The organism is Mycobacterium sp. URHB0021 (assembly GCF_054057895.1).
Genome location: NZ_JBSRZT010000002.1, coordinates 4,854,056 through 4,910,981, shown reverse-complemented (window position 1 = coordinate 4,910,981; position 56,926 = coordinate 4,854,056). Strand labels below are relative to the sequence as shown.

Annotated in this window: 56 protein-coding genes and 1 pseudogene (1 of these 57 only partly in view); 36 read left to right on the top strand and 21 right to left on the bottom strand. The window is 67.7% G+C overall.

The window, feature by feature from the left end; all coding sequences use genetic code 11:
• The 4 genes from coaBC to ACVWWN_RS26485 form a co-directional block, all read left to right on the top strand.
• Positions 1-1,136, top strand: partial view of a bifunctional phosphopantothenoylcysteine decarboxylase/phosphopantothenate--cysteine ligase CoaBC gene (gene coaBC, locus ACVWWN_RS26500; protein WP_457146500.1) — the 3' portion only. 121 nt of this gene lie to the left of the window's left edge; the window shows 1,136 of its 1,257 coding nt (coding positions 122-1,257); its start codon lies off the left edge, out of view; it ends in the stop codon at positions 1,134-1,136.
• A gap of 130 nt (positions 1,137-1,266) precedes the next feature.
• Positions 1,267-2,475, top strand: coding sequence for a methionine adenosyltransferase (metK, locus tag ACVWWN_RS26495; RefSeq protein WP_457146499.1), 1,209 nt, complete (start codon positions 1,267-1,269; stop codon positions 2,473-2,475).
• Positions 2,476-2,517: 42 nt separating this feature from the next.
• Positions 2,518-3,531 (top strand): acetamidase/formamidase family protein, encoded by a 1,014-nt coding sequence (locus tag ACVWWN_RS26490; RefSeq protein ID WP_457146498.1) that lies wholly within the window; start codon positions 2,518-2,520, stop codon positions 3,529-3,531.
• A 27-nt stretch (positions 3,532-3,558) separates the two neighbouring features.
• Positions 3,559-4,320 (top strand): SDR family NAD(P)-dependent oxidoreductase, encoded by a 762-nt coding sequence (locus tag ACVWWN_RS26485; RefSeq protein ID WP_457146497.1) that lies wholly within the window; start codon positions 3,559-3,561, stop codon positions 4,318-4,320.
• A gap of 4 nt (positions 4,321-4,324) precedes the next feature.
• Here ACVWWN_RS26485 and ACVWWN_RS26480 read toward each other — a convergent pair whose 3' ends face one another.
• From ACVWWN_RS26480 to ACVWWN_RS26455, 6 genes are all read right to left on the bottom strand, one after another.
• Entirely contained in the window at positions 4,325-5,806 is a 1,482-nt protein-coding gene (locus tag ACVWWN_RS26480; RefSeq protein WP_457146496.1) for a flavin-containing monooxygenase, read from the bottom strand.
• A 78-nt stretch (positions 5,807-5,884) separates the two neighbouring features.
• Positions 5,885-6,247 (bottom strand): YdeI/OmpD-associated family protein, encoded by a 363-nt coding sequence (locus ACVWWN_RS26475; RefSeq protein WP_457146495.1) that lies wholly within the window; start codon positions 6,245-6,247, stop codon positions 5,885-5,887.
• Positions 6,244-7,218, bottom strand: coding sequence for an alpha/beta hydrolase (locus ACVWWN_RS26470; protein WP_457146494.1), 975 nt, complete (start codon positions 7,216-7,218; stop codon positions 6,244-6,246). Before ACVWWN_RS26470 ends, ACVWWN_RS26475 begins: the two co-directional genes overlap by 4 nt.
• 17 nt (positions 7,219-7,235) lie before the next feature.
• Entirely contained in the window at positions 7,236-7,877 is a 642-nt protein-coding gene (locus ACVWWN_RS26465) for an HD domain-containing protein (protein ID WP_457146493.1), read from the bottom strand.
• A complete protein-coding gene (locus ACVWWN_RS26460; protein ID WP_457146492.1) occupies positions 7,874-8,368 on the bottom strand; it encodes an ester cyclase in 495 nt (164 codons plus the stop codon). Before ACVWWN_RS26460 ends, ACVWWN_RS26465 begins: the two co-directional genes overlap by 4 nt.
• Positions 8,365-9,315, bottom strand: a complete 951-nt coding sequence (locus tag ACVWWN_RS26455) for an alpha/beta hydrolase (protein ID WP_457146491.1) — start codon at positions 9,313-9,315, stop codon at positions 8,365-8,367. Before ACVWWN_RS26455 ends, ACVWWN_RS26460 begins: the two co-directional genes overlap by 4 nt.
• A gap of 99 nt (positions 9,316-9,414) precedes the next feature.
• Here ACVWWN_RS26455 and ACVWWN_RS26450 point away from each other — a divergent pair, with 99 nt between their 5' ends.
• Genes ACVWWN_RS26450 through ribD form a run of 7 tightly spaced genes read left to right on the top strand, consistent with a single transcriptional unit; the run spans position 9,415 to position 17,849 of the window.
• Positions 9,415-11,415, top strand: a complete 2,001-nt coding sequence (locus ACVWWN_RS26450) for a primosomal protein N' (RefSeq protein ID WP_457146490.1) — start codon at positions 9,415-9,417, stop codon at positions 11,413-11,415.
• Between the two features lie 59 nt (positions 11,416-11,474).
• Positions 11,475-13,301 carry a DUF2207 domain-containing protein gene (locus tag ACVWWN_RS26445; protein WP_457146489.1) on the top strand — a complete coding sequence of 609 codons (1,827 nt, stop codon included), beginning with the start codon at positions 11,475-11,477 and terminating at the stop codon, positions 13,299-13,301.
• Complete coding sequence (locus tag ACVWWN_RS26440; protein ID WP_457146488.1) at positions 13,295-13,831, top strand: LemA family protein; 537 nt, start codon at positions 13,295-13,297, stop codon at positions 13,829-13,831. The genes ACVWWN_RS26445 and ACVWWN_RS26440 overlap by 7 nt, the downstream gene beginning before the upstream one ends.
• A 19-nt stretch (positions 13,832-13,850) precedes the next feature.
• Positions 13,851-14,780 carry a methionyl-tRNA formyltransferase gene (gene fmt / locus ACVWWN_RS26435; RefSeq protein ID WP_457146487.1) on the top strand — a complete coding sequence of 310 codons (930 nt, stop codon included), beginning with the start codon at positions 13,851-13,853 and terminating at the stop codon, positions 14,778-14,780.
• Positions 14,777-16,180: an RsmB/NOP family class I SAM-dependent RNA methyltransferase gene (locus ACVWWN_RS26430; RefSeq protein ID WP_457146486.1), complete on the top strand. Its 1,404-nt coding sequence runs from the start codon at positions 14,777-14,779 to the stop codon at positions 16,178-16,180. The genes fmt and ACVWWN_RS26430 overlap by 4 nt, the downstream gene beginning before the upstream one ends.
• Entirely contained in the window at positions 16,165-16,842 is a 678-nt protein-coding gene (rpe, locus tag ACVWWN_RS26425) for a ribulose-phosphate 3-epimerase (protein ID WP_457146485.1), read from the top strand. The genes ACVWWN_RS26430 and rpe overlap by 16 nt, the downstream gene beginning before the upstream one ends.
• Before the next feature lie 5 nt (positions 16,843-16,847).
• The gene (gene ribD, locus ACVWWN_RS26420; protein ID WP_457149296.1) at positions 16,848-17,849 is read left to right on the top strand and encodes a bifunctional diaminohydroxyphosphoribosylaminopyrimidine deaminase/5-amino-6-(5-phosphoribosylamino)uracil reductase RibD; all 1,002 of its coding nucleotides are present in this window, start codon (positions 16,848-16,850) and stop codon (positions 17,847-17,849) included.
• A gap of 13 nt (positions 17,850-17,862) precedes the next feature.
• Here the strand turns inward: ribD and ACVWWN_RS26415 are convergent, their stop codons facing one another.
• Together ACVWWN_RS26415 and ACVWWN_RS26410 are read right to left on the bottom strand one after the other, a co-directional pair.
• Entirely contained in the window at positions 17,863-18,855 is a 993-nt protein-coding gene (locus ACVWWN_RS26415; protein WP_457146484.1) for an ABC transporter ATP-binding protein, read from the bottom strand.
• A gap of 3 nt (positions 18,856-18,858) precedes the next feature.
• Positions 18,859-19,908, bottom strand: coding sequence for an ABC transporter permease (locus ACVWWN_RS26410; RefSeq protein WP_457149295.1), 1,050 nt, complete (start codon positions 19,906-19,908; stop codon positions 18,859-18,861).
• A 260-nt stretch (positions 19,909-20,168) separates the two neighbouring features.
• Between ACVWWN_RS26410 and ACVWWN_RS26405 the strand changes: the two genes are divergently transcribed.
• On the top strand, positions 20,169-20,321 hold the full coding sequence (locus ACVWWN_RS26405) for a hypothetical protein (RefSeq protein WP_457146483.1): 153 nt from the start codon (positions 20,169-20,171) through the stop codon (positions 20,319-20,321).
• Positions 20,322-20,328: 7 nt separating this feature from the next.
• Here the strand turns inward: ACVWWN_RS26405 and ACVWWN_RS26400 are convergent, their stop codons facing one another.
• Together ACVWWN_RS26400 and ACVWWN_RS26395 are read right to left on the bottom strand one after the other, a co-directional pair.
• A complete protein-coding gene (locus tag ACVWWN_RS26400; protein WP_457146482.1) occupies positions 20,329-22,008 on the bottom strand; it encodes an MFS transporter in 1,680 nt (559 codons plus the stop codon).
• Positions 22,008-22,721 carry an LppX_LprAFG lipoprotein gene (locus ACVWWN_RS26395; protein WP_457146481.1) on the bottom strand — a complete coding sequence of 238 codons (714 nt, stop codon included), beginning with the start codon at positions 22,719-22,721 and terminating at the stop codon, positions 22,008-22,010. The genes ACVWWN_RS26400 and ACVWWN_RS26395 overlap by 1 nt, the downstream gene beginning before the upstream one ends.
• A gap of 64 nt (positions 22,722-22,785) precedes the next feature.
• Here ACVWWN_RS26395 and ACVWWN_RS26390 point away from each other — a divergent pair, with 64 nt between their 5' ends.
• From ACVWWN_RS26390 to ACVWWN_RS26370, 5 genes are read left to right on the top strand one after another with little or no spacing between them, the layout of a single operon-like run.
• A complete protein-coding gene (locus ACVWWN_RS26390; RefSeq protein WP_457146480.1) occupies positions 22,786-23,277 on the top strand; it encodes a GNAT family N-acetyltransferase in 492 nt (163 codons plus the stop codon).
• Positions 23,278-23,286: 9 nt separating this feature from the next.
• Complete coding sequence (locus ACVWWN_RS26385) at positions 23,287-23,886, top strand: riboflavin synthase (protein WP_457146479.1); 600 nt, start codon at positions 23,287-23,289, stop codon at positions 23,884-23,886.
• Between the two features lie 43 nt (positions 23,887-23,929).
• Positions 23,930-25,255 (top strand): bifunctional 3,4-dihydroxy-2-butanone-4-phosphate synthase/GTP cyclohydrolase II, encoded by a 1,326-nt coding sequence (locus ACVWWN_RS26380; protein ID WP_457146478.1) that lies wholly within the window; start codon positions 23,930-23,932, stop codon positions 25,253-25,255.
• On the top strand, positions 25,252-25,734 hold the full coding sequence (gene ribH, locus ACVWWN_RS26375) for a 6,7-dimethyl-8-ribityllumazine synthase (RefSeq protein WP_457146477.1): 483 nt from the start codon (positions 25,252-25,254) through the stop codon (positions 25,732-25,734). The genes ACVWWN_RS26380 and ribH overlap by 4 nt, the downstream gene beginning before the upstream one ends.
• Positions 25,731-26,189: a PH domain-containing protein gene (locus ACVWWN_RS26370; protein ID WP_457146476.1), complete on the top strand. Its 459-nt coding sequence runs from the start codon at positions 25,731-25,733 to the stop codon at positions 26,187-26,189. The genes ribH and ACVWWN_RS26370 overlap by 4 nt, the downstream gene beginning before the upstream one ends.
• Here ACVWWN_RS26370 and ACVWWN_RS26365 read toward each other — a convergent pair.
• Together ACVWWN_RS26365 and ACVWWN_RS26360 are read right to left on the bottom strand one after the other, a co-directional pair.
• Entirely contained in the window at positions 26,176-26,643 is a 468-nt protein-coding gene (locus ACVWWN_RS26365) for a GNAT family N-acetyltransferase (protein ID WP_457146475.1), read from the bottom strand. The genes ACVWWN_RS26370 and ACVWWN_RS26365 overlap by 14 nt on opposite strands.
• Complete coding sequence (locus ACVWWN_RS26360; RefSeq protein ID WP_457146474.1) at positions 26,640-28,571, bottom strand: gamma-glutamyltransferase family protein; 1,932 nt, start codon at positions 28,569-28,571, stop codon at positions 26,640-26,642. Before ACVWWN_RS26360 ends, ACVWWN_RS26365 begins: the two co-directional genes overlap by 4 nt.
• A gap of 53 nt (positions 28,572-28,624) precedes the next feature.
• On the opposite strand from ACVWWN_RS26360, the gene uvrC reads away from it, so the two are divergent.
• From uvrC to ACVWWN_RS26330, 6 genes are all read left to right on the top strand, one after another.
• Positions 28,625-30,607 (top strand): excinuclease ABC subunit UvrC, encoded by a 1,983-nt coding sequence (gene uvrC / locus ACVWWN_RS26355; protein WP_457146473.1) that lies wholly within the window; start codon positions 28,625-28,627, stop codon positions 30,605-30,607.
• Between the two features lie 11 nt (positions 30,608-30,618).
• Positions 30,619-31,530, top strand: coding sequence for an RNase adapter RapZ (gene rapZ / locus ACVWWN_RS26350; RefSeq protein ID WP_457149294.1), 912 nt, complete (start codon positions 30,619-30,621; stop codon positions 31,528-31,530).
• Positions 31,527-32,555 (top strand): uridine diphosphate-N-acetylglucosamine-binding protein YvcK, encoded by a 1,029-nt coding sequence (yvcK, locus tag ACVWWN_RS26345; RefSeq protein WP_457146472.1) that lies wholly within the window; start codon positions 31,527-31,529, stop codon positions 32,553-32,555. Before rapZ ends, yvcK begins: the two co-directional genes overlap by 4 nt.
• The gene (whiA, locus tag ACVWWN_RS26340) at positions 32,552-33,529 is read left to right on the top strand and encodes a DNA-binding protein WhiA (protein WP_457149293.1); all 978 of its coding nucleotides are present in this window, start codon (positions 32,552-32,554) and stop codon (positions 33,527-33,529) included. The genes yvcK and whiA overlap by 4 nt, the downstream gene beginning before the upstream one ends.
• 167 nt (positions 33,530-33,696) lie before the next feature.
• Positions 33,697-33,984 carry a hypothetical protein gene (locus ACVWWN_RS26335; RefSeq protein WP_457146471.1) on the top strand — a complete coding sequence of 96 codons (288 nt, stop codon included), beginning with the start codon at positions 33,697-33,699 and terminating at the stop codon, positions 33,982-33,984.
• 302 nt (positions 33,985-34,286) lie between these two features.
• Positions 34,287-34,778 carry a hypothetical protein gene (locus ACVWWN_RS26330; protein WP_457146470.1) on the top strand — a complete coding sequence of 164 codons (492 nt, stop codon included), beginning with the start codon at positions 34,287-34,289 and terminating at the stop codon, positions 34,776-34,778.
• A 102-nt stretch (positions 34,779-34,880) separates the two neighbouring features.
• Here ACVWWN_RS26330 and ACVWWN_RS26325 read toward each other — a convergent pair whose 3' ends face one another.
• Positions 34,881-35,153: a hypothetical protein gene (locus ACVWWN_RS26325; protein WP_457146469.1), complete on the bottom strand. Its 273-nt coding sequence runs from the start codon at positions 35,151-35,153 to the stop codon at positions 34,881-34,883.
• A gap of 184 nt (positions 35,154-35,337) precedes the next feature.
• On the opposite strand from ACVWWN_RS26325, the gene ACVWWN_RS26320 reads away from it, so the two are divergent.
• The 10 genes from ACVWWN_RS26320 to ACVWWN_RS26275 all read left to right on the top strand — a co-directional run bounded on the left by ACVWWN_RS26320 (position 35,338) and on the right by ACVWWN_RS26275 (position 45,674).
• Positions 35,338-35,619 (top strand): hypothetical protein, encoded by a 282-nt coding sequence (locus tag ACVWWN_RS26320; RefSeq protein ID WP_457146468.1) that lies wholly within the window; start codon positions 35,338-35,340, stop codon positions 35,617-35,619.
• 460 nt (positions 35,620-36,079) lie between these two features.
• Entirely contained in the window at positions 36,080-36,805 is a 726-nt protein-coding gene (locus ACVWWN_RS26315; protein WP_457146467.1) for an ABC transporter substrate-binding protein, read from the top strand.
• Between the two features lie 75 nt (positions 36,806-36,880).
• A complete protein-coding gene (gap, locus tag ACVWWN_RS26310) occupies positions 36,881-37,903 on the top strand; it encodes a type I glyceraldehyde-3-phosphate dehydrogenase (RefSeq protein WP_457146466.1) in 1,023 nt (340 codons plus the stop codon).
• 2 nt (positions 37,904-37,905) lie between these two features.
• Positions 37,906-39,117 (top strand): phosphoglycerate kinase, encoded by a 1,212-nt coding sequence (locus ACVWWN_RS26305; RefSeq protein WP_457146465.1) that lies wholly within the window; start codon positions 37,906-37,908, stop codon positions 39,115-39,117.
• A 37-nt stretch (positions 39,118-39,154) separates the two neighbouring features.
• The gene (gene tpiA / locus ACVWWN_RS26300; protein WP_457146464.1) at positions 39,155-39,940 is read left to right on the top strand and encodes a triose-phosphate isomerase; all 786 of its coding nucleotides are present in this window, start codon (positions 39,155-39,157) and stop codon (positions 39,938-39,940) included.
• A 30-nt stretch (positions 39,941-39,970) separates the two neighbouring features.
• Positions 39,971-40,204 (top strand): preprotein translocase subunit SecG, encoded by a 234-nt coding sequence (secG, locus tag ACVWWN_RS26295; RefSeq protein ID WP_457146463.1) that lies wholly within the window; start codon positions 39,971-39,973, stop codon positions 40,202-40,204.
• 271 nt (positions 40,205-40,475) lie between these two features.
• Positions 40,476-41,060, top strand: a complete 585-nt coding sequence (locus ACVWWN_RS26290) for an MspA family porin (RefSeq protein ID WP_457149292.1) — start codon at positions 40,476-40,478, stop codon at positions 41,058-41,060.
• Positions 41,057-41,494: a hypothetical protein gene (locus tag ACVWWN_RS26285; RefSeq protein WP_457146462.1), complete on the top strand. Its 438-nt coding sequence runs from the start codon at positions 41,057-41,059 to the stop codon at positions 41,492-41,494. The genes ACVWWN_RS26290 and ACVWWN_RS26285 overlap by 4 nt, the downstream gene beginning before the upstream one ends.
• 56 nt (positions 41,495-41,550) lie before the next feature.
• Entirely contained in the window at positions 41,551-44,346 is a 2,796-nt protein-coding gene (ppc, locus tag ACVWWN_RS26280) for a phosphoenolpyruvate carboxylase (protein WP_457146461.1), read from the top strand.
• A 29-nt stretch (positions 44,347-44,375) separates the two neighbouring features.
• On the top strand, positions 44,376-45,674 hold the full coding sequence (locus ACVWWN_RS26275) for an amidohydrolase family protein (protein WP_457146460.1): 1,299 nt from the start codon (positions 44,376-44,378) through the stop codon (positions 45,672-45,674).
• Positions 45,675-45,685: 11 nt separating this feature from the next.
• Here the strand turns inward: ACVWWN_RS26275 and ACVWWN_RS26270 are convergent.
• From ACVWWN_RS26270 to tkt, 6 genes and pseudogenes are all read right to left on the bottom strand, one after another.
• A pseudogene (locus ACVWWN_RS26270) lies at positions 45,686-45,940 on the bottom strand (ATPase); the annotation flags it as partial.
• Positions 45,941-46,110: 170 nt separating this feature from the next.
• On the bottom strand, positions 46,111-46,848 hold the full coding sequence (gene pgl, locus ACVWWN_RS26265) for a 6-phosphogluconolactonase (protein WP_457146459.1): 738 nt from the start codon (positions 46,846-46,848) through the stop codon (positions 46,111-46,113).
• A complete protein-coding gene (gene opcA, locus ACVWWN_RS26260) occupies positions 46,845-47,756 on the bottom strand; it encodes a glucose-6-phosphate dehydrogenase assembly protein OpcA (protein WP_457146458.1) in 912 nt (303 codons plus the stop codon). The genes pgl and opcA overlap by 4 nt, the downstream gene beginning before the upstream one ends.
• Positions 47,753-49,279 (bottom strand): glucose-6-phosphate dehydrogenase, encoded by a 1,527-nt coding sequence (zwf, locus tag ACVWWN_RS26255; RefSeq protein WP_457146457.1) that lies wholly within the window; start codon positions 49,277-49,279, stop codon positions 47,753-47,755. Before zwf ends, opcA begins: the two co-directional genes overlap by 4 nt.
• Positions 49,276-50,394: a transaldolase gene (gene tal / locus ACVWWN_RS26250; protein ID WP_457146456.1), complete on the bottom strand. Its 1,119-nt coding sequence runs from the start codon at positions 50,392-50,394 to the stop codon at positions 49,276-49,278. Before tal ends, zwf begins: the two co-directional genes overlap by 4 nt.
• Positions 50,395-50,418: 24 nt before the next feature.
• Positions 50,419-52,512, bottom strand: a complete 2,094-nt coding sequence (gene tkt, locus ACVWWN_RS26245) for a transketolase (protein ID WP_457146455.1) — start codon at positions 52,510-52,512, stop codon at positions 50,419-50,421.
• A gap of 243 nt (positions 52,513-52,755) precedes the next feature.
• On the opposite strand from tkt, the gene ACVWWN_RS26240 reads away from it, so the two are divergent.
• Positions 52,756-53,673: a heme o synthase gene (locus ACVWWN_RS26240; RefSeq protein ID WP_457149291.1), complete on the top strand. Its 918-nt coding sequence runs from the start codon at positions 52,756-52,758 to the stop codon at positions 53,671-53,673.
• Positions 53,674-53,683: 10 nt separating this feature from the next.
• On the opposite strand, the gene ACVWWN_RS26235 is transcribed toward ACVWWN_RS26240, so the two are convergent.
• Positions 53,684-54,655 (bottom strand): quinone oxidoreductase family protein, encoded by a 972-nt coding sequence (locus ACVWWN_RS26235; RefSeq protein WP_457146454.1) that lies wholly within the window; start codon positions 54,653-54,655, stop codon positions 53,684-53,686.
• Between the two features lie 18 nt (positions 54,656-54,673).
• On the opposite strand from ACVWWN_RS26235, the gene ACVWWN_RS26230 reads away from it, so the two are divergent.
• A complete protein-coding gene (locus tag ACVWWN_RS26230; RefSeq protein ID WP_457146453.1) occupies positions 54,674-55,612 on the top strand; it encodes an ATP-grasp domain-containing protein in 939 nt (312 codons plus the stop codon).
• Here ACVWWN_RS26230 and ACVWWN_RS26225 read toward each other — a convergent pair.
• On the bottom strand, positions 55,562-56,473 hold the full coding sequence (locus tag ACVWWN_RS26225) for a COX15/CtaA family protein (RefSeq protein WP_457149290.1): 912 nt from the start codon (positions 56,471-56,473) through the stop codon (positions 55,562-55,564). The genes ACVWWN_RS26230 and ACVWWN_RS26225 overlap by 51 nt on opposite strands.
• A gap of 62 nt (positions 56,474-56,535) precedes the next feature.
• Between ACVWWN_RS26225 and ACVWWN_RS26220 the strand changes: the two genes are divergently transcribed.
• Complete coding sequence (locus tag ACVWWN_RS26220; RefSeq protein ID WP_457146452.1) at positions 56,536-56,871, top strand: hypothetical protein; 336 nt, start codon at positions 56,536-56,538, stop codon at positions 56,869-56,871.
• The last annotated feature ends 55 nt before the right edge of the window (positions 56,872-56,926 follow it).

The following is a 56,926-nucleotide window of genomic DNA, read 5'->3' as shown; positions in this document are numbered from 1 at the left end:
AGTCCGCACTGCGATTCGTCGGTGCGGCAACCTTTGAAGCGCTCTCCAGCAACCCGGTGCACACCGGTGTCTGGGACGAGGTGCACCAGGTGCCGCATGTCCGGATCGGCCAGGAGGCCGACCTCGTCGTGGTCGCGCCCGCCACCGCCGACCTGCTGGCCCGTGCCGTCGCCGGCCGCGCCGACGATCTGCTGACCGCGACGCTGCTGACCGCCCGATGCCCGGTCCTGTTCGCGCCGGCCATGCACACGGAGATGTGGTACCACCCCGCGACCGTCGAAAATGTCGCGACGTTGCGGGCAAGGGGCGCAATAGTTCTCGAACCCGCGTCGGGCCGACTCACCGGCGCCGACACCGGGGCGGGCCGGCTACCCGAGGCCGAGGAGATCACCACGCTCGCGCAGCTTCTGCTGGCCCGCGGCGATGCGCTGCCCTACGACCTGGCCGGCGTCAAGGTGCTGGTGACTGCGGGCGGGACCCGGGAACCGATCGACCCGGTCCGGTTCATCGGTAACCGCAGTTCAGGTAAACAGGGCTACGCGATGGCGCGGGTGATGGCCCAGCGCGGTGCCGACGTCACGCTGATCGCGGGCAACACCGCCGGCCTGATCGATCCGGCCGGTGTGGCTGTCGAGCACATCGGCTCGGCCGGCCAGCTGCGCGACGCTGTCTCCAAGCATGCGCCGGACGCGCACGTGCTCGTGATGGCCGCCGCGGTCGCCGACTTCCGGCCGACCCAGGTGCAGACCAGCAAGATCAAGAAGTCCAGCGATCCCAGCGCCGCAGCGCCGGTGATCGAACTCGCCCGCACCGATGACGTCCTCGCCGGCACCGTACGTGCCAGGTCCGACGGTCAACTGCCGAACATGCGCGCCATTGTCGGCTTCGCTGCCGAGACCGGCGACGCGAACGGTGATGTCCTCTTCCATGCTCGCGCCAAATTGCAGCGCAAGGGCTGCGATTTGCTCGTCGTCAATGCCGTCGGCGAGAATCGGGCGTTCGAAGTCGACAACAATGACGGATGGCTGCTTGCATCGGATGGAACCGAATCGGCATTGGAGCACGGCTCGAAGACTCTGATGGCCAGCCGTATTGTGGACGCGATCGCGGCCTTCCTGCACCACAGCGACGGGTAACCGGCCAGGTAGGGCATCAGGCTGCGCTCAAGGGCTGCGCGAGGCACGCGCGCGCTCGGGTGCACCAGGGCAGAGATATAATTTGATTAGCTAACGACCTCAAGAGGACTTGAGCGGAAGGACCACCACCGTGAGTGATGCTCGGCTGTTTACCAGTGAGTCGGTAACCGAGGGCCACCCCGACAAGATCTGTGACGCCATCAGCGACTCGGTGCTCGACGCATTGCTCACACAGGATCCCAAGTCGCGCGTTGCGGTGGAGACCCTGGTGACCACCGGTCAGGTGCACGTCGTCGGTGAGGTCACGACCACGGCCAAGGAGGCCTTCGCGGACATCACCAACACGGTCCGCGCGCGCATCCTCGAGATCGGCTACGACTCGTCGGAGAAGGGCTTCGACGGTCTCACCGCGGGTGTCAACATCGGCATCGGCGCGCAGTCGCCCGACATCGCCCAGGGCGTCGACACCGCCCACGAGACCCGCGTCGAGGGCGCGGGCGATCCGCTGGATTCGCAGGGAGCGGGCGACCAGGGCCTGATGTTCGGCTACGCCATCAAGGACACCCCGGAACTGATGCCGTTGCCCATCGCCCTGGCGCACCGCCTCGCGCGCCGGCTCACCGAGGTCCGCAAGAGCGGGGTGCTGGAGTACCTGCGCCCCGACGGCAAGACGCAGGTGACCGTCCAGTACGACGGCACCACCCCGGTGCGGCTCGACACCGTCGTGCTGTCCACTCAGCATGCCGCGGGCGTGGACCTGGAGGGCACGCTGACTCCGGACATCCGTGAGAAGGTCGTCAACACCGTGCTGGCCGATCTGTCGCACGACACCATGGACACTTCCGACTTCCGGCTGCTGGTCAACCCGACCGGCAAGTTCGTCCTCGGCGGCCCGATGGGCGACGCCGGCCTGACCGGGCGCAAGATCATCGTCGACACCTACGGCGGCTGGGCCCGCCACGGCGGCGGCGCCTTCTCCGGCAAGGATCCGTCCAAGGTCGACCGGTCCGCTGCCTACGCCATGCGCTGGGTGGCCAAGAATGTGGTCGCGGCGGGCCTGGCCGAGCGGGTCGAGGTGCAGGTCGCCTACGCGATCGGCAAGGCGGCCCCGGTCGGCCTGTTCGTCGAGACGTTCGGCTCCGAGTCCGTCGACCCGGCCCGCATCGAAAAGGCGATCACGTCGGTGTTCGACCTGCGGCCCGGTGCGATCATCCGGGACCTCGACCTGCTGCGGCCGATCTACGCGCAGACCGCTGCCTACGGTCACTTCGGGCGGACCGACGTCGACTTGCCGTGGGAGCAGCTGAACAAGGTCGAGGAGCTCAAGGCTTCCGTGTAGGTTCGCTCGCGCCCGACGGCGGGGTCCAGCAGGATGATGCGCATGGACCACGTGACTTTTGTGCCGACCGTCGATCAGCTGAACTACACCTTCGGGGGCGCCGAACCGGTGATGCGGATCCGGCCGGGAACGGTGTTGACGCTGTGGACCGAGGATGCGTACGGCGGACGGATCACCAGCCGCGACGACGTGGCTACGACGGCCCTGAACACCGAGGATCTCAACCCGCAGACCGGGCCGTTCTTCATCGAGGGTGCCGAACCCGGGGACACGCTTGCGGTCCACCTGGTCGACCTGACACCGGCGCGAACCTGGGGTGCCTCGACGCTGATCCCGTTCTTCGGCGGGCTCACGAGCATCCCGGTCAGCCCGACGTTGCAGGATCCGCTGCCGGAGCGCACCTACATCTACGACTTCGACGCCGGCACGCACACGCTGGGCTTCTCGGCGCTCGGCTCCGATTTCCAGGTGCGGCTGCCCGCCAATCCGATGCTCGGCACCGTCGGCCTGGCCCCGGCGCGTCGCGAAGTCCGTACCTCGCTGGTACCGGACTATTTCGGCGGAAACATGGACACGCCCGAAATGACCGCCGGTGCAACGTGTTATCTGCGGGTGAACGTCGACGGGGCGCTGTTCTCGCTCGGTGACGGCCACTACCGGCAGGGCGAGGGCGAATCGTGCGGTACGGCGGTCGAAGGCGCCATGAACGTCACCGCGATCGTCGAGCTGATCAAGGGTGGCGGGCCGGCGTGGCCGAGGATCGAGACCGACACCCACCTGATGTGCATCGGTTCCGGTCGGCCGCTGGAGGAGGCGTGGCGGGCCAGCCAGGTCGAGATGATTGGCTGGCTGGGGGAGTTGTACGGCCTCGACCGCCTCGACGCCTACCAGTTGCTGACCCAGATCTCGCAGGTCCCGATCGCCAACGTCGTCGACACCAACTACAGTGCAGTCACCAAGATCGACAAGAGGCTGCTCCCGCCGGCTCGGGTCTACGGTGGGGTTCATGACGAAATACGCAGCGTCACACGTTCTTTGGGAACGATCTCCTACTGACTGGACACGAACGGGGCGGGCAGGGACATGGAGCTGGGACTGGACGGCAAGCGGTTTCTCGTCACCGGTGGCACCCGTGGCATCGGGCGCGCGGTGGTCGACGGGCTGCTGGCCGAGAAGGCGGCTGTCGCGTACTGCGCCCGCACGCCGGATGCCGTCGCCACCACCCAATCGGAGCTGAGCGCCGGCGGCGCCACCGTGATTGGTACCGCCGTTGATGTGGGAGACGGTGCGGCGCTGGCGGACTGGGTCGACGCCAGCGCACGAGCGCTCGGCGGCGTCGACGGAGTGGTGGCCAACGTCAGCGCGCTGGCCATTCCGGACAACCCGGACAACTGGCAGACGAGTTTCAACGTCGACCTGATGGGCACGGTCGGCCTCGTCGACGCGGCGCTGCCCCACCTGCTGGACAGCGGCGCGGGCTCGATCGTCACGATCTCCAGCGTGTCCGGCCGCGAGATCGACTTCGCCTCGGGGCCCTACGGCACGATGAAGGGCGCGATCATTCACTACACCCAGGGTCTGGCCTACAAGCTGGCGGGCAAGGGCGTGCGGGCGAACACGGTCAGCCCGGGCAACACCTATTTCCCCGGCGGGGTGTGGACGTCGATCGAGGAGAACGATCCCGAGCTGTTCCGGACGGCACTCGAACTCAACCCCACCGGCCGGATGGCGACGCCCAAAGAGATCGCCAACGCCGTGGTCTTCCTCAGCAGTTCGGCGGCCAGCTTCATCACCGGCACAAACCTCGTAGTCGACGGCGCGCTGACGCGCGGCGTGCAATTCTGATCGGCTATGCGCCGAACCGATAGTCGGCCAACGGGAAACGGCGGCTGCGCCAGTACGCCTCGATCGTGCTGGCGGGCCGCAGGGGCACATCGCCGTGCTTGTCGAAGTAGTAGCTGTTGGCCAGTTGGCAGCTGTCCTGCCAGAAGATCTGCCGGTGCCGTTTGCGCATCATCTCCGCGAAGTAGCGGTCATTGGCCTCCTGGCTCACCTCGACCCGCCGGGCGCCGCGTCGCCGGGCCTGGGTGAGACAGCGGACGATGTGGTGTGACTGCGCTTCGATGAGCGCGAAGTACGACGACCCGACGTACCCGTACGGTCCGAAGACGGTGAAGAAGTTCGGGAACCCGGGAACGCTGACGCCCTCGTAGGCCTGCAGGCGCCGCTCGTCCCAATAGCGGCTCAACGAGCGGCCGCCCGGTCCGCTCACCGGGTACGTCAGGACGTCGTCGGCATCCATCACCTTGAACCCGGTCGCCAGGATCAGCACGTCGGCGTCGTGGCTGCGGCCGTCGGTCGTCGCCACCCCCGAACCCGTGATCTTGTCGATCGGCTCGGTGACGAGATCGACGTCGTCGCGGTTGAACGTGGACAGGTAGGTGTTGTGGAAGCCCGGGCGCTTGCAGCCGACGGCGTAGCGGGGCGTCAGCTTGTTGCGCACCTCGGGATCGTCGACCTGCTTGCGCAGGTAGGCCCTGCCGGCGTCCGACATCCGCTTGGCCATCGGGTTCACGGTGAAGTACTGGGCGGCAAGCGGAAACGTCAGCTCCACGTAGGCCTGGCTGAGCCATCGCTGCACGGTCTTGCCGCCGGGCAGCCGCATGGCGCGGCGGGCGGCGGCGGGCAGGGGCACGTCGAACTTGGGAAAGCACCAGATCGGTGTGCGCTGAAAGACGGTGAGGTGCTCGACGACCGGCGCGATCTCGGGAATCACCTGCACCGCCGAGGCGCCGGTGCCGATCACGGCGACGCGCTTGCCGGTCAGATCCTGGTCGTGATCCCAGCGCGCGGTGTGCATGGTCAGGCCGGCGAACGAGTCGACACCGTCGATGTCCGGCAGCTTCGGCGTGATCAGCACGCCACCCGCGTTGACCAGGAATCGGGCCGTGACGACCTCGCCGGGGTCGATCCGGATCCGCCACAGGTCGGCCCGCTCGTCGAACTCGGCGCCCAGCACCTTGGTGTCGAACCGGATCTTGCGCCGCAGTCCGTATTTGTCGACACAGTGCTCCGCGTAGGCCTTCAGCTCGCCGCCCGGCGCATAGGTGCGCGACCAGTTGGCGCTCTGCTCGAACGAGAATTGATAGGAGAACGACGGGATGTCAACGGCGATACCGGGATACGTGTTCCAGTACCAGGTGCCTCCGGGGCCGCTGCCGGCTTCGATCACCACGTAGTTGTCGATTCCGGCCTTGTCCAGGTTGATGGCGGTGCCGATGCCGGAGAAGCCGGCGCCGACGATCACCGTCTCGTACCGTGGTGCCGTCATGGTGCTTCCTTCCCTGTACTACGCGATGATCGTGGCACAGGTGGCAGGTCCGCCGGGGCGCTTGGGCGGACGATGCGGCTAATGCGTCGGCCAGCGTCCGTCGGCCTTGGCGGCATCGATCTCCCGCTGGCCGGGTTCGCGCATCCGCCCGGCATCGATCAACCGCGTCACCCGCTCGACATTGGACTTCGACCATGCGCTGCGCGCGCGCCGGGGGCTGAACCGCTGGATTCGGGACACCTCGTCGTAGCCGCGCGCCAAACTGTCGATCCATCCGAAGCACAGCGCGATCTCGACCGCTTCCGTGTACGACATCCCGGACTCCGGCGCGTTCTTGTTGAAGAGCCGCAACCAGATTTCCGGCGTCGTCGAGTGATTACGCTCGAGCCAGTCCTCCCATTCCCGAGTCGTGCGGGCATCGAGCACCTCGCGTTCGGTCATTCGCTGTGCAGCGCGGCTCTCAGTGCCGCGAATCCCCGCCCGGCGGCCTCGGCCGCGGCGGGCACGGCACGAGTGAAGCGGACAAATCCATGCACCAACGTCGGCGAGTTGTGCAACTCAACGGGAACCCCCGCGGTGCTGAGCAGTTCGGCGTAGCGCGCCCCGTCGTCGCGGAGCGGATCGTGTTCGGCCGTGGCGATGTACGCGGGCGGAAGGTCGGACAGGTCCACCGCGTTGGCGGGCGCCAGCGTCGCGGGCAGCGTGGCCGGATCGCCGACTTCGGTGCCCTCGGGCAGATACCACTGGAGGAACGCGGCGATGGTGGCGGAGTCCAGGATCGGGGCGTCGGCGTTCTCGATCATCGACGGAAGCGTCGGATCAGATGTCGTGGGCGGGTACCACAGCAGCTGGAAGACCAGCGGCGGTCCGCCGTTGTCGCGCGCGAGCTGCGCCATCACCGCGGAGATGTTGCCGCCCGCGGAGTCGCCGGCGACGGCGATGCGGGCGGGGTCGCCGCCGAGTTCTGCGGCGTGCTCACCGACCCAGCGCAGTGCCGCCCAGGCGTCGTCGATGCCGGCGGGGAACGGATGTTCGGGTGCCAGCCGGTAATCCACCGACACCACGATCGCCTCCGTGCCGAGCGCGTGGTCCCTGGCCGCCGCATCGTGGGTGTCCAGGTCGCCGACCGCCCAGCCGCCGCCATGGTAGAAGACGACTACCGGCAGGTTCTCGTGCTGTTCGATGGGCGGCCAGTAGATCCGGACGGGAACGTCGGTCACGTCACCGTAACCGACGGTCCGTTCCTCGATTCGCATGGCGGGCAGGGTTTCCGGCGGCGGCCGCAGGGACCGGAGCTGCTCCCGGGCGTAGTCGACGCCGTCCTCGATCGTGAAATGCAACGGGAATGCGTCGACGGCCGCCTTCATCGCCGGATCGATACCGGGGCGTGTGGTCGATGGTTCCGCGGCCATGGCCACACGGTAGCGCTCTACTCCGACCAGTTGTTCTTCAGGATGATCTCGACGAAGTCTTCCCGGACGAATTCGGGGTCGTAGTGCGCCAGCACATCGGCATTGACGTTGCCGAACGTGCTGTGCGGACGGTGCACGTTGCCGTCGGTGAAGGCGCGAAGGATACGACGCTTGAAATCGGGCCGGGGATGGGCTGCGGTGACGGCCTCGAGCGCCTCCTCGGACAGGTCGTCGCGGCCGATGCCGAGGACGTCGGTCTCCACGCCCGCGGTGACGAGCGCGATCTCCGGGTCCAGGAACTCGGGCACCCCCGGTGTGGTGTGCAACGCAATGGACAGCCACACCTTGCGCACCGTGGCGTCGTCGTATCCGCGTTCGCGCAGGAACCTGTCGGCCGCGTTGGCGCCGTCGACCTCGAATCGCAGCATGGAATCGCGGTAGAGCGGCGTCAGGCCGATGTCGTGGAACATCGCCCCGACATAGAGCAGTTCGAGGTCGGGGTCGATGCCCCGGCGTTCGCCCTGCAGCGCGCCGAACAGGAAGACGCGCCGGGAGTGGTTGAAGAGCAGATCGTCCTCGACATCCCGGATGTAGTCGGTGACGTCGCGTACGAGTGCCGTGTCGGGAATTGTGATACCGCCGATGGTCTGTGTTGTCATGACCTCAGTGTGGGTCGGTCGGGCCCACGACCGGCCCTGTCGGTCCTGCCGTCTATCCCACAGAAAGCGACACCCCCGCCGTCGCCGCGCAGGCGTTGAAACTGTTCCCACGAGGCTCGCTCGACCCAGTTGGTCAGCAGTTTGCCGTCCTCGCGAACCGCCCACACGGCGGTGCCGGTCATCGCGATGTCCTGCCGGTCGGGTTCGGTGCCGAGGACGCCGTTGTTCTTGCCGGTCAGCAGCCATCGCGATGCCACCCGGCTGCCGTCCGCGTTCTGAAACGACTCGAGCACTTCGAGATGCAGGCCGTCCACGTGCGCGAGAAATCCGGCGATCCAGCGCTTGAAGTTGGCGCGGCCGGAAATGGTTTCGCCGCCGGACACGATGACGACGTCGTCGACCACGAATCTGTCGGCCGCCTCCGGGTCGTGGGCGTTCCACACCTCGTCCCAGAACGCGTGTACGACGCCCACCGAATCTGGGGTGTTCACCTGTTCTCCAATGCGTTACGCAGCGCCAGCAGCCCCCGGTCGGTTGCCTCGGTCGCTGCGGGCACCACACCGGCGTAACCGAGGAAGCCTTGCACGAGGCTGCCGGCGTTGTCGAGTTCCACCGGTACCCCCGCCGCCGCCAAGAGGTCGGCGTAGCGCGCGCCGTCATCGCGCAGCGGGTCGTGTCCCGCGACGGCGATATAGGCAGGCGCCAGACCCGACAGGTCCTTCGCTCGGGCCGGCGCGAGCGTCGACGGGATTTCGGCGAGGTCCAAACCGCCGACATACCACCGGGTGTGGGCCTTGGCGCCGGCGAGGTCGAGCACCGGGGCATGCGCGTTCTCCGTGAACGAGGGCAGCGAGGTGTCGAAGGTTGTCGACGGGTACCACAACAGCTGGAACCGGATCGGCGGTCCGTCGGCATCACGTGCCAGCTGAGCCACCACCGCGGCCAGATTTCCGCCCGCCGAATCGCCCGCGACGGCCAGCCGTGTCGGGTCTGCGCCGAACTCGCCCGCGTGGTCGGCCACCCATTGTGTTGCGGCCCAGGCATCGTGAACGGCGGCCGGGTAGGGATGCTCGGGTGCCAGTCGGTAGTCCACCGACACCACCACCGCGCCCGCTCCCACCGCGTGGATCCGCGCGGTGGCGTCGTACGTGTCCAGGTCGCCGATCGACCATCCGCCGCCGTGGATGAACACGACCACCGGCGGGGTGACGCCGCCGTCCGTCGGTGGCCAGTACACCCGGATCGGGATGGCGCCGGCCGGTCCGGCGACGGAGTGGTTCTCGACCCGCAGCCCGGGGTGGATCGGCTTGCGGGGAAGCTCCTTGAACCGCTGCCGCGCGGCTTCGACGCCTCCGTCGGTCGTCAATTGAAAGGGAACGGCCTCCAGTACCTTCAGCAGGATGGTGTCGACAGCCGGCTTCTCCTCCGCATCGGACATGGGGACACCGTACGCACACCGCCGCACCGGCGGCCTGCTGCTGTTCACGTCCGGGCTCTTCTTCGGTCGCTCGTCTGTGCCGTCTGCTACACCTGCTGCGTGACCACCACCCGGCAGCAGGCTGAGCACGAGCCGATCGCACGCGTGCTGCCGATGTTGTCGGTGCCGCATCTTGACCGCGAATTCGACTACCTGGTGTCGGCCGAGCAATCCGACGACGCGCAGCCCGGGGTGCGGGTGCGGGTCCGGTTCCACGGTCGGCTGGTGGACGCGTTCGTCCTCGAGAGACGTTCGGACACAGACCATGTCGGTAAACTCGGATGGCTGGACCGGGTGGTGTCCGCCGAGCCGGTGCTCACGCCCGACGTGCGGCGGCTGACCGATGCCGTCGCCGCGCGTTATGCGGGCACCCGCGCCGACGTGCTGCGGATGGCCATCCCGCCGCGACACGCCAACGTCGAGAAGCAACCCGTCGCCGAGACGGCGCCTCCGGTGGTGACACCCGTCGACCCCGCCGGCTGGGCCTCCTACGGACGGGGCGAGCAGTTCCTGACGGCACTGCAGGATGGCCGTGCCGCTCGCGCCGTCTGGCAGGCCCTGCCGGGTGAGCGGTGGGCCGACCGACTGGCCGAGGCCGCGGCCGTCACGGTCACCGCCGGGCGCGGAGTGCTGGCCATCGTGCCGGATCAGCGCGATGTGGACACGCTGCATGGTGCCGCGGTTCGGCATGTCGATGAGTCCCGAGTCGTCGCGCTGTCCGCCGGTCTCGGGCCCGCCCAGCGCTACCGCCGCTGGCTGTCCGTGCTGCGGGGCACCGCCCGCTTCGTCATCGGCACCCGCAGCGCGGTGTTCGCGCCCGTCGCCGACCTCGGCCTGGTGATGGTGTGGGACGACGGCGACGACACGCTCGCCGAACCGCGCGCGCCGTACCCGCACGCCCGGGAGGTGGCGATGCTGCGCGCCCACCAGCTGCGGTGTGCGGCGCTGATCGGCGGCTACGCCCGCACCGCCGAGGCCCAGGCGCTCGTGCGCAGCCGATGGGCCCACGACCTCGTCGCGCCGCGTCCTGTCGTTCGCGCCGCGTCGCCGCGAGTCATCGCCCTCGACGACAGTGGTTTCGAGCAGGAGCGGGATCCCGCCGCACGCACCGCCCGGCTGCCGTCGGTGGCGTTGCGGGCCGCACGCACCGCGTTGGAGGCCGGCCTGCCGGTGCTCGTGCAGGTGCCACGGCGGGGTTATGTGCCCGCGTTGGCGTGCGCACGATGCCGGACCATCGCTCGCTGCAGGCACTGCACGGGCCCGCTGTCCCTGCCGGACCGGGATGCGGCCGGGGCAGTGTGCCGGTGGTGTGGCCGTGAAGAGCCCGTATTGCGTTGTGCGCGTTGCGGATCCGATTCTGTGCGGGCCGTCGTCGTGGGCGCCCGCCGCACCGCCGAGGAACTCGGACGGGCGTTTCCCGGCACGACGGTGATCACCTCGGGCGGCGATGCGATGGTGTCTATCGTCCCGAGCGGGCCCGCTCTCGTCGTGGCGACTCCCGGTGCCGAGCCTGCCGCCGAGGGGGGCTACGGCGCGGCCCTGCTGCTCGACGGTTGGGCGCTGCTCGGCCGCCAGGACCTGAGGGCGGCCGAGGACGCGCTGCGACGCTGGATGGCGGCCACTGCGATGGTGCGCGGCCGCGCCGACGGCGGTGCGGTCGCCGTGGTCGCCGAGGCGTCGATACCCACCGTTCAGGCCCTGGTCCGCTGGGATCCAGTCGGACACGCCGACGCCGAATTCGATTCCCGCGCCGAGGTCGGACTCCCGCCTGCCGCCCACATCGCCGCCGTCGACGGGGAACCCCCGGCGGTGCGGGCCCTTCTCGACACCGCCGAGATGCCCGATACGGCGCAGCTGTTGGGGCCCGTGGATCTGCCTGCCGGTGCACGCCGACCTCCGGGGACACCGGCCGGACAGCCGGTCAGTCGGATGCTGGTCCGGGTCCCGCGCGACGGCGGTCTGGCTCTGGCGGCCGCGCTCAGGAGGGCCACGGCCGCGCTCAGCGCGCGCCACGATCATGTCCCGGTTCGTGTGCAAATCGACCCATTGCACATAGGGTGATCCCGGAAAGACACTTCACCAGGCCATTCGCCAAGGCATGAACCAGGCAGGAGGTGGGCATGCGACGGGTGTTGAAAGGGCTTATCCCGTTGGCGCTCATCATGTTTGGCTTGCTGTGGCCGCTGGTGTTCACGGGTGGATCGGATGCCTCCGACGTCGATGATCCGGTGGTGTTCAGCAACTACACGGCGGAGTTCGCCGTCAACAGCGCCGGGGAGATGAGTGCGGTGGAGACCATCACCGCCGAATTCCCGAGCGGACGGCACGGCCTGTTCCGCTACTGGGATGTCGCCAACCAGAACAGTCCGCGGGTCCGGCAGAAGCCCGAGATCACGTCGATCCTGCTCGACGGGCGGTGGATCCCGTATCAAATGCAGTGGGAGGACGGCGAACGGTTCCGCGTCGCCAAGATCGGCGATCCCGACCAGTACCTGGACTACGGCACACACGTTTTCGAGATCCGCTACACGGTCCCGGGGGTGCTCGACCCCGGAACCACCGGCGCGAACAGGGTGTTCGCCGGAACGACCGGCGTCGACTCGGCATCACCGTCGGTGTTCTTCTGGAATGTCATCGCCCCGTCGTGGAACAACCGGATCACCCGCGCGGAGATCTCCATAGCGCTGCCCGCCGACGTCGGGCGGGTCCAGTGCTCGGTCGGTTACGGGGTCGGCCGGTCCTGCACCACGGTGACCGTGACCGGCAACGGCATCCAGATCTCGGCGGCCAACCTGGCGCCGCGCACACCCGTGACGGTGCGCGCCGGTGTCGACGTGCCCACCCCGCAGCGCATCAGCCTGCCCTGGCCCTACACGTGGGACCGCATCCTCGGGCAGTCGTTGACGGGGGCGTTGTGGGTCGCCGCCCTGGCGGTGGCGCTGGGGTTGGGTGCGTATCTGTGGTACCGCACCACCGTCGAACCAGCGCCGGGCTTCCCGCTGCAGTACGGACCGCCGGAGGGTCTCGGGCCGGTGCAGATGGAGTACATCCGCACCGAGGCGGTGCCCAAGGACGGTCTGTCGGCGACCCTGTTCTATCTGGCCGAGCGCGGGTTGATCGAGTTGCGGCAGGTCAACGACAAGCAGTGGAACATCGGCGGCATCGCCCCGCGCAGCGCGTGGGCTGACGTCGATCCGGTCGGTGTCGCCGTCGGGTCGGCGCTCAAGGTGATGACGTCCGGTGCGGAGTTCGAGGCCAAGCACACCGTGAACGCGGGCCAGAAGCTCAGCAAGGCCAAGACCGATATGGCCAAGTCGGTCCAGAAGTGGGCCTTCGACGACGGGCTGATGGTCAAGCGGAAGAAAGAGTTGTGGGTGCGCAGCGCCAACGCGGTCGCATTCATTCTGATGACGTGCGCGTTCTTCCGCTGGGGCTTCCCGACCACCATGTGGGCGCTGCCGTTCGCCGCGTTCTTCGTGTTCTCGGTGCGGGGCTGGGGCGCCGGGGTAGGCACCCGCCGCACCGAGGCGGGACGCGAACTCTGGTCGCGGGCAGGCGGTTTCCACCGCATGCTGGCCACCGACTCGGCCGAGACCCGCTTCGACTTCTCGGCCCGTAAGGATCTCTACACCGCCTACGTCCCGTTCGCGGTGGCCGCGGGCGCCGCGGCGCTATGGGCGAAGAAGTACGAGACCTCGGTGGGTGCGCCCGCGCCACAACCGGATTGGTACAACTCGTCGTCGAGCACCGGGTCGGGCTTACACGGTGGCTCCACCGGAGGCAGTTTCGGCGATTTCGACAGTTTCGATTCGGCGTTGTCGTCGTCGATCGGCGCGTACACCGCATCCCAGTCGTCATCGTCGTCCGGCGGAAGCAGCGGTGGCGGCGGCGGATTCAGCGGTGGTGGCGGTGGCGGTGGCGGCGGCGGGGGAGGCGGCTCATGGTGAGATTCGTACTGATCCTGGTGCTGGTGCTCGCGGTGCTGGTCCTGATCGGTTTCGTGCTGGGCTACAACAAGCTCCGTGCGGCCGACGTCCGCGTGGCCGAGGCACTGTCCGGCATCGATGTGGAGCTCACCCGGCGGGCCTCGCTCATCCCGAGTCTGGTGCAGACCGTGCAGACGTTCGCCGTGCACGAGAAGGGCATCCTGGACCACGCCACGAATGCCCGTGCCGCGCTGACCTCGGCCACGGCGGGGAAATCGGTCGCACAGCGCAGCGCCGCCGAGAAGGACCTGGACAGCGCGCTGGCCCCGCTGCTGGCGCTGGGCGCGAGCTACCCGCAGCTCAATTCGTCGAACAACTTCCTGAACCTACAGGACAACCTCGCCGACACGGAGAACAAGCTGGCGTTCGCCCGTCAGTACTACAACGACGCGGTGGCCACAGTGAACCGGCTGCTCAGCACGATCCCGTGGATGTTCGTCGCCCCGCTGGCCGGGGTGCCGGAACGGGAGTACTACCAGACGCCGCGCTAGCCGTTCCTAGACTGTTGCGGTGCGTCTCGTCTTCGCCGGCACCCCGGTACCCGCGCTGCCCTCGCTGCGCCGGCTCATCGAATCGCCACGCCACGACGTGATTGCCGTGCTGACCCGCCCCGATGCCGTCTCGGGGCGCCGGGGAAAGCCCACGCCGTCACCGGTGGCCCGGCTGGCACTCGACCATGACATCCCGATACTTCGGCCCTCGCGCCCCAACTCGGATGAGTTCATCGCCGAACTCGCCGACCTGGCCCCGCAGGCCTGTGCGGTAGTGGCCTACGGTGCGCTGCTCTCCGAGCGGCTGCTGGCCGTGCCCGAAGACGGCTGGGTCAACCTGCACTTCTCGCTGTTGCCCGCCTGGCGCGGCGCGGCGCCCGTTCAGGCGGCGATCGCCGCGGGTGACGGCGTCACCGGCGCGACGACGTTTCAGATCGAACCGGCGCTGGACTCGGGCCCCGTCTACGGCGTGGTGACCGAGACGGTCCGCCCCACCGACACCGCGGGGGACCTGCTCGAGCGGCTGTCGATCTCGGGCGCCGCCCTGCTCGAGACGACGCTCGACGGCATCGCCGACAGGACACTGGCTCCGGTGCCCCAACCCACAGAGGGCATCACGATCGCGCCGAAGATCACCGTCGACGAGGCGCGGGTGCGGTGGGAGTTGCCCGCGCACGTCGTCGATCGGCGGATCAGGGCCGTCACGCCGAATCCGGGGGCGTGGACGATGATCGGTGAGTTGAGGGTCAAGCTGGGCCCGGTGACCCTGGCAGACAACTCGAATGGCCTGGCCCCCGGCGCCGTTCGGGCCGACCGCGACGGCGTGCACATCGGCACCGGATCGACACCCGTGCTGCTCGGCACGATCCAGCCGCCGGGCAAGAAGCCGATGAACGCCTCCGACTGGGCGCGCGGCGCCCGGCTCGACGAATCCGCGCGGGCCCAGTGACGCGGCCTTCCCACAGGCGACCGCCGCGGCGCAAACCGCTCGACCCGGCCCGCCGGGCGGCATTCGAGGTGCTTTGCGCGGTGTCCGAGCGCGACGCCTACGCCAACCTGGCACTGCCTGCGCTGCTGCGTGAGCGGGGAATCAGCGGCCGCGACGCCGCATTCGCCACCGAGCTCACCTACGGCACCTGCCGCTCACGGGGCCTGCTCGACGCGATCATCGCCCATGTCGCGGGTCGCCCCACCGATCGCATCGACCCCGTGCTGCTCGACCTGCTCCGCCTCGGCGCCTACCAGCTGCTGCGCACCCGCGTCGAACCGCACGCTGCGGTGTCCACCACGGTGGAGCAAGCCGGAATCGAATTCGACTCCGCACGAGCCGGTTTCGTCAACGGTGTGCTGCGCAAGATCGCCGGCCGCGATGAACAGTCATGGGTCGACGAGCTCGCCCCGCCCGCCGGCACCGACCCGGTTGGGCACGCCGCGTTCGTGCACGCCCACCCCCGCTGGATCGCCCAGGCGTTCGCCGATGCGCTCGGCGCCGACGCCGGTGAACTGGATGCGCTACTGGCCATCGACGACGACCGCCCGCTGGTGCACCTGGCCGCCCGGCCGGGGATGCTGACCGCCGAGGACCTGGCCCGCGAGGTGGGCGGCGAGGTCGGCCGGTATTCACCGTTCGCGGTCTACTTGCCCGGCGGTGATCCCGGCGGCCTTGACCCGGTGCGTGACGGGCGGGCGCTCGTGCAGGACGAGGGCAGCCAGCTGGTGGCCCGGGCGCTGACCCTGGCCGACGTGGACGGCGACCGGGGCCGCTGGCTCGACCTGTGCGCCGGACCCGGGGGTAAGACCGCGATGATCGCCGCTCTGGCCGGCGAGGACGCCCGCGTCACCGCGATCGAGCCGACCGCCCGGCGCGCCGACATGGTGGAGGAGAACACCCGCGGCCTGCCGGTCGAGGTGCTGCGCGTCGACGGCCGCGAGCCCGGAATCGATGCCGGCTTCGACCGGGTGCTCGTCGACGCGCCCTGCACCGGGCTGGGGGCGTTACGGCGCAGGCCCGAGGCTCGCTGGCGCCGCCAGCCCGGCGACGTGCCGCAGCTGGTCAAACTGCAGCGCGAGTTGCTGGCCTCCGCCGTCCGGCTCACCCGGCCGGGCGGTGTGGTGCTCTACGCGACCTGTTCACCGCACCTGGCCGAGACGGTCGGCGTCGTCGCCGATGCGCTGCGCCGCCATCCGGTCACCGCGCTGGACACCCGGCCGCTGTTCGACCCCGGCCTCGGCTCGATCACGGATCTCGGTGACGGCCCGTACGTGCAGCTGTGGCCGCACCGGCACGGCACCGATGCGATGTTCGCGGCCGCCCTGGAAGTAGGGTGGCCTCCATGGCCAAGCCCCTGATCGCGCCGTCGATCCTGGCCGCCGACTTTGCCCGGCTGGCCGACGAAGCCGCCGCGGTGGACGGCGCCGACTGGCTGCACGTCGACGTGATGGACAACCATTTCGTGCCGAACCTGACCCTCGGTCTGCCGGTGGTGGAATCGCTGCTGAAGGTCACCGACATCCCGATGGACTGTCACCTGATGATCGACGACCCGGATCGCTGGGCGCCGCCGTACGCCGAGGCCGGGGCCTACAACGTCACCTTCCACGCAGAGGCCACCGACAATCCGGTCGGGGTGGCCCGCGACATCCGGGCCGCCGGCGCGAAGGCCGGCCTCTCGGTCAAACCCGGCACACCCCTGGAGCCGTACCTGGAGATCCTGCCCCAGTTCGACACGCTGCTGATCATGTCGGTGGAACCGGGTTTCGGCGGGCAGAAGTTCATCTCGGAGGTGCTGCCCAAGGTCGAGATGGCGCGCAGGCTCGTCGATGCCGGTGAGTTGAGCATCGTGGTCGAGATCGACGGCGGGGTCAACGCCGACACCATCGAAGAGGCGGCCGCGGCGGGTGTGGACTGTTTCGTCGCGGGTTCGGCCGTCTACAGCGCGGAGGATCCCGCTGTCGCGGTGGAACAGTTGCGCCGGCAGGCTGCCGCAGCCTCCAAACACCTTTACCTATGAATCCGGTGAAACTGGAAGCCGCCATGCGGCTGGCCGTTGAGCAGGCCAATCGGGTCAAGGGCGGTACCTATCCGAATCCGCCTGTCGGAGCTGTCATTTTGGACCGGGACGGTGACGTCGCGGGGGTCGGGGCGACGGAGCCGACCGGGGGGCCACACGCCGAGGTGGTGGCCCTGCGGCGCGCAGGGGAGCGGGCGACCGGCGGCGCGGCAGTCGTCACCCTGGAGCCGTGCAATCACCACGGCCGCACCCCGCCGTGCGTGGAGGCCCTTCTGGCATCCGGTGTTTCGGCGGTGGCCTACGCTGTCGCGGACCCGAACCCGGTGGCTGCCGGGGGTGCGACGCGGCTGGCCGACGCCGGTGTCGAGGTGATCCCCGGCGTGCTGACCGACGCCGTCGCCGGGGGACCGTTGCGGGAGTGGTTGCACAAGCAGCGGACCGGTATGCCCCACGTCACCTGGAAATTCGCCACCAGCGTGGACGGCCGCAGCGCCGCGGCCGACGGGTCCAGCCAGTGGATCACCAGCGAGACGGCCCGGGCCGATGTGCACCGCCGCCGGGGCGCGGCGGAAGCGATCGTGGTCGGCACCGGCACGGTGTTCGTCGACGATCCCGCATTGACGGTGCGCCTCCCCGGCGGCAGCCTGGCCGACCGTCAGCCGTTGCGGGTCGTCGTCGGAGAGCGCGAAATATCCTCGGAATCAAGGGTTTTGAATGACGATTCGCGGACCATGGTGATTCGGACCCATGATCCCCACGAGGTGATCAAGGCGCTGTCCGATCGGACGGATGTGCTGCTGGAAGGCGGCCCGACGCTGGCGGGCGCGTTCCTCCGGGCCGGAGTCATCGATCGGATCCTGGCCTACGTCGCGCCGATCCTGTTGGGCGGCCCGATCGCGGCGGTCGACGATGTGGGCGTCTTGAGCATCGCTCATGCGCAGCGCTGGCGGTTCGACGGCATCGAGCCGATCGGGCCCGATGTACTGCTCAGTCTGGTGCCTGCCTAGCCATCGAGCTTCTTCAGTCGATGTCCAGCCGGCGGTGCTTGATGAGGTCGCGCACGCCGCCGAGGCCGAGTCGTGCCCGGAAGGCGCGCACGGTGTAACCGATGACGGTGGCCTCCGTACGGGCCCGCACGGTGGCAGCCCGTGGCATGTGGAACACGGGGCCGATCTCGCCGAAGTAGTCACCCGTGGTGACGACCTTGAGCAGTTCCTCACCGCCGCTTGCCAATTCACGGACGATTTCGAGTTCACCCTCGGAGACGATGTAGATCAGATCGCCCATGGTGCCCTGCTCGAAGAGCACGTCGCCGGCCGCCAAGGAAAGGGTGTCGGGCGGCCGGTCGGTCGACGCGAAGTCCGGCACGAGCTCGATGACGCGATCGGCCAGCGGCAGTATCCGGCTGTCGTGGGTGGCGACGACAACCATCCGCTCATCCGAGGCGAGCTCACGGATCAGTCGAAGCACCTCCTCGACCTGGATGAAGTCCAGGTGGGCGGTCGGCTCGTCGGCCAGCACGAGCGGGGGATCGAGCGCGATCGCCCTGGCGACCGCGACCCGCTGCTGCTGCCCGCCGCTGAGATCTCCGGGCCGATGGGTCGCCCGATCGGCGAGACCCACGCGCTCCAAGAGCTTTTCGGCCCACTCGCGTGCCTCTCGTCGCGGTATGCCCGCCGCGCTCATCGGCACCATCACGTTCTCCAGTGCGGTCAGGCTGGGCACCAGGTTGAACGCCTGGAAGACGATGCCGACCGTCTCGCGCCGGTAACGCGCGAGTTCGTGGGCGTCGAGGGTGGTGACGTCGACGTCTGCGAACTTGATGGCGCCGCCGCTGGGCCGCAGGATGCCACCGAGGCAGGACAGCAGGGTCGTCTTCCCGCAGCCACTGGGACCGAGCAGGATCACCAATGAGCCCGCGGCCACGTCGAGGTTGAGCCCGTCGATCGGGCGAACGGCGTACCCGCCGCTCGAATACTCGACCACCAGATCCTGGATGGACAGATCGCCCATGGGTCACGGACCTCCGAACGCCAGTGCGGGATCGACGGACACCGCGCGATGGAGCCCGGTGGCACTGGCGATCAAGCCGATCAGAACGGCGATCACCGGCAGCGCGACGTAGGCCTGGACCGGCACGATGACCTGCATCGGGAACAGCGGCCCGAGCGCCATCGACAGGACGGCGCCCACCAGCGCGGCCAGCAGCGCCACCACTACGGCCTGCAGCGCCAGCCCGGCCGCGATGTTGCGGGTGGGGACACCGATCGCTTTGAACACCGCGAAGTCCCGCAGCCGCTCGAGCGCGGACAGATAGATCACCGAGCCGACCACCAGCGCCGCGACGATCCACAGCATGACCGCGACGATCGTGATCGAATTCACCGCGACCTTCAACGGCCGCAGCAGATCGGCGATCGCACCCGCGCGGTCGATCGTCTCATAACCGGCGGGCACCTGATCGAGCGTGCCGCGAATTCCGATGGACGCGACGAGCGGCTCGCCTCCGTACACCAGCTGCTGGGCACCCTCGGTGGTGAGGAATACGTTGGGCAGGTTGGCCAGCGCCGTGGAGTTCTCCACGATGCCGACGACACGCAGTGTGCGCGAGGCGATTTCGACTTCGTCGCCCACCTGGCGTCCGAGTGTGCTCGATGCCGCGACCTCGTCGGGTGTCGACGCCGCCCGGCCCTGCGACACCGGCGGCATGCCGGGGCCACGCTCAGGAGCGCCGAACAGGTCGGCGTTGCGGGTCGAGCCGCCCTGGGTGACCGTGCCACCGGCGTAGACGAGCGGAGCCGCGGCAATCACCCCCGGCATCGCCGCGACCCGTCGCAGTTCGACCGGGGCGAACGGAGTCGCGCCGACGAACGGACCGGAGGCCCCGGCCTTGACCAGAAAGACGTCGACGCCGAGCGAGTCGACGGTCTTCTCGGCCTCGACCCGAAACCCGTTGGCGAGCCCGGTCAGGACAAGCGTCATCGCGAAGATGATGGCAGTCGACAGGACCGCGATGACAAAGCGCCGTTTTCGCCACTGCATGTCGCGCAGCGCGGCGATCAGCATGTCGGCGACGTTACCGACGCCTTCGCGATCTCGGGCCGGGTTTGGGGGCCCGGGTTGCAATAGCCTTGCCATTCAGTGAAGTTCCGATGAATTTCGACTGCTCAGGTGTTGCGTTTCCCATGTACACCGGGCGCGGCGAGCAGGCGGACAGGCCTGTCGCGCCGGTACACTCGTACCAAACAGGGCCGTAACGGCTCCGCTGGAATCGCGCTTTCACCGACGAGTTGCGCGCTGGTGAGCACGAACAAAGGACATCGAGCGTGACTGCATTGCAGGACTGGCTCAGCATCAGTCCGGTAAATCCGAAAACCCTCAAGGACGCCGTGTGCGAGGCGTGGCGCGGCCTCACCGCCGAGGAGCAGGCAAAGGCCGACGAAGTACCGCTGATGGGGCGGGGAGTCGAACGCTGCTGACGACCGGCTAACGGGGCCGGTGACGGCCCGGCAGTTGCTGCTGCTGCTGCATCCGCACCGTCTCATCCGCCCGCGAGGTGGAGATCGCCTGAGTAGGAGCCTCGATTTCCGTTGTCGGCGCATCGTCGTCGCCGGCAGTCGCCTCGGGCTCGTCGGAGTGTTCGGCCCGGGCGGCGATCAGCAGGCCGAGCAGTGCGCCCACCACGCAGACGATCGCGGTGATCTTGAAGATCTCGCCGTACTGCATGGTGTACGCCTCGAGGGTTGCCCTCTGCAAGCGCGCGCCCTGGGCGATGAGCATGCCGCCCGGAGTGTCGGCGGGTGGGGCGGGTATCGCGGCCAGCCGCTCCTGCAGGTACTGGTTGAACCGGTACAGCCCCCAGGCGCTCAGGGCGGCGATACCCACCAGCATGCCGATCATGCGGGCCACCACCACGCCGGCCGATGCGATGCCGTGCTGCGCCGCTGGCACCACCCGCAGTGTGGCCGACGTCAACGGACCGATTACCAGGCCCAGCCCGAGGCCCGCGATCGCCAGGTCGGTATCGAGCACGGGCAAGTGGACAAACCCGAGGTCGTGATGCGCCGAGAGCAGATCGACCGGCCACTTCGAGATCAGCCAGTAGCCCCCTGCGGCGACCAACATGCCCGCGAAAGCCACGATGCGGTCGCCGACTTTGGTGGCGATCCAGCCGCCGAGCAGCGCGCCGATGGGCAGCGCGATCAGGAAACGCAACAAGAGGAACGCGGCGTGATTCTGGTCCTGCCCCAGCACACCCTGGCCGAACAGTTCGACGTTGACCAGCGTGACCATCAGCGCCGCGCCCGCGCACAGCGACGCTCCGAGCGCCGCCAGGAACGGCCGGAAGTGCACGCCCGCGGGTTCGAGCAAGCGCGTCTTGGCGATCTTCTCCCAGACGAAGAAGGCCACCGCGGCGACCAGGGCGCCGATGAGCACCGGCAGACCCCAGCTGGGAAGCACCTGCTTGCCGTCCGGCGCCGGGTTGTAAAGGCCCACCACGGCCAGCCCCAGCGCGATGGCCAGCAGCACGCCCCCCACCACGTCTACTTTCTCGGGATGAGCGGACTTCGCCTTCGAAGGCAGGCTGAAATGAACCATCACCATCGCGATGAGCGCGAGGGGGACGTTGACCCAGAACACGGCCTGCCAGTGGTTGAACAACCACACCAGCAGGATGCCGTACATCGGGCCGAGCACACTGCCGAGTTCCTGGGCTGCGCCGACCCCGCCCAGGACGGCCGCTCTGTTGCGTGCCGCCCACAGGTCGGCAGCCAGCGCCAGCGTGACCGGTAGCAGTGCGCCACTCGCGGTGCCCTGGATGACGCGCCCGATGACCAGCATCGTCAGGTCGGTGGACAGCGCGGTGATCACCGACCCGACCGCGAAGCCTGCCAGGCTGATCTGAAGGAGCAGCTTGCGGCCGAAGCGGTCGGAAGCGCGGCCCAGTAGCGGCATGGCCGCGATATAGCCGAGCAGGTAGCCGGTGATGATTGGGGTGACCTGCTGAATCTTGTTGATCGCGATGCCGACGTCGCGCATGATGTCGACCATGATCGTCACGACGACGTAGGTGTCGAGCGCGCCGAGCACCACCGCGAGGCAGCCTGCGCTGATCGCGATTCTGCGGCTGGTCGCCGCCTGACTGGAGGCTTGCGACGCCTGCATCACACCGCGGGCTTGTTGACGGTGACCGGCTTGCCCCAGTCGGACAGCGTCATCGTGATGCTGTTGCCCTGCTGCACGTCGAGTTTGGCCTGGACGAGTTCGTGGTCGCCGTCCTCGCGGATCCATGCGGTGCCCGGCACGGGCGCACTGGCCTTGAGCGACGGGGCGATCTTGTTGACGGCGTCCGCGCTGACGGATCCGGTCACCCGCACGGTGTCGACACCGTTGAGGTTTTCGCGGCCGTCGGCCTTGGGGTCGGAGAAGCTTGCCAGGACGTTGGCCAGGCCGTTGGTGGGACTCAGAATGGCCGAGACGTCATAGATGTCGGCGGCCGGGCCGAAGTTCTGGAAGCTGCCCGCGGTGAGTGCCCCGTACAGGTTTCCGTCCGAGACGACGAATGCGACGCCATCCAGTTTCTGGCCGAGGAAGTTGATGTTGACCTTGCCCTGCGCAGCGACGGCGGGAGCCTGGGTGAGGTCGCCCTCGAGCGATTCGATCGGCAGCTCCTTGATCTCGCCCTGCACCGCCAGCTTCAGGTGCACGCTGGTCTGGGCCTTGGTGGTCTCGCTGGACTCCTTGAGCAGGGTGGCGGCGTCGGGCAGCGGTTTGCTGGCCTCCTCGGAAGACTTCGAGCAGCCGGCGAGGAACAGGCCTGCGGCGAGGGATAGGGCGATCAGGGAGCGGATAGCAAGGCGGGCACGCGTCTGCTGCATGACTGCATCGTAGAGGGTGCAACCACATGGACGCGTGCGGCGGGCGCGGGGTAGAAGTGTAATCGTGGCTGCTGAGCAGGACATTCGACCTGTGGATTTTCGGCATGTGTTCGTCGACACGGGGGACGGGGCCGCGCTGGTCGCGGCGATGATCGACGAGATGCGCGAGCTGTACGAGGGCCTTGATCTCAATTCGCCGGACATGCCGAAGGCGGGCGTGGCCGAGCTCGGGCCGCCGGGTGGCACCTTTCTGGTGGGTTATCGCGACGGCGAACCGGTGTGTGGCGGCGGCATCAAGCGGTTGCCGGATGGTGCGTGTGAATTCAAACGGATGTACGTGGTGCCCGCGGCGCGGCGGCAGGGGCTGGCCCGGGTGCTGCTGCGGGCGCTGGAGGATGCCGCCCGAGGTCTCGGATACGACGTCGCCCGGCTCGATACCGGGCCGCTTCAGCCGCACGCCCGCGGGTTGTACGAATCCGAGGGTTATGTGTCGATTCCGAATTTCAACGGCAATCCGGTGGCGACATTCTTCGGCGAGAAGCGGCTGGCTGGATAACCTGTCGGGGTGTTCACCGGAATCGTCGAAGAACTGGGCGAGATCATCGGCAAGGAAGACCTCGGCGACTTCGCCCGGTTGGTCATCCGCGGCCCCGTCGTCACCTCTGACGCCGGGCACGGCGACTCCATCGCGGTCAACGGGGTCTGTTTGACCGTCGTCGAGGTGTTGGGCGACGGCTCGTTCAGCACCGACGTCATGGGCGAGACGCTGAACCGGTCGAGTCTGCGGGCGGTGCACGTCGGCAGTCGCGTCAACCTGGAACGCGCCGCCGCGGTGAACAGTAGGCTCGGTGGTCACATCGTCCAGGGGCATGTCGACAGCACCGGTCATGTGATTGCGCGCACACCGTCCGACGAGTGGGAAGTGGTGCGGGTCGCGCTGCCCACGGCCCTGTCCAGGTACGTCGTGGAGAAGGGCTCGATCACCGTCGACGGGGTTTCCTTGACCGTCTCCGCTCTAGGTCATGACTGGTTTGAGGTCTCGCTCATCCCGACCACATTGGGGCTCACCACCCTGGGGGCGGCCGAGGTCGGAACGCAGGTCAACCTCGAGGTCGACATCATCGCCAAATACGTCGAACGGTTGATGAGCCAGTCCGCTGAATAACACGGGCAATAATCCCTGCGCCGGCTTGGTTCATACTGGGGTGATGACGAGGCTGGACTCAGTCGAGCGGGCGGTCGCCGACATTGCTGCCGGCAAGGCGGTGGTCGTGATCGACGACGAGGACCGCGAGAACGAGGGCGACCTGGTTTTCGCCGCCGAGATGGCCACCCCCGAACTCGTCGCCTTCATGGTCCGCTATACGTCGGGCTATCTGTGTGTTCCGCTGGACGGCGCCATCTGCGACCGCCTGGGCCTGCTGCCGATGTACGCGGTGAACCAGGACAAGCACGGCACCGCATACACCGTCACCGTCGATGCGAAAAAAGATGTGGGGACAGGTATTTCGGCCTCTGACCGGGCGACCACCATGCGGCTGCTCGCCGATCCGTCCAGCGATGTGAATGATTTCAGCAAGCCCGGGCACGTGGTCCCGTTGCGCGCCAAGGACGGCGGGGTGCTGCGCCGCCCCGGCCATACCGAGGCGGCCGTCGACCTGGCGCGGCTGGCCGGCTTACAGCCCGCGGGCGCGATCTGCGAGATCGTCAGCCAGAAGGACGAGGGCGCCATGGCCCAGACCGACGAGCTGCGGGTTTTCGCCGACGACCACGATCTGGCCCTGATCTCGATCGCCGATCTGATCGAGTGGCGGCGCAAGCACGAGAAGCACATCGAGCGCATCGCCGAGGCGCGGATCCCCACCCAGCACGGCGAATTCCGGGCGGTCGGCTACACCAGCATCTACGAAGACGTCGAGCATGTCGCGCTGGTTCGCGGCGATATCGCCGGACCCGACCACGACGGTCACGACGTGCTGGTGCGGGTGCACTCCGAATGTCTGACCGGCGATGTCTTCGGTTCCCGGCGCTGCGACTGCGGCCCGCAGTTGGACGCGGCGATGGCCATGGTCGCCCGCGAGGGGCGTGGTGTGGTGCTGTACATGCGCGGCCACGAGGGCCGGGGCATCGGCCTGATGCACAAGCTGCAGGCCTATCAGCTCCAAGACGCCGGGGACGACACCGTGGACGCCAACCTCAAGCTGGGTCTGCCCGCCGACGCCCGCGACTACGGCATCGGCGCACAGATCCTGGTCGATCTCGGGGTCCGGTCGATGCGGCTGCTGACCAACAATCCCGCCAAGCGGGTGGGCCTGGACGGCTACGGGCTGCACATCATCGAGAGGGTGCCGCTGCCGGTGCGCGCCAACGCGGAGAACATCCGCTACCTGATGACCAAGCGCGATCGCATGGGTCACGATCTGACCGGCCTGGACGATTTCCACGAAGCCACCACCATGGACAACTACCAAGAAGGCGTGTATCTCCTGGGCGATCGCCGCCCCACCGATCTTGATCTCGGCGGGACCCTGTGAGTCCTGCGGCCGGTGTCCCTGACATGCCCCAGCTCGACGCGTCGGGGTTGACGCTGGCCATTGTCGCCAGCACCTGGCATCAGAGGATCTGTGACGCGCTGCTCGACGGCGCCCGCAAGGTGGCCGCCGAGGCCGGTATCGACGACCCGACCGTGGTGCGGGTGCTCGGCGCGATCGAAATCCCCGTGGTGGCACAGGCATTGACCGCCAACCACGACGCCGTCGTTGCGCTCGGCGTGGTGATCCGCGGTCAGACACCGCATTTCGACTATGTCTGCGACGCCGTGACCCAAGGCCTGACCCGGGTGTCTCTCGATGCCCGCACGCCGGTCGCCAACGGCGTGCTGACCGTCGACAACGAGCAGCAGGCGCTGGATCGGGCCGGGCTGCCGGACTCCGCCGAGGACAAGGGTGCCCAGGCCGCCGCCGCTGCACTGTCCACCGCGCTGACGCTTCGGGATTTTCGTTCGCCGTCATGACCGACACCGAGTGGGACATCGAGATACGGCCGCATCTGACACCGTATTTCGCCTACGGAGCGGCGGCCCTCATCGTGGTCGCCCACGTCGCGGTCGGCGTGTTGTTGAAGATCTCCTCGACCGGCGTCGTCTTTCAGACGGCTGATCAAGTCGCCATCGCCCTGCTCGGTGTGGTGATCGCCTGCTTCGTGCTGCTCTTCGCCCGGCCGCGGCTGCGGGTCGGCGCCCCCGGTGTCGCGGTGCGAAACCTACTCGGATACCGCCTCATTCCTTGGTCGGACGTCGTGGACGTGTCGTTCCATCGCGGGGCTCGCTGGGCACGGCTGGACCTGCCCGATGATGAGTACGTCCCGGTGATGGCGATCCAGGCCGTCGACAAGGACCGGGCCGTCGACGCGATGGACCGCGTCCGCGCGCTGCTGGTGCGCTACCGGCCCGACATCAGCTCACACTGAGAATCATCGCGACTTCGTCTGGCGAACCGGGCGGTTCGAGCGCGGAAACGGTGAATCCCAGGCTTTCGTAGACGCCACGCGCGGGCGCATTGTCGGTCGCGACACGCAGCGTGACGGTGCGGGCCCGGCGGTCACGCGCCCAGTCCACCGCCGCCGCCACCAGTGGGCGCGCCAGGCCCTGACCACGCGCCGCGGGGTCGAGCCACAACGAGTACAGATACACCGATTCGGGGTTGGCCTGTTGTGCGCCGATCAGACCGATGGGCCTGTTGCCGATCAGCGCGGCGAACTGTGCATGTTCGCGGAGCCTGCGACGCCACTGCGCGGCGGTGAACGACGCCTCCTGTTTGAACTGCGGGTCGTTCTCGCCGAGCGAATCGATCAATGCCCGCAGTCGGACGCCGGCGAAGACCCGCCAGTCCGACTCCGTCAGCCTGGCGACCCGGGCATTCACCTGGTGTCGCCCATGACCAGCCCCTCCCGGCGAGGGTCTGCGCCGCCCACCCAGCCCGCATCGTCGCGCACGATCGCCGACAGCCCACTGGACTGGTCGGCGAGGTCGACCTGGTGACCGAGTTTGCGTAATCCCTGCACCAGCGGGTCGTGGTCCCCAGCCAGTCCAGGAGGCCCGGAGGTGTCGATGACGGGATGTTCGCCGCCGACGTTCGTCTTGGGTGAGTTCGCGGCCCCAAAGTCGACCATGCCCACCGCCTGTTGCGGATCCAGGCCCCAATCGAGCATTCCCACAACGGTTTTCACGACAAACTGGATGATCACCGAGCCGCCGGGGGAGCCGGTGAGGGCGTACAGGGGTCCTCGGCCGGTCGGTGCCTCGTCGAATATCAGCGTGGGGGCCATCGTGCTGCGGGGCCGCTTGCCCGGCTCGACCCGGTTGGCCACCGGCACACCGTCAGGGCCGGCGGGTTCCGCGGCGAAGTCGGTCAACTGGTTGTTGAGGATGAAGCCGTCCACCATGTGGAACGAGCCGAACGCCGACTCGACGGTGGTGGTCATGGACGCGGCATTGCCCTTGGCGTCGACGATGCTGATCTGGCTGGTGCCGTGTTCGGGCGTCGGCGGCGCCGGTGCGCTCGAAGGTCCGAATTCGCCCGGCTTCGCCGTTCCCATGGTGCGCTGATCGGAGATGAGGGCCGCCCGCCCGGTCAGGTACGCGTTGTTGATCAACGCGTCGGGCGAACCGCCGGGAAGCGGGACGAAGTCGGTGTCGGCGACGTACTTGTCACGGTCGGCGTAGGCCAACCGCTCCGCTTCGGATATCAAATGAACACCCATCACGGAGGGTCTGCCGCCGTTGCGATCGAGGTCGGTGGGCTTGTGATCGCCCATGGGGAAGTGTTCGAGCATACCGAGTGTCGCGGCGACGGCGATACCACCAGATGATGGCGGCGGCATACCGCAGATCTCCTTGCCCCGGTACGGAGCACACAGCGGCTCACGCTTCTTCGGGGCGTATCCGGACAGATCCTGCAGCGTCATCAGGCTCGGGGTCCGGCCGCCGGACACATCCGTCGCGGCCGAGACGATGTCACGCGCGATGTCGCCGGTGTAGAACGACTGCGGGTCAGCGGCGATGACGCCCAACGTCTTCGAGTAGGCCGGGTTGTTGAGACGGGTGCCCGATGACTTGGGGCTGCCGTCGGTGTTGAGAAAGTATGCCGACGCGTTCGGATCGACCTTCAGCTTCGGCGCCGAGTCCGCGATCGCCGCGGCCAGTCGGGGGCTGATGTCGAAGCCGTCGTCGGCGAGTGCGACCGCCGGGTCGAACAGGTCGCGCCAGGCGGTCTTGCCGTGCTCGGTGTGGACCTCCTGTAGAAGCCGCACGATGCCGGGAACTCCGATGGACCGGCCGGAAGCGCGGGCATCGGGTCTGGGCGGTGTGCGGTCGGTGTCGGAGACCCATCGCAGGTAGTTCTCCGTCGCCGCGGCCGGGGCGACCTCGCGCCCGTCGTAGGCCTGAACGGCACCCGACGCGGCGTCGTAGTAGAGCAGGAACCCGCCGCCGCCAACACCGGAGGCCTGCGGTTCGACCAGACCCAGCACCGCCTGCGCGGTGACCAGCGCATCCGCCGCAGTGCCACCGTCGCGCAGCACGCCACAGGCCGCCTGGGTGGCCAGCGGGTTGGCGGTCACCGCCGAGTAGCTGCGCGTCTGCACCGCCGTCATGTCCTTGCGGTAGCCGGTGGCGACCTCGGGGTTCGTGGACGCGGAAGCCGACGTCTCCGATCCCGGCGTGCCGTCGGCGACGATCGAGCAGGCGCCCGCGGCGGTGGGCGGTCCGTTCTCCTCGGCGCCGCATCCGGCCAGTACCAGGACGACACCGGCCAGCGGCGCGGTCGCCTTGATCAGGGGCGAGATCCGCATCACTCGACGGTAGTTCATCGAGAGCGTCCGGCAACGGCAGTAACCTGGATTCCGTGCCCGATCCAGCGACATACCGCCCTGCCCCTGGATCGATCCCCGTCGAACCCGGCGTCTACCGGTTCCGGGATCCGCACGGCCGGGTGATCTACGTCGGCAAGGCCAAGAGCCTGCGCAGCCGGCTGACGTCGTACTTCGCCGACATCTCGGGGCTCGCGCCACGCACCCGGCAGATGGTGACGACGGCGGCCAGCGTCGAGTGGACAGTGGTCACCACCGAAGTCGAGGCGCTGCAGCTCGAGTACAACTGGATCAAGGAATTCGATCCGCGGTTCAACATTCGGTATCGCGACGACAAGTCCTATCCAGTGCTCGCGGTGACGCTGAACGAAGAGTTTCCGCGGCTGATGGTCTACCGGGGGCCGCGTCGCAAGGGTGTCCGTTACTTCGGCCCGTACTCGCATGCATGGGCGATTCGGGAGACCCTCGATCTGCTGACCCGGGTGTTTCCGGCACGCACATGCTCGGCGGGAGTATTCAAGCGGCACAAGCAGATCGACCGTCCTTGCCTGCTGGGTTACATCGACAAGTGTTCAGCACCGTGCGTCGGCCGGGTCAGCGCCGAGCAACACCGCCGCATCGTGCTCGACTTCTGCGATTTCCTGGCGGGCAAGACCGACCGGCTGGTCCGTGACATGGAACGTCAGATGAACGCGGCCGCCTTGGAGTTGGACTTCGAGCGGGCGGCCCGGCTCCGCGACAACATCGGCGCACTCAAGCGCGCCCTGGAAAAGCAGACCGTGGTGTTCGGTGACGGTACCGACGCCGATGTGATGTCCTTCGCCGACGATGAGCTCGAGGCCGCGGTGCAGGTCTTCCACGTGCGTGGCGGGCGGGTCCGCGGCCAGCGCGGTTGGATCGTCGAAAAGTCCGGTGAGCCAGGGGAATCCACGCCGGAATATCTCGTCGAGCAGTTCGTCACACAGTTCTACGGCGATCAGGTCGAGCTCGACGGGTCCGCCGACGAGGCGCTGAACCCGGTACCGCGACAGCTGCTGGTGCCGGTGCTGCCGTCGAATGCCGAGCAACTGGAGACGTGGCTGTCTCAGTTGCGCGGCACGCGGGTGGCGCTGCGCGTGCCGCAGCGGGGCGACAAGCGCGCACTGGCCGAGACCGTCCAACGCAATGCGCAGGATGCGCTCAACCAGCACAAGCTCAAACGTGCCGGCGACTTCACCGCCAGAACCGCTGCGCTGCAGAGTGTTCAGGATGCGCTCGGACTGGCGGATGCACCGCTGCGCATCGAGTGCGTCGACATCAGCCACGTCCAGGGCACGGACGTGGTGGCGTCGCTGGTGGTGTTCGAGGACGGGCTGCCGCGCAAGTCCGACTACCGGCATTACGCGATCCGGGAAGCCGCCGGTGACGGCCGTTCCGACGACGTCGCGTCGATTGCCGAAGTGACGCGGCGCCGGTTCTACCGTCACCTGCACGACACCGAGCATCCGACCGAGCTTGCCCCGGAAGGCAAGTCGCGTCGGTTCGCCTATCCGCCCAACCTGTTCGTGGTGGACGGTGGGGCGCCGCAGGTCAACGCCGCCGCGGCGGTGCTCGAGGACCTGGGCATCACCGACGTGGCGGTGATCGGGCTGGCGAAGCGGCTGGAGGAGGTGTGGGTGCCGGCGGAGCCGGACCCTGTCATCATGCCGCGCAACAGCGACGGGCTGTTCCTGCTGCAGAGGGTCCGGGACGAGGCGCACCGGTTCGCCATCACCTACCACCGCAGCAAGCGGTCCAAGCGGATGACGGCCTCGGCGCTGGATTCGGTGCGTGGGCTCGGCGAGCACCGGCGTAAAGCCCTGGTCACCCACTTCGGGTCGCTCGCCCGGTTGAAGGAGGCCAGCGTCGAGGAGATCACCGTGGTGCCGGGAATCGGGGTGGCGACGGCAAAGGCGGTTCTGGACGCGCTCGGCGTACCGCCCGAATCCAGCGCGCCCACCGCCACGATCAGCGATGATCAGAGCAGGGCATCGGGATGACAGATCAGGGTATGCACGAGGAACTGCGCCATAACGCCGGCGACGACGAAGCGGGGGAATCTGATATCGACGTGGTCCTGGTCACCGGGCTGTCCGGTGCGGGGCGGGGGACGGCGGCCAAGGTGCTGGAGGATCTCGGCTGGTATGTCGCCGACAACCTGCCGCCGGAACTCATCGCGCGGATGGTTGAACTCGGTCTGGCCGCCGGTTCCCGCATCACCCAGTTGGCGGTGGTGATGGACGTCCGCTCGCGCGGCTTCACCGGCGATCTGGAGTGGGTGCGCAACGACCTGGCCACCAGAAATATCACGCCCAGGGTGCTGTTCCTCGAGGCATCCGACGACATCCTGGTCCGCCGGTACGAGCAGAACCGACGCAGCCATCCCTTGCAGGGCAATCACACTCTGGGGGAAGGCATCGCCGCCGAGCGCGCGATGCTGGCGCCGGTGCGGGCGGTCGCCGACCTCGTCATCGACACCTCGACACTGTCGGTGCCGGCGTTGCGGGAGAGTATCGAACGGGCCTTCGGCGGCGAGACGGTCGCGCACACGAGTGTCACGGTGGAGTCCTTCGGGTACAAATACGGACTGCCGATGGATGCGGACACGGTCATGGACGTGCGATTTCTGCCCAACCCCCACTGGGTCGACGAACTGCGTCGCCACACCGGTCAACATCCCGCAGTACGGGATTACGTCCTCGGTCAGCCGGGCGCGGCAGAGTTTCTGGACACCTACCATCAACTGCTGGACGTCGTCATCCAAGGCTATCGGCGGGAGGGAAAGCGCTATATGACCGTTGCCATCGGCTGCACCGGCGGTAAGCATCGCAGCGTTGCGATGGCCGAGGCGCTGGCCGCCCGCCTGCAGGGCGGTGACGAGCTCACGGTGCGGGTGTTGCACCGGGATTTGGGTCGCGAATGAGCGACGCGCGGATCGTAGCCATCGGCGGCGGCCACGGGCTCTACGCGACGCTGTCGGCCGCTCGCCGGCTCACCCCGCACGTCACCGCGGTGGTCACGGTGGCCGACGACGGTGGATCGTCGGGTCGGCTGCGCAGCGAGTTGGACGTGGTGCCACCCGGCGATCTTCGAATGGCGTTGGCGGCGTTGGCATCCGACAGTCCGCATGGCAGGCTCTGGGCGACCATCATCCAGCATCGCTTCGGTGGCAGCGGCGCGCTGGCCGGCCATCCGATCGGCAATCTGATGTTGGCCGGGCTTAACGAGGTGCTGGCCGACCCGGTGGCGGCGCTCGACGAGCTCGGCCGCATTCTCGGGGTCAAGGGCCGGGTGTTGCCGATGTGCCCGATGGGGCTGAGCATCGAGGCCGACGTGGCCGGCCTTGAATCGGATCCCCGGATGAGCCGCGTCATCCGCGGACAGGTGGCGATCGCCACCACGGTGGGCAAGGTCCGGCGGGTGCGGCTGCTGCCGGGTGATCCGCCGGCCACCCGGCAGGCGGTGGACGCGATCATCGCGGCCGATCTCGTGGTGCTCGGGCCGGGGTCCTGGTTCACCAGCGTGATCCCGCACGTCCTGGTGCCGCAGCTGGCGGCGGCTCTGCAATCGACGGAGGCCAGACGGGCGTTGGTGTTGAACCTGGTGGCAGAACCGGGTGAGACGGCGGGGTTCTCGGTCGAGCGACACATCCACGTGCTGGCGCAGCACGCGCCGGGATTCACGGTGGACGACATCATCGTCGACGCCAGCCGGGTGCCCAGCGATCGTGAACGCGAACAACTGCGCCGAACCGCCAACATTCTCGCCGCGCAAGTTGAGTTTGCTGACGTGTCCAGACCTGGTACACCTTTACATGACCCGGCGAGGTTGGCCGCGGCTCTGGAGGGTGTGCGTATTCGAGGGATGGCCCCCACCCGAACCATTCAGGAGCCGATTGTGCCGGCACCGACAGTGAACGGACCGAGAGGTGACGACCCGTGGCGATGACAGCCGAGGTCAAAGACGAGCTGAGCCGGTTGACGGTGAACTCGGTCAGCGCTCGCCGCGCCGAGGTAGCGTCGCTGCTCCGGTTCGCCGGCGGACTGCACATCGTCTCGGGGCGAGTGGTGGTGGAGGCCGAGGTCGATCTCGGCATCATCGCCCGGCGGCTCCGCAAGGACATCTTCGACCTGTACGGCTACAACGCCGTCGTTCATGTGCTGTCGGCCAGTGGCATCCGCAAGAGCACCCGATACGTGGTGCGGGTGGCCAAGGACGGCGAGGCGCTGGCACGCCAGACGGGCCTGCTCGATCTGCGCGGCCGGCCGGTGCGGGGACTGCCGGCCCAGGTGGTGGGCGGCAGCGTGGGAGACGCCGAAGCCGCTTGGCGGGGAGCGTTTTTGGCGCACGGATCGCTCACCGAACCGGGTCGCTCGTCGGCGCTCGAGGTGAGTTGCCCCGGTCCGGAGGCGGCGTTGGCGCTCGTCGGTGCGGCACGCCGCCTCGGCGTCAGCGCCAAGGCCCGTGAGGTACGGGGCAGTGACCGCGTGGTGGTGCGCGACGGGGAGGCCATCGGCGCACTGCTGACCCGGATGGGGGCGCAGGACACCAGGTTGACGTGGGAAGAGCGCCGGATGCGCCGCGAGGTGCGGGCAACCGCCAACCGGCTGGCCAACTTCGACGACGCGAATCTGCGCCGGTCGGCACGCGCCGCCGTGGCCGCCGCCGCCCGCGTGGAACGGGCGCTGCACATCCTCGGCGACACGGTGCCCGACCATCTGGCCGCTGCGGGCAAACTGCGGGTCGAGCACAGGCAGGCATCGCTGGAGGAGTTGGGCCGGCTGGCCGATCCGCCGATGACGAAGGATGCTGTGGCAGGCCGTATTCGGCGCTTGTTGTCGATGGCGGACCGCAAGGCCAAACAAGACGGCATCCCCGACACCGAATCGGCTGTTACCCCAGACCTTCTCGAAGACGCCTGACTCCGGCCCGAGCGAAAGGGCAGCGCAGCCCGAGGCCATGACCAAAATGCGCAAAACGGCGGGAATCGCCTGTTACGCGGGTTGTGAGCGCAACCGCGACACGGTGTGGATGGCTCCGTAACTTTGGTGCTACGGAACCAAATAACCACTCGCAAAGGAAGATTCAAATGAACACCACCTTCTCTCGTAAATTCGTCCGTTTCGTCGCGGCGCCCGTCGCTGCCGCAGGCATCATGAGCGGTGCCGCGCTGGGCTTCTCGGCGCTGGCCAACGCAAGTGCCCCGCCGCCGTGCTCGTTCACGGGTAACGCGACGCAGTGCCAGACACCTGGCAACGTCCAGATCAGCACCGAAACCGGTGATGCCGGGATGTACGCGGCTCAGCAGCAGTATCCGTTCTTCGGTTATGGCTATGGCAACGGTCTGCTGTTTCATCACCGCGGACACCGCCACTGACGGTTGGCGCTCCGCGCCAACCGTCAGTGGCGGTGTCCGCGGAGCACGCACTCAGGGCCGGATCGATGCCTCGATCCGGCCCTGAGTGCATTGGGACGTCGGTGTTGTCGGTATCCGCAGGCGGCGACGCCGGATATGGGATTCTGCCATCGTGTCGGCTCCGTCGGGTGTGGTGACGTTCTTGTTCACCGATATCGAACACTCGACTCGACGCCCGGAAACTGCGGCGCCCGGCGTCCAGCTTTGTCGGGCGGGACGCCGCGGTCGTCACTGTCACGGAAGCACTGCGTGCCCACTGACTCGTGACGCTGACCGGCGTCGGCGGAGTCGGCAAGACCCGGCTCGCGTTGGAGGTCGCGAAGCGTCTCGCCGAGGAATTCCCTGACGCAATATGGGTTTTCGAGTTGGCGTCCGTCGGCGATCCGGCGGCGGTGCCCGATGCCGTGGCGGCGGTACTTGGCATCACCCAGCAGCGGGGCATGAGTATCAGCGAGAGTGTGGCCGCCGCGCTCGAGGGCAGGGTTCGGTTGTTGGTGTTCGACAATTGCGAACATGTTCTCGACGCCGTGGCCGGTCTGATCGAGGCCGTCCTCGCCGCCTCGGCGACCGTCACAATGTGGGCGCCCAGCCGCGAGGGGATGGGAATGGTGCACGAGCAGCTGTGGCCGGTGCGCTCGCCCGATGTCGATGCCGCAGTGCAAATTTTCGCCGTCCGGGCACGTACTGTGGCGCCGGACTTTCACCCGACGACTCCACGGCCATCGAGCTGGCGGCATCGCGCATGTCGTCGATGAGTGCCGACGAGATCCGTGACCGCCTCGATGACCGGTTCAAGTTCCTGATCGGCTCACGGCGCGGCATGGAACGCCACCAGACCCTGCGGCACGGTGGCATGGTCATATGACCTGCTCGCCGGTCCGGAAAAGGCCCTGCTGGCCCGCTGTTCGGTGTTCGCCGGCGTATTCGACCACGAGAGCGGCTGTGCCATAGCCGGTTCCGTGGACGCCTATGCCGCGATCGCCCTGCTCGACGCGCTGGTCCCCAAGTCGCTGCTGGTCGTCGACCGGTCGGCGCCGCGAACCCGGTTCCCGATGCTGGAAACCGTCCGGCAGTTCGCCGAGGAACAACGGGTCGCCAGTGGAGATGGCGAGGCGGTCCGGACGGCGCATGCTCGCCACTTCGCCAACCGCGAAGATGAGGTGCTGGCGCTCTGGGACAGCCCGCGCCAGAGGGATGCCTATCGGTGGTCTCAGACAGAGCTGCCCAACCTGCGTACCGCGTTCCGGTGGGCCGCGGACCGACACCCGCGGCGAGGTGCCCTTCGGTTTCGACGGTCTACTCGGAGGCGCGTATATGCTGGTCGGTCGGCCAGCGGCGGCCGTCGACTGGTTCGACCGCTACCTGGAGTTGGGGCGCGACCCTCTCGGCGGTCCCACCGATGAGGCGATGGATTCAGCGGCCGGAGTCGTCCGGGTCGCCGAGGAAACAGGTAACCCGTACGCGCTCTCGTATGCGTTGCTGGCGTATGGCCCGGCTTCCCTTGACGCAGGCCCGGAAGGTGCGCTCGCCGCCATGAGTCGGGGATTGGTCGCGCGCGCCAGCGGTATCGCTCCACCGAGGCATACCTGGGCCTGAATGTCGGTTGGCGGGAGGCCCGACTCGGCGACAGCGCGGCCGCGCTGGAGCACCTCATGTTGGCACTTCGCACATATCACGACTCCGGATCCACCACGGCAATTCGCAGCCCGCTGGGGATTCTCGCCGAAATATTGGCCCAGCGTGGAAACTTGGAGTCGGGTGCCACGATCGCTGGCTTCGCCGCTCAGCCCCCGTGACCGTTGGTCTTTCCGGAATTCACGAACACGGTCGCTCACCTCCGGGAGGTCCTGGGAGACGAGACGTACCAATCGCTCGCCGACAGGTGCGCGGCCATGACCACCGCAGCGATCGCGACCTATGCCGACGATCAATCGACCGGGTGCGGATCGAAATCGAGCGTTGATCGCATCCAGTTCTGCATCACGGCTGTGATTTCGAGAGGATTCAACGACCCCGGTGCAGATTTCGCGGCTTCACCGTTGGCTACGGTGGAACCATGGAGACGCTGAGGGTCGGCGCGGCCTTTCCCGATCCGCCGTTCAACGGTATGCCGGACGACGGTGGTCAGCCGGCCGGCCTCGACATCGACCTGATGAGCGCAATCGCCGAATCACTCGGCGCAACAATTGAATTCGTCACCTACGACGGCATCGACTTCAACGGCATCTTCGACGCCCTCGACAACGGCGACTTCGACTGCGTGGCCGCCGGAACGACGGTGACACCCGAACGCGAGCAGAAGGCGGCGTTCGTCGCGCCCTACCTCATCTCAGGCCAGTCGCTGGCCGTCGACACCTCCCGGCTTCCGCACGTCACCTCCGTCGACGGCCTCGTAGGCCTCACCGTCGGCGTCCAGCGCGGCAACACCAGTCAACGCATCGCCGAGGAACTCGTCGCCAACGGCAAAGCCGCCCGGGTGCGCGTCTACGACTACGGCGGCATCCGCTCGGCGCTGACGGACCTGAGCACCGGAGGATGCGACGCGTTCATGAAATTGGCGCCCGTGCTCAACGAACTGGTCAAGCCGGTCCCGGGAGTCGAGGTGGTCCAGCGCGGCATCTCGGTCGAGCACATCGCGATCGCGGTACCGCGCAGCGACCAGGCACTACTCGGCCGCATCACGGTTGCCCAGGCCGAGCTCGAAGAGGCAGGCACCCTGCAGCGGATTCGCCGGAAATGGCTGGGCAATCCCTTTGCCGATCAGAGGCTGGCCATGCAGTGACCAACCCGCGCGTGGCGTGTACCACACCACTAGGCTGGTTGCCGAGCAGTTCATCAGCGACTAAGGAGACACAAAGTGACCATCCGGGTCGGCGTTAACGGCTTCGGCCGCATCGGACGCAATTTCTACCGGGCGCTTGAGGCGCAGAAGGCCGAGGGCAAGAGCACCGACATCGAGGTGGTGGCCGTCAACGACCTGACTGACAACGCCACGCTCGCGCACCTGCTCAAGTTCGACTCGATCCTGGGCCGGTTCCCCAGGGACATCGGCCTCGAGGGCGACGACACCATCGTCGTCGGCGACAAGAAGATCAAGGCGCTCGAGGTTAAGGCCGGCCCGTCGGAATTGCCGTGGGCAGACCTGGGCGTCGACGTCGTCGTCGAGTCGACCGGCATCTTCACCAACGCCGCCAAGGCCAAGGGGCACCTGGACGCAGGCGCCAAGAAGGTGGTCATCTCCGCGCCCGCCACCGACCCGGACATCACCATCGTGCTGGGCGTGAACGACGACAAGTATGACGGCAGCCAGAACATCATCTCCAACGCGTCGTGCACCACGAACTGCCTCGGCCCGCTGGCCAAGGTGCTCAACGACGAGTTCGGCATCGTCAAGGGCCTGATGACCACGATTCACGCGTATACCCAGGACCAGAACTTGCAGGACGGCCCGCACGGCGATCTGCGCCGTGCCCGCGCCGCCGCGCTGAACATCGTCCCCACCTCGACCGGCGCTGCCAAGGCCATCGGCCTGGTGCTCCCCGAGCTCAAGGGCAAGCTCGACGGCTATGCGCTACGGGTGCCGATCCCCACCGGCTCGGCGACCGACCTCACCGCCGAACTGAGCAAGGCCGCCAGCGCCGACGAGATCAACGCCGCATTCAAGGCCGCGGCCGACGGCCCGCTCAAGGGCATCCTGAAGTACTACGACGTGCCGATCGTCTCGTCCGACATCGTCACCGACCCGCACAGCTCGATCTACGACTCACTTCTGACCAAGGTGATCGACAACCAGGCCAAGGTGGTGTCCTGGTACGACAATGAATGGGGCTACTCCAACCGCCTCGTCGATCTCGTCGCACTGGTCGGCAAGTCCCTGTAGCCGTGAGCATCAAGACGCTCGAAGACTTACTGGCAGAAGGAGTTTCGGGCCGCGGCGTGCTAGTGCGCTCGGACCTGAACGTGCCGCTGGACGACTCAGGTGACATCACCGATCCGGGCCGCATCGTCGCGTCTGTGCCGACGCTGAAGGCGCTGGCCGACGCCGGCGCCAAGCTCGTCGTCACCGCGCATCTCGGCAGGCCCAAAGGGGGACCGGACCCGAAGTTGTCGTTGGCCCCGGTGGCCAAGGCGCTGTCCGACCGGCTGGGCCGTCACGTGCAGCTGGCCGGCGATGTCGTCGGCACCGACGCGCTGGCCCGGGCGGAGGGCCTGACCGACGGCGACGTCCTGCTGCTGGAGAACATCCGCTTCGATCCACGCGAAACCAGCAAGGAGGACAACGAGCGGATGGCGCTGGCCAGGCAGCTGGTCGAACTGGTCGGTGATGACGGCGCATTCGTCTCGGACGGATTCGGCGTCGTGCACCGCAAGCAGGCATCGGTCTACGACGTCGCCGAACTGCTGCCGCACTACGCGGGCCAGCTGGTGGCCGCCGAGGTCACGGTGCTCGAGCAACTGACCAGCTCGACCGAGCGGCCCTATGCCGTGGTGCTCGGCGGTTCCAAGGTCTCCGACAAGCTGGCGGTCATCGAATCGCTCGCCGAGAAGGCCGACAGCCTCGTCATCGGGGGCGGCATGTGCTTCACCTTCCTAGCGTCCCAAGGTGTTTCGGTCGGTACGTCGCTGCTCGAGGAGAGCATGATCGAGACCTGTCGCAAACTGCTGGAGGACTACGGCGACGTGATCCACGTGCCCGTCGACATCGTGGTGGCCGACAAGTTCGCCGCCGATGCGAACTCCGAGATCGTTGCGGCGGACCGCATCCCCGAAGACAAGATGGGCCTCGACATCGGCCCGGGTTCGGTCAAGCGGTTCACCGCGCTGCTCTCCAACGCCAAGACGATCTTCTGGAACGGTCCGATGGGCGTGTTCGAGTTCCCCGCATTCGCGGCGGGTACGAAGGGCGTCGCCGAGGCGATCATCGGCGCCACCGGCAAGGGCGCGTTCAGCGTCGTGGGCGGTGGCGACTCGGCCGCCGCGGTCCGTGCGCTCGGACTCGACGAGGATGGCTTCTCTCACATTTCCACCGGGGGCGGGGCCTCGCTGGAATACCTTGAGGGCAAGACGCTGCCCGGTATCGACGTCCTCCAGTAGTACCCGCGCAGTCCTGAGCACCCAGAAAGGCGCACACGTGTCCCGTAAGCCGCTGATCGCCGGCAACTGGAAGATGAACCTCAACCATTTCGAAGCGATCGCGCTGGTGCAGAAGATCGCGTTCTCACTGCCGGCGAAGTACTTCGCGAAGGTCGATGTCGCGGTGCTGCCGCCATTCACCGATCTGCGCAGCGTGCAGACGCTGGTCGACGGGGACAAGCTGCTGCTGACCTACGGCGCGCAGGACATCTCCCAGCATGACTCGGGCGCCTACACCGGCGAGATCAGCGGCGCCTTCCTGGCCAAGCTCGGCTGCTCCTATGTCACCGTCGGCCACTCCGAACGCCGTACCTATCACCACGAGGACGACGCGCTGGTCGCCGCCAAGGCGGTGGCCGCGTTCCGGCACGGCATCATTCCCATCGTGTGCATCGGGGAGCACCTCGAGGTCCGCGAGGCGGGCAATCACGTCGACCACTGCCTCGCCCAGGTGCGCGCATCACTGGACGGGCTGTCCAGTGAGCAGGTCGGCAACGCAGTCATCGCCTACGAGCCGGTCTGGGCCATCGGCACCGGCCGGGTCGCCAGTGCGGCCGACGCCCAGGAGGTCTGCAAGGCTGTGCGCGACGAGCTGGGGATGCTATCGTCGCCGCAGCTCGCGGCGGGTATCCGAGTGCTGTACGGCGGCTCGGTGAACGGCAAGAACATCGGTGAGATCGTTGCTCAGGAGGATGTCGACGGCGCGCTGGTGGGCGGGGCTTCGCTGGACGCCGAGCAATTCGCGACGCTGTCGGCCATCGCCGCGGGCGGCCCGTTGCCGTGATCTGCGCTCGGTCCAGGTAGTCTGGCGGCCATGCAATTGGCCCTGCAGATCATCCTGATTGTGACCAGCGTCCTGGTCGTGCTCCTGGTGCTGCTGCATCGTGCCAAGGGCGGCGGCCTGTCCACGCTGTTCGGTGGCGGTGTGCAGTCCAGCTTGTCGGGCTCCACGGTGGTCGAGAAGAACCTGGACCGACTGACGCTGTTCGTCACCGGCATCTGGCTGGTCTCCATCGTCGGCGTCGCACTGCAGATCAAATACAGCTGACGGCGTAGCCCCTTCGGGGCCCCACCCGGCGGCACCATTTGTACGTCTTCACGCCATGAATCGAGCTTCCATGCCGTGTGCCTTATGGACATTCGGTCGCGGCTGAGCACTTTCGCCTGGCACGTCGCGAGTGCCAGGAACCGTTCAGCACCGGCCCCTACTATCGGCGCGGTGTCCAGCTTGGTCACTACCCAATGCTCTGGTCTCCCTAAGGCGGGTGTTCGTGCTCAGACGACTTCGTGTTGGCGCCGTTGCACTGGTTTTCCTCTGTCTGAGTTGCGCCGTCGCGACGGCCGAACCGCTGCCTGTCGCCGACGTCACGCAATCTGCCGACACCGATGACGGTTGGCACCTGAGCGCCGCACTCACCCGGATGACCATCAATTCCGTGCCCAACATGGCCGCGACCGCCTTCACCCGGGAGGGCTTCGTCACCGGCAAGGCCGCGGCGACCATCGAGGGCAACGGCAACATTCCGGTCAACTCGGGCACGCTCGTCCTGGGCCTGCAACTGGGCTGTCAGGTCGACCTCAGCGAGGGCGGGAGCGTCGACGTGGGCGGCGACGCCGGGATCAACCCTGGAATCGGCAACGGCAGTGTGCTCAACGACATCGGCCCGTACGCGGACGTGGACGGCGACATCTCCATCAATCTGCTGCCCGGCAACATCACCAATCTGGGGCTGGGCAAGAAGACGCTCAAGGGTCGCACCGGCGAGATCGTCGTGCACGACGCACACGTCAAGGTGGACGGCTGTGGGGGTCAGGTGGCCATCCGGTTCTTCGCCACGGCGATGATCGACACCGACAAGTCCGACGACAGCGTCAACGCCTACGGGGACATCCTGAGCCTATGAGCACTCGGTGGCGGATCCTGGTTGCCGGCCTGTCGTTCGTCGGTTGGGTCGCCGTTTTGCCTGCCGGTATCGCCCAGGGCGCCTGCACAGGAGCGGGTGACTACGGGGCCGCCTCCGGCTGTGCCCCCTCGGACTCGGGGGGCGGATCGAGCAAGGGCGAGAGTTGGCCCCCGACATCGGTGGACTGGCCGCCGCAACAGGACGCCGACGCCGGCAGCGACAGCAGCGACAAGGGCAGTGGCGACGCGCAGTCGACACCCATCGTCATGCCCGACGGGCAGAAGCCACCGCAGGCCACCCATCCGCTCGGTTCGGATTCGACGAGCAAGTCGACGCCGGCCAAGCCGATCGTTCCGGTCGGCCCCGATCCGTCCAGCGGCACGTCGGTGAAGAGCAGCGCGACAACCGGGCCGATCGTCACCCCGCAAGGATGACCCGACCGGGGGGCACTCGCCGTGCGGCAGCTTCGGTCCGCCACGATAATCGGGGGATGGCTGAAGGTACCGACGTCGCCCTGGCACCAATCGGTTCCGTACGCCGGTCCCAAATCGGCCGTGAAGCCACCGAGCCGATGCGCGAGGACATCCGGCTTCTCGGCACAATCCTCGGCGACACCGTTCGCGAGCAGAACGGTGCGGAGGTGTACGACCTCGTCGAGCGAGCACGGGTGGAGTCTTTCCGGGTCCGCCGGTCCGAGATCGACCGCGGCGAGCTGGCCGGCATGTTCAGCGGCATCGACGTCCGGCAGGCCATCCCGGTCATCCGGGCATTCACGCACTTCTCGTTGCTGGCCAATGTGGCCGAGGACATCCACCGCGAGCGACGCCGTGCGATTCACGTTGCCGCGGGCGAGCCGCCGCAGGACAGCAGTCTCGCGGCAACGTATGCGAAACTCGATGCCGCCGACCTCGATCCGGTGACGGTCGCCGACGCACTCACCGGAGCGCTGGTCTCACCGGTGATCACCGCGCACCCCACCGAGACCCGCAGGCGCACGGTGTTCGACACGCAGCACCGCATCACCGAGCTGATGCGCGTTCGCCTTCGTGGGCATAGCCTCACCGGAGACGGCCGCGACGTCGAGATCGAGTTGCGCCGCCACATCCTGACCCTCTGGCAGACCGCGCTCATCCGCTTGTCGCGCTTGAAGATCCAGGACGAGATCGAAACGGGGCTGCGGTACTACCCGGCCGCGTTCTTCGACGTCATCCCGCAGGTGAATGCGGAGGTGCGCACGGCACTGCAGGCCCGTTGGCCAGGCACACACCTGCTCGACACGCCCATCCTGCGGCCCGGCTCCTGGATCGGCGGCGACCGCGACGGCAACCCGAACGTCACCGCCGACGTCGTCAGGCTGGCCACAGGCAGCGCCTCCTACACCGCGCTCGAGCATTACTTCGTCGAGATCACCGCGCTGGAACAGGAGCTGTCGATGTCGGCGCGGCTGGTCACGGTGAGCGACGAGGTGGCCGCCCTCGCCGACATGTGCCACGAGCCCGCGCGCGCCGACGAACCCTATCGGCGCGCGTTGCGCGTCATCCACGGCCGGCTCACCGCGACGGCCGCGGAGATACTGGACCGACAGCCCGAACACGAACTCGACCTCGGGCTGGACCGCTATCTCACGCCCGGCGAGTTGCTGTCCGATCTCGACGTCGTCGACCGGTCCCTGCGCGGCAACGGCAGTGCGGTGCTGGCCGACGATCGGCTGGCCCGTCTACGAGAAGCCGTGCGCGTCTTCGGGTTTCACCTGCAGGGTCTGGACATGCGGCAGAACTCCGACATCCACGAGGAGGTCGTCGCCGAACTGCTGGCGTGGGCAGGGGTGCATTCCGAATACGGGTCACTGCCGGAGCCGGAGCGGGTGCGGATTCTCGCGGCCGAACTCGGCACCCGGCGGCCGCTGATCGGCGACGGTGCCCAATTGTCCGAGCTTGCCCGCAAAGAGCTCGACATCGTCGGCGCCGGCGCGCGTGCCGTGGCGGTGTTCGGGCCACAGGCGGTGCCCAACTACATCATCTCGATGTGCCAGTCGGTATCGGACATGCTGGAGGCCGCGGTCCTGCTCAAGGAGGCCGGCCTGCTCGATGCTTCGGGACCGGACGCGTACGCACCCGTCGGGATCGTGCCCCTGTTCGAGACCATCGACGATCTCCAGAACGGCTCCTCGATTCTGGAAGCGGTGCTTGACCTTCCGTTGTACCGGGCCGTCGTCGCCGCCCGCGGAGACAGTCAGGAGGTGATGCTCGGATACTCGGACTCCAACAAGGACGGCGGCTATCTGGCGGCCAACTGGGCGCTGTATCGAGCCGAACTCGATCTGGTGGAGTCGGCGCGCAAGACGGGAATCCGGTTGCGGCTGTTCCACGGTCGCGGCGGCACCGTCGGCCGTGGCGGTGGACCCAGCTACGACGCCATCCTGGCCCAGCCGCCGGGTGCGGTGTGCGGGTCGCTACGGATCACCGAACAGGGTGAGGTGATCGCCGCCAAGTACGCCGAGCCGCAGATCGCCCATCGCAACCTCGAGACGTTGCTGGCCGCCACGCTCGAGGCCACCCTGCTCGACGTCGAGGGGCTCGGCGACGCCGCCGGGCCCGCCTACGAGGTGCTCGACGAGCTCGCCGCGAGGGCACAGCGCGCCTACGCCGAGTTGGTCCACGAGACACCGGGATTCGTCGACTACTTCAAGGCGTCCACGCCGGTGAGCGAGATCGGCGCACTCAACATCGGCAGCAGGCCCGCCTCCCGCAAACCCACGTCGTCGATCTCCGATCTGAGGGCGATCCCGTGGGTGCTGGCCTGGAGTCAGTCGCGGGTCATGCTGCCGGGCTGGTACGGCACCGGCACGGCATTCGACGAGTGGATCACCGAGGGCGACGGTCGGCTGCGGGTTCTTCAGGACCTGTACCGGCGATGGCCCTTCTTCGCCACCGTGCTGTCGAACATGGCCCAGGTACTGGCCAAGGCCGATATGGGCCTGGCCGCCCGGTACGCCGAATTGGTCGACGACGAGGCACTGCGCCGCCGCGTGCTCGACAAGATCGTCGACGAATACGAGCTGACCATCCGCATGCACCGGCTCATCACCGGCCAGGACGACCTGCTGGCCGACAACCCGGCGTTGGCCCGGTCGGTGTTCAACCGGTTCCCGTACCTGGAACCCCTGAACCATCTGCAGATCGAACTGCTGCGCCGCTACCGGTCCGGCGACGAGGACGAGCTGGTCCAGCGCGGAATCCTGTTGACCATGAGCGGCCTGGCGACGGCTTTGCGCAACAGCGGGTGAGGTACGGCCCGCGGTGGATGATGGACCACATGGCCAACATCGCCGGCGATGGTCGCCGACTGCTGTTCAAGAACGTCCGAATCTTCGATGGGCTCTCTGGCCGGCTCGTCGCAGGTCACGTGCTGGTCGAAGGCCAGACGGTCGCGGCCGTCGAAACGTCGCCCATCGCGGAGAATCTCCAGACCGCGGTCATCGACGGTGTGGACAGGGTACTGATGCCCGGGATGAGCGATGCCCATGTCCACCTGGTCGGAGCCGCCAACACGCTCATCGACCTCGTGATGGCCTCCCAGACCCAGCTCGCCGCGAGCGCTCTCGCCCGTGCCAAGGACACGTTGTTGCGCGGCTTCACCACTGTCCGTGACATGGCCGGCGACACCGTCGGCATCCGGAAGGTCATCGACGCCCAACCCGATCTGGGACCCCGCGTCTATCCCAGCCAGGCCGCCATCTCACAGACCGCCGGTCACGGGGACTTCAGCTTCGTCTACCAGCGTCCGACCGCGCTGGGCGGCCCACAGTCGCGGGGCGAGGAGATCGGTTTCATGCGGGTCGCCGACGGCCCGGCCCGGGTGCTGGCCGCCGTCCGGGAGCAGCTCAAGCTGGGCGCCTCCCAGATCAAGTTGATGGTCGGTGGCGGTGCCGCATCGCTGTACGACCCGCTGTACACACTGCAGTTCACGCCGCGGGAACTGCGCGCCGCGGTCGAGGCCGCCGAGGACTACGGCACCTACGTCGCCACCCACGTCTACAGCGTCGCCGGTATCCGCCGGGCCGTCGACGCGGGGGTGAAATCGATCGAACACGGCCATCTCGCCGACGAAGCGACGGTCGCGATGCTGGCCGAGCGGGAAGTGTGGTTGTCGACGCAACCGTTCGCCGAACACGACCACGCGTTCATCAATCCGGAAAGCGCCGACAAGAACCGAGAGATCTGTGGCGGCACGGATCGGCTGTACGAGTGGGCGAAGAAGCACGGCGTGAAGGTCGCGTGGGGGACCGATCTACTTTTCGAGCCGGACAAGACTTACAGACAGAGCGAGATGCTGGCCCGACTCGGACAGTACTTCACCAACACCGAGGCGCTCAAGATCGTGACGTCCGGCAACGCGAGTCTGTTCCGGCTCGCCGGTGACCGCGATCCGTACCGATCGGCCAGGCTCGGCGAGATCACCGCCGGAGCCTGGGCGGATCTCCTGCTCGTCAACGCAGACCCGACGGTGGATCTGAACGTGCTGTCCGACCCGTGCACGAATATCGCGGTGATCGTCAAGGGCGGGGTGGTGGTCAAGGACAACCGGGACGACCGCGCTCACCTGACCCGGTAGTCGGCCGGGCACACCCCTTCGAGGCAATCGCAGACGAGCTGGAGGCGCGGCGCCAATTCGTTGATACGGCTGATCGTCTCGTTGAACCGCTCCGGAGTCGCGTCCAGGTTGCCCGTCCAATTATTGAGGTCGATCAGGGTTTCGCTCAGGTGCTCCAGAATGGTGTCGACCTGCTCGACCGTGACATCGGCATTCAGTGCCGCCTGGGCGAGTTTCCTGATCCGCTCGGGACCGGTGCGGACCGGCTTAGGGCTCTTGTCTGCCATTGCACCACAGTCCGGGAACCGCCGGAGCGAGCTGGTCGTCTGACAGGTGTGCAGCGCAGACAATGTGATAGCGATCCACGCTCGCCCAAGGGCGGTGACACAGTAAGTCGCGCCACGGAATTCGTCGCCGGCCACGCCGATGCTCGCACGCAGTCCTCGGGTGCGCGGGGCTAGAGCTTGGCGGCGGCTTCCTCGTCCAGCAGCCACACGGTGGCGTCACGGCCGATCGCTCCCGCGGCAGGCACGTCGACGGGATCCGCTCCGCCGACCGCCGCGGCCACCGCGTCGGCCTTCCCGGCCCCCGAGACCACCAGCCACACCTCCCGTGAGCGCTGAATCGCGGGGATTGTCAGCGTGATTCGGCGCGGCGGCGGTTTGGGGGACTCGGTCACGCCGACCACCATGCGGCCCTTCTCCCGCACCGCGGCGGTGTCGGGGAACAGCGAGTTGACGTGCCCCTCGGGGCCCATGCCCAGCAGATGGACGTCGAAGATCGGCGTCGGCTCTCCGGGATCGGCGTTGGCCGCCAGCACCTGTTCGTACGCCAACGCCGCGGCGTCGAGGTCATCGCCGAACTCGCCGTCGGATGATGGCATCGCATGCACGTTGGCGGCCGGAATGTCGATGTGGTCGAGCAGCGCCTCGCGTGCCTGCTTGTCGTTGCGCTCGTCGTCGTCCTCGGGCACGTACCGCTCGTCGCCCCAGAACACATGCACCCGCGACCAGTCGATCGCATCGCCGCGTTCGCCGAGGCGCTTCAACAGGCCGATGCCCGTGCCGCCGCCGGTGAGCACGATCATCGCCCGGCCGCGGAACGAGATGACGGACACGATCTCCTCGGCTAGGCGATCACCGACCGCCGCGACCAGCTCCGCGGTGTCGGGATAGGTGTGCACCGACGGGCTCATACGTATTGCACCTTGTCGAGGCCCTGCAGCGCCTCGTGATAGATCTCGTCGGCATCGAGCCGGCGCATGTCCTCGGCGAGGCACTCCTTGGCCTCCCTGCGCGCCAACGGTATTCGCGCCTCCGGCCTACTGGTGCGGGTGAGCGTGGCGGTGACGCCCGTCTGCGGCCTGCTCAGCGTGATCGTCTCGGAGTCCCGGACCAGGTCGACCTTGAGCTCGCCGACCGCCCGCTGCACGGGGCCGTCGATGCGGGCGGCCAGCCATCCGGCCATGATGTCGAGCGCCGGTTCGGTCTTCAGGCCCGACACCACGGCAGATTTGATCGGCTCGTGGGGCGCCTGATCCACGGCGGTGGCCAGCAGCGCGCGCCAATGTGTGACGCGACTCCACGACAGGTCGGTGTCACCCTCGGTGTAGCCCTGCAGCCGGCTCTTGATCGCCGCCAGCGGATCCTCACTGTTGGTAGCGTCGGTGATCCGGCGATTCGCCAACTTGCCCAACGGATCCTGCGCGGGAACAGCGGGCGCGGCGGCCGGCCACCAGGACACCACCGGCGTGTCCGGCAGCAGGAACGGCAGCACAGCACTGCTCGGATGGTCGGCCAGCTCACCCTGCAGACGCAGCACGACCACCTCGCCGGCGCCAGCATCGGCGCCGACGCGGATCTCGGCGTCCAGCTGGGGCCTATCCGCCTTCCGGTCACCGGCGAACGCCACGATCACCCGGCACGGGTGTTCGCGGCTGGCGTAGTTCGCCGCCTCGATCGAATCCTCGAGGCACTCTTCGCTATCCGGGGCGATCACCAGGGTCAGCACCCGGCTGAGCGTGATCGCGCCACCCTCCTCGCGGACCCCGATGATCTTCTTGTTGACCTCGTTGGTGGTGGTGGCCGGCAGCTTGACGATCACGAGCGTCTCCATTCGCGTCCCATGTTGCGCAGCATCTCGGCGGCGGACTCCGGGCCCCAGGTGCCCGGTTCGTAGAGCTCGGGCTTGCCCTGTGACGCCCAGTGCTCTAGGGCGGGATCTAGGATCTCCCAGGACAATTCGACCTCCGCGTTGACAGGGAACAATGACGGCTCACCGAGCAGCACGTCGAGGATCAGCCGCTCGTAGGCCTCCGGCGAGTCCTCGGCGAACGCCGAGCCGTAGGAGAAGTCCATGTTCACGTCACGGACCTCCATCTGGCTGCCCGGCACCTTGGAGCCGAGCCGGGTGGTGATGCCCTCGTCGGGCTGCACCCTGATCACCAGAGCGTTCTGGCCCAGCTCCTCGGTCATCGTCTTGTCGAACGGCAGATGCGGGGCACGCTTGAAGATCAACGCGACCTCGGTGACCCTGCGCGGCAGCCGCTTTCCCGTGCGAAGGAAGAACGGCACTCCTGCCCAACGGCGGGTGTCGATCTCGAGCGCGATCGCGGCGTAGGTCTCGGTGGTGGAGTCCTTGGCGAACCCCTCCTCCTCGAGCAGCCCGGCGACCTTTTCGCTGCCCTGCCAGCCGGCCGCGTACTGTCCGCGCGCGGTCGTCTGGTCCAGCGGCTGCATCAGCTGAGTGGCGGATAACACCTTGATCTTCTCCGCCTGCAGTTGACGGGGCCCGAAGTTGACCGGTTCCTCCATGCCGATCAGCGCCAGCAGCTGCATCAGGTGGTTCTGGATCACGTCGCGCGCCGCCCCGACACCGTCGTAATAACCGGCTCGCCCGCCCAGCCCGATGTCCTCGGCCATCGTGATCTGCACGCTGTCGACGTAGTTCGCATTCCAGATCGGCTCGTACAGCTCATTGGCGAAGCGCAGGGCCAGGATGTTCTGGACCGTCTCCTTGCCCAGGTAGTGGTCGATACGGAACACCGACTCCTCCGGGAACACGCTGTTGACCACCGCATTGAGCTCGCGGGCGCTGTTCAGATCGTGGCCGAACGGTTTCTCGACCACCACCCGGCTCCAGCGGCCTTCCTGCTGGCGGGCCAGCCCGGACTTCTCCAGCTGCTCGCAGACGGTCTGGAACGCATTGGGCGGGATCGACAGGTAGAACGCGTGGTTGCCACCGGTGCCACGTTCGGCGTCGAGTTTGTCCAGCGTCTCGGCGAGCCGGCCGAACGAAGCCTCGTCGTCGAACGTGCCCTGCACGAAGCGGATGCCCTCTTCCAGCCGGTCCCAGATCTCCTGGCGGAACGGTGTGCGCGCATGCTCCCTGACGGCGTCGTACACGATCTTGCCGAAGTCTTCGTCGGCCCAGTCCCGTCGGGCGAACCCGATCAGACTGAACGCGGCGGGAAGCAGGCCGCGGTTGGCGAGGTCGTAGATCGCGGGCATCAGCTTCTTGCGGGCCAGATCACCGGTGACGCCGAAGATCACCAGGCCGCATGGGCCCGGGATCCGGGGCATGCGCTTATCGCGCTTGTCCCGCAGCGGATTATGCCAGTCGCTCATTTCTTCGCAGCGTCGAGCTGACCCTGCGTGGCCTCGAGCAGCTCGAGCCATGCCTTCTCGAACTTCTCCACGCCTTCGTCCTCGAGCACGCGGAACACATCCGGAAGGTCGATGCCCACCCCGGACAGCTTGTCGAACAGCTCCTGGGCTTCGCCGGCGGTGCCGCTGACGGTGTCGCCGGTGATGTCGCCGTGATCGGCGACCGCATCGATCGTCTTCTCCGGCATGGTGTTCACGGTGTCCGGCGCGACCAACTCGGTGACGTAGAGCGTGTCGGGATAGTCCGGGTTCTTGACGCCGGTCGACGCCCAGAGCACCCGTTGTACCCGGGCTCCGTTCGCCTTCAGCGCGCCGAACCGCTCACCGGACTCGAACACCTCCTGGAAGGCGGCGTAGGCGAGACGCGAGTTCGCGATGCCGGCCTTGCCGCGCAGCCGCAGTGCCTCCTCGCCGCCGATCTTCTCCAGCCGCTTGTCGATCTCGGTGTCGACGCGGGACACGAAGAACGATGCGACGGAATGGATCTTGGCCAGGTCGTGACCGGCCTCCTTGGCCTTCTCGAGGCCGGCGAGGTAGGCGTCCATCACCAGACGGTGGCGCTCGACCGAGAAGATCAGCGTCACGTTCACCGAGATGCCTTCGGCGATGACGGCCGTGATGGCGGGCAGGCCGGCCATGGTGGCGGGAATCTTGATCAGCAGGTTGGGCCGGTCGACGATCTTCCACAGCTCGATGGCTTGCAGGATCGTCTTGTCGGTGTCGTGGGCCAGCCGCGGGTCGACCTCGATGGACACCCGGCCGTCGACGCCGCCGGAGGACTCATACGTCTTGGCCAGCACGTCGCACGCGTTGCGGACATCGTCGGTGGTCACGGTGCGGATGGTGGCGTCCACGTCGGCGCCGCGTTCGGCGAGTTCCTTGACCTGGCCGTCATAGGCCGTGCCCTTGGACAGCGCCGCCTGGAAGATCGACGGGTTGGTGGTGACACCGACCACGCCCTTGGTGTCGATCAGCTCCTGCAGGTTGCCGGTCTGGAGCCGCTCGCGGGAAAGGTCGTCCAGCCATACGGACACACCCGCGGCGGACAGTGTCGCCAGATTGGGGTTCTGAGCCATTGCTTCGGTCCTTCTCTCTAGTCTCTAATTGTCTATCGATCGCTCCGCGGCGGCCACCACGGCCTCCGGGGTGAAGCCGAACTCGCGGAACAACGTCTTGTCGTCGGCCGACTCGCCGTAGTGCTCGATGGAGACGATCTCACCGGTGTCGCCGACGAGCTTGTACCAGCTCTGGGCGACGGCAGCCTCGACGGCGACGCGCGCCGACACGTCGGGCGGAAGGACGCGGTCGCGGTACTCCTTGGGCTGCGATTCGAACCATTCCACGCACGGCATCGAGACGACGTAGGCGGTGATGTCCTTCTCCGCCAAGAGCTTTCTGGCCTCGACGGCCAATTGCAGTTCCGAACCGGTCGCGATGATGATGACATCGGCGTCGTCGGCGGGGTTACCGCCGCCGAGCACGTAGCCGCCCTTCGAGACACCATCGGCGTCGGTGCCCTCCAGTACCGGGATGCCCTGCCGGGTGAGGATGAACCCGACCGGGCCGCTGGTGGCGCCGCGCGCCAGAATGGTCCGCCACGCGTAGGCGGTCTCGTTGGGATCGCCCGGGCGCACCACCGACAGGTTCGGAATGGCGCGCAGCGCGGCCAGGTGTTCGATCGGCTGGTGGGTCGGGCCGTCCTCGCCGAGGCCGACGGAGTCGTGGGTCCAGATGTAGATGGTGTCGATGTTCATCAACGACGCCAGTCGCACGGCCGGCCGCATGTAGTCGGAGAACTGCAGGAACGTTCCCCCGAACGCGCGGGTCGGACCGTGCAACACGATGCCGGACAGGATCGAGCCCATGGCGTGTTCGCGGATGCCGAAATGCAGCACTCGGCCATACCAGTCCGCCGTGAAGTCATCTGTCGAGATCGTCGGCGGCCCAAACGATTTGACGCCCTTGATGGTGGTGTTGTTGCTGCCGGCGAGGTCAGCGGAACCACCCCACAATTCGGGCAGCTTCGGCGCGACGTCGTTGAGCACCTGACCGAAGGCGGCGCGGGTGGCCAATGGCTTGGAACCCGGCTCCCAGTGGGTGATGTCGGAGTCCCAGCCGTCGGGCAACTCCTGGGCCAGCAGCCGATCGAGCAGCTTCTTGCGTTCGGGTTCGCGCTGCGCCCACGCGTCGAACTCCGGCTGCCACTTCTCGTGCGCCTCCTTGCCGCGCTGCACCAACTTCCGCGTATGCTCGATGACCTCGTCGCGCACCTCGAACGTCTTGTCCGGGTCGAAGCCGAGCACCTTCTTGGTGGCGGCCACCTCTTCGTCGCCCAGCGCGGAGCCGTGCGCACCACCGGTGTTCATCTTCGTCGGTGCCGGATAGCCGATGATGGTGCGCAGCGAGATGAACGACGGTTTGTCCGTCACGCGCTTGGCCTCGGCGATCGCCTGCTCGATGCCGACGACGTTCTCGCCGCCCTCGACCTCCTGCACATGCCAGCCGTAGGCCCGGTAGCGGGCGGGGACGTCCTCGGAGAGCGCGATATTGGTGTCGTGCTCGATCGAGATCTGGTTGTGGTCGTAGAACACGATCAGATTTCCCAGCTGCTGGGTGCCTGCCAGCGACGACGCCTCGCTGGTGACGCCCTCCTCCATGTCGCCGTCGGAGGCGATCACGTAGATGAAGTGGTCGAACGGGCTGGTGCCCGGGGCGGCATCCGGGTCGAACAGCCCACGCTCATAGCGCGACGCCATCGCCATACCGACAGCGGAGGCAAGACCCTGACCCAGCGGGCCCGTGGTGATCTCGACCCCCCTGGTGTGCCGGAACTCAGGGTGGCCGGGCGTCTTGGATTTCCAGGTGCGCAGCGACTCGATGTCGGATAGCTCGAGGCCGAACCCGCCGAGGTACAGCTGGATGTAGAGCGTCAGGCTCGAGTGCCCGCAGGACAGGACGAACCGGTCGCGGCCCAGCCAGTGCACGTCGCTGGGGTCATGGCGCATCTGGCGCTGAAACAGCGTGTAGGCCAGCGGCGCCAGGCTCATCGCCGTACCCGGATGCCCGTTGCCGACCTTCTGCACCGCATCCGCCGCCAGCACCCGGACCGTGTCGACCGACTCGGAATCGATGTCGGTCCAGTCATCCGGGTGGTGCGGGCGGGTGAGTTCAGAGATCTCTTCCACTGTGGTCACGCGGCGTACTCCTTAACATCGGCCCGGCTCGATAATCCGCATACCCACCCTAGTGCGGGATCATCGACTGCGGCAGGCGGCGTTGGCACGTTCACTCCGCATACACCGAGGTTCCACAGGAATCGACCCTGCACTGACGGAGGGGCACCCCAGCGGTCTACCATCGTCTGTAGTAGAAGCTGGCGGTGCCGCCATTCTTGAGGAGTTATCTGCGTGACCATTCGCGACGGCGTTGCCCCCGGACTGACGCCGGCTCAGCGACTCCGGCGGCGGATCCGCACCACGCTTCTCGGCTATCTCGCTCTTACGAAGCCGCGCGTGATCGAGCTTTTGCTCGTCACCACGATCCCGGCGATGCTGTTGGCCCACCGCGGCACGGTCGATCCGCTGCTGATCCTCAACACACTGGTCGGCGGGCTGTTGGCGGCGGCGGGCGCCAACACGTTGAACTGCGTGGCCGACGCCGACATCGACAAGGTGATGAAGCGCACGGAGCGCAGGCCGCTGGCCCTGGCCACCGTGCCGCGCAGTCACGCGCTGGTGTTCGGGCTGACGCTGTCGGTCGGTTCGTTCTTCTGGCTGTGGTGGACCACGAACATGCTGTCCGCGCATCTGGCTGGGGCGACGATCGCGTTCTACGTGCTGGTCTACACCCTGCTGCTCAAGCGCCGCACATCGCAGAACGTCGTGTGGGGCGGGGCGGCCGGCTGCATGCCGGTGATGATCGGATGGTCAGCGGTGACGGGCACCATCGGCTGGCCCGCACTGGTGATGTTCGCGATCATCTTCTTCTGGACGCCGCCGCACACCTGGGCGCTGGCCATGCGCTACAAGGAGGACTACCGCGCGGCCGGGGTGCCGATGCTGCCCGCGGTGGCCACCGAGCGCGAGGTGACCAAGCAGATCCTGATCTACACCTGGCTGACGGTGCTGGCGACGTTGGCACTGGCGCTGGCGACCGGCTGGCTGTACGCCTCGGTCGCGGTGCTGGCGGGCGCATGGTTCCTGCTGATGGCCCACCAGCTGTACGCCGGAGTGCGCCGCGGCGAAGCGGTGAAGCCGTTGCGACTGTTCCTGCAGTCCAACAACTACCTCGCCGTGGTGTTCTGCGCGTTGGCGGTCGACTCGGCCCTGGGCCTGCCGACGCTGTTCACCGTCTGACGGTGCCCGCCTAAGGCACCAAAACCACCGAACCCACGGTCTTGCGGCCCTGCAGGTCGCGGTGGGCCTGTTCGGCGTTCTCCAGGCGGTAGCGCTCGCTGACCGTGACGGTGATCGTTCCCGTCGAGATCGCGTCGAGTAGTTCACCTGCGCGCCAACCGAACTCGTCAGGGGTGCGGGTGTAGTGCGCGAGGGTGGGCCGGGTGAGGAACAGCGAGCCCGCGGAGTTGAGGCGCTGCGGCGCGAACGCCGGCACGGGCCCGCTCGCCGCGCCGAACAGCGCCAACGTGCCGCGGATCGCCAGGCTCTCCAGGCTGGCGTCGAACGTGTCGGCGCCGACGCCGTCGTACACCGCGGCGACGCCGCCGTCGGTGAGCTCCTTGATCTTCGCGCCGAACTCTTTGGCGTCCTCGGGATAGTCCAGCACCTCCACCGCGCCCGCTTGGCGCGACAGTTCGGCCTTCTCCGGCGTCGACACGGTGGTGATGACCCGGGCCGCCAGGCTGGTGGCCCACTGGGTCAGGATGAGCCCGACACCGCCGGCGCCTGCGTGCACCAGCACGGAGTCGCCCTGCTGCACCGGATACGTCGACTTGATCAGGTAGTGCGCGGTCATGCCCTTCAGCAGGGCGGCGGCGGCCACGTCGGGGCTGACACCGTCGGGTACGTAGGCGCAGTAATCGGCCGGGGCGACGCTGTATTCGGCATAGGCGCCGTCGGCCTGCGCGGTGACGACCCGGTCACCGACCGCCAGCGCGGCCACGTCATCGCCCACCGCCGCCACCGTGCCGCACACCTCGTTGCCGATGACGAACGGCAGTTCGCGCGGATACTGACCCGACCGGAAGTACGTGTCGAGGAAGTTCACGCCGATCGCCTCGGCCTTGATCAGCACCTCGCCGGGGCCGGGCGAGAGCTGTGGTTTCTCGGCGTAGGTCAGTACTTCTGGTCCGCCGGTCTCGGTGATCTCGATCGCCTTCATGCTGACTATCATCCACACGTGAAGCTCGCCCGGCCCGACGTGTTCCACCCGCGCATCGTGTTCGCAGGTTGCCGGGCGTTGGTCGAGGGTGACGGCGACGACGCGGACCTGGTCGCGACGCTGCGTATGCGGGGGCTTCACGCGCGCTGGCTGTCTTGGGACGACCCCCAGACACTCGACGCGGATCTGGTGATCCTGCGTGCCACGTGGGACTACGTCGATCGTCTCGACGAGTTCCTGGCGTGGACGAAGCGGGTCAGGAACCTGCTGAACCCGCCGGTGGTGGTGGCGTGGAACACCGACAAGCGATATCTGGCCGACCTGTCGCAGGCGGGTGTGCCGACCCTGGCCAGCCGTTTCTTCGAGCCGGGAAAGCGCGTCCGCCTACCCGACGGTGAGGTGGTGGTGAAACCCGCCGTCGGTGCGGGGTCGGCTGGGGCGCAACGGTTCGTCGACTCCGATGCCGCGCGACGACACGCGGCGCAGCTGCAGTCGGAAGGGCGCACGGTGCTGGTGCAACCCTACGATCCTCGGGTCGAGGACGGCGAGACGGCGCTGGTGTTTCTCGGCGGGCAGCAATCCCACGCGTTCACGAAGGGGCCGATACTGCCACCGCCGGGAGCGCGGCCCGCATTCGACGACTCGGGCACCTACGCGGAGGAATCGCTGAAGCCGGCCGACCCGGACTTCGAACTGTGGGATGTCGGCTATCGGGCGCTGGCCGCTGCGGCCGGGCACCTCGACACTGATCCGGCCGAGCTGCTCTACGCCCGCGTCGACGTGATCGGCGGGGCGTCGGATCCCAAGCTCCTCGAACTCGAACTCGTCGAGCCGTCGCTGGGCTGGCGGCAGCTCGACGCGGCGGCGCGGAGTCGGCAGCAGCGCGAGTTCGCGGTCGGGGTGGAGTCAGCCCTCGACCGGCTCGGCCTCGGTCCGTTCTCGCATCGACGCCCATAGCGCCGCGGTGGCGGCGGTGCACGCGGCCGCTCCCGCGACGTGCACGGCCACCAGCGCGGCGGGCACGCCCGTGAAGAACTGCACCGTGCCGACGAGACCCTGTCCGAACACCAGCAGCACGAGCACGGCCAGGCGTGCGTTGACCGGGCGAGGGGCGTGTATGGCCAGCAGCCCGAAGCCGAGGCCGACCAGCAGCGCCAGGTAGGCGACCATCAGCGACGAGTGCACGTGCACCAGCGTCGTGATCTCGATCTGCAGCCGCGGCACGGGCTGGGTGACGCTCTTGTCCCCGGCGTGGGGTCCGGCACCGGTCACCAGCGTGCCCGTCACCAGTTGCGCCGCCAGCACCACGGCGGTCAACACGGTCAGTTGGCGCAACGGTTTGGGGACCACGGGTGCCGAGTCGCCGGCGTCGGGCTCGCCGACCTTGACAAACAGCAACACCGAGAGCCACACCATGGTCATCGACGCCAGCAGGTGGATGGCCACCGTCCACCACAGCAGACCGGTGAGCACGGTGATCCCGCCGAGGACGGCCTGCACCACCGTCGACGCCGGCATCAGCCACGCATAGAACAGCACCTCACCACGGCGCCGGGCCCGCGTGACCGCCAGCACGGCCAGCGCCGCGGTGAGCACCACGAGGAACGTGATCATCCGATTTCCGAACTCGACAGCCTGATGGATGCCGGCCACCTCGGCATGCGGGACCGGGATGAAGCTGCCGGGGAAGCACTGCGGCCAGGTGGGGCAGCCGAGACCCGATGCGGTGACGCGGACGATGGCGCCGGTGACCGCGATGCCGCCCTGGGTCAGGATGACCGCCGCCGCGATGGCGCGCTGAGCCCGCAGGCTCGGCATCGGCAGCAGGTCGACCAGCCGTAGGAGGAATCGTCCGACGGGCACGGCCTGATCGTAGTGGATTGCAACTACAACCCGTAGTAGCGGGTGATGCCGCGAAATGGAATTCCCGGTTCATGATCTGGTTCACCCACCTCGACGGCACCATCTCCCACGTGTCGCGAAATCATCGATCGCTACTGGGCCGCCATCCGATCGACCACCTCCGCCGGCCGTTGGCCCGGCCGGCGTTCGGGCGACAGCGGCTCGCCGGGATCATGGTCTTCGAGCTTGACCCCACCTGGTCGGCGGGTTCCGGCGACATGGTCCGGGCCTGGGTGACGCACAATATCGAAGAGGTTGGTCAGCTGAAAAACCGGCTACCGCCCCTTCATTCATCGATACTTGTCCGTGCCTGACGCCAGAACCAAGTAGCGCGTACCGATGCAGGTAGCTACCGGCAGCAAACTGGCG

Bases quoted from the DNA above. Each gene is read 5' to 3' on its own strand.
- ACVWWN_RS26490 (WP_457146498.1), top strand. From the start codon at position 2,518: ATGGACCACGTGACTTTTGTGCCGACCGTCGATCAGCTGAACTACACC.
- ACVWWN_RS26485 (WP_457146497.1), top strand. From the start codon at position 3,559: ATGGAGCTGGGACTGGACGGCAAGCGGTTTCTCGTCACCGGTGGCACC.
- ACVWWN_RS26480 (WP_457146496.1), bottom strand. From the start codon at position 5,806: ATGACGGCACCACGGTACGAGACGGTGATCGTCGGCGCCGGCTTCTCC.
- ACVWWN_RS26475 (WP_457146495.1), bottom strand. From the start codon at position 6,247: ATGACCGAACGCGAGGTGCTCGATGCCCGCACGACTCGGGAATGGGAG.
- ACVWWN_RS26470 (WP_457146494.1), bottom strand. From the start codon at position 7,218: ATGGCCGCGGAACCATCGACCACACGCCCCGGTATCGATCCGGCGATG.
- ACVWWN_RS26465 (WP_457146493.1), bottom strand. From the start codon at position 7,877: ATGACAACACAGACCATCGGCGGTATCACAATTCCCGACACGGCACTC.
- ACVWWN_RS26455 (WP_457146491.1), bottom strand. From the start codon at position 9,315: ATGTCCGATGCGGAGGAGAAGCCGGCTGTCGACACCATCCTGCTGAAG.
- ACVWWN_RS26445 (WP_457146489.1), top strand. From the start codon at position 11,475: ATGCGACGGGTGTTGAAAGGGCTTATCCCGTTGGCGCTCATCATGTTT.
- ACVWWN_RS26440 (WP_457146488.1), top strand. From the start codon at position 13,295: ATGGTGAGATTCGTACTGATCCTGGTGCTGGTGCTCGCGGTGCTGGTC.
- rpe (WP_457146485.1), top strand. From the start codon at position 16,165: ATGGCCAAGCCCCTGATCGCGCCGTCGATCCTGGCCGCCGACTTTGCC.
- ACVWWN_RS26415 (WP_457146484.1), bottom strand. From the start codon at position 18,855: ATGGGCGATCTGTCCATCCAGGATCTGGTGGTCGAGTATTCGAGCGGC.
- ACVWWN_RS26410 (WP_457149295.1), bottom strand. From the start codon at position 19,908: ATGCTGATCGCCGCGCTGCGCGACATGCAGTGGCGAAAACGGCGCTTT.
- ACVWWN_RS26400 (WP_457146482.1), bottom strand. From the start codon at position 22,008: ATGCAGGCGTCGCAAGCCTCCAGTCAGGCGGCGACCAGCCGCAGAATC.
- ACVWWN_RS26395 (WP_457146481.1), bottom strand. From the start codon at position 22,721: ATGCAGCAGACGCGTGCCCGCCTTGCTATCCGCTCCCTGATCGCCCTA.
- ACVWWN_RS26380 (WP_457146478.1), top strand. From the start codon at position 23,930: ATGACGAGGCTGGACTCAGTCGAGCGGGCGGTCGCCGACATTGCTGCC.
- ACVWWN_RS26370 (WP_457146476.1), top strand. From the start codon at position 25,731: ATGACCGACACCGAGTGGGACATCGAGATACGGCCGCATCTGACACCG.
- ACVWWN_RS26360 (WP_457146474.1), bottom strand. From the start codon at position 28,571: ATGCGGATCTCGCCCCTGATCAAGGCGACCGCGCCGCTGGCCGGTGTC.
- rapZ (WP_457149294.1), top strand. From the start codon at position 30,619: ATGCACGAGGAACTGCGCCATAACGCCGGCGACGACGAAGCGGGGGAA.
- yvcK (WP_457146472.1), top strand. From the start codon at position 31,527: ATGAGCGACGCGCGGATCGTAGCCATCGGCGGCGGCCACGGGCTCTAC.
- whiA (WP_457149293.1), top strand. From the start codon at position 32,552: ATGACAGCCGAGGTCAAAGACGAGCTGAGCCGGTTGACGGTGAACTCG.
- ACVWWN_RS26335 (WP_457146471.1), top strand. From the start codon at position 33,697: ATGAACACCACCTTCTCTCGTAAATTCGTCCGTTTCGTCGCGGCGCCC.
- ACVWWN_RS26325 (WP_457146469.1), bottom strand. From the start codon at position 35,153: ATGCGCCGTCCGGACCGCCTCGCCATCTCCACTGGCGACCCGTTGTTC.
- ACVWWN_RS26320 (WP_457146468.1), top strand. From the start codon at position 35,338: ATGCTGGTCGGTCGGCCAGCGGCGGCCGTCGACTGGTTCGACCGCTAC.
- ACVWWN_RS26315 (WP_457146467.1), top strand. From the start codon at position 36,080: ATGGAGACGCTGAGGGTCGGCGCGGCCTTTCCCGATCCGCCGTTCAAC.
- secG (WP_457146463.1), top strand. From the start codon at position 39,971: ATGCAATTGGCCCTGCAGATCATCCTGATTGTGACCAGCGTCCTGGTC.
- ACVWWN_RS26285 (WP_457146462.1), top strand. From the start codon at position 41,057: ATGAGCACTCGGTGGCGGATCCTGGTTGCCGGCCTGTCGTTCGTCGGT.
- ppc (WP_457146461.1), top strand. From the start codon at position 41,551: ATGGCTGAAGGTACCGACGTCGCCCTGGCACCAATCGGTTCCGTACGC.
- ACVWWN_RS26275 (WP_457146460.1), top strand. From the start codon at position 44,376: ATGGCCAACATCGCCGGCGATGGTCGCCGACTGCTGTTCAAGAACGTC.
- pgl (WP_457146459.1), bottom strand. From the start codon at position 46,848: ATGAGCCCGTCGGTGCACACCTATCCCGACACCGCGGAGCTGGTCGCG.
- zwf (WP_457146457.1), bottom strand. From the start codon at position 49,279: ATGAGCGACTGGCATAATCCGCTGCGGGACAAGCGCGATAAGCGCATG.
- tal (WP_457146456.1), bottom strand. From the start codon at position 50,394: ATGGCTCAGAACCCCAATCTGGCGACACTGTCCGCCGCGGGTGTGTCC.
- ACVWWN_RS26235 (WP_457146454.1), bottom strand. From the start codon at position 54,655: ATGAAGGCGATCGAGATCACCGAGACCGGCGGACCAGAAGTACTGACC.
- ACVWWN_RS26225 (WP_457149290.1), bottom strand. From the start codon at position 56,473: ATGCCGAGCCTGCGGGCTCAGCGCGCCATCGCGGCGGCGGTCATCCTG.